The 55,842-nt window shown below is 73.5% G+C and carries 51 protein-coding genes, 1 tRNA gene and 1 pseudogene (2 of these 53 cut by a window edge); 22 read left to right on the top strand and 31 right to left on the bottom strand.

The genetic code is table 11. The annotated features are described in order from the left end of the window. On the top strand, positions 1-34 hold the 3' portion of the coding sequence (locus AB0E19_RS20255; protein ID WP_362181708.1) for a GntR family transcriptional regulator. 620 nt of this gene lie to the left of the window's left edge; the window shows 34 of its 654 coding nt (coding positions 621-654); the start codon falls outside the window, past its left edge; its stop codon occupies positions 32-34. Between the two features lie 31 nt (positions 35-65). On the opposite strand, the gene AB0E19_RS20250 is transcribed toward AB0E19_RS20255, so the two are convergent. The 5 genes from AB0E19_RS20250 to AB0E19_RS20230 all read right to left on the bottom strand — a co-directional run bounded on the left by AB0E19_RS20250 (position 66) and on the right by AB0E19_RS20230 (position 7,119). After that, positions 66-1,019 (bottom strand): LD-carboxypeptidase, encoded by a 954-nt coding sequence (locus AB0E19_RS20250; protein WP_362181705.1) that lies wholly within the window; start codon positions 1,017-1,019, stop codon positions 66-68. After that, positions 1,016-3,013, bottom strand: coding sequence for a prolyl oligopeptidase family serine peptidase (locus AB0E19_RS20245; protein WP_362181702.1), 1,998 nt, complete (start codon positions 3,011-3,013; stop codon positions 1,016-1,018). The genes AB0E19_RS20250 and AB0E19_RS20245 overlap by 4 nt, the downstream gene beginning before the upstream one ends. Before the next feature lie 70 nt (positions 3,014-3,083). After that, positions 3,084-4,472, bottom strand: a complete 1,389-nt coding sequence (locus tag AB0E19_RS20240; protein WP_362181699.1) for a M20/M25/M40 family metallo-hydrolase — start codon at positions 4,470-4,472, stop codon at positions 3,084-3,086. Next, the gene (locus AB0E19_RS20235; protein ID WP_362181696.1) at positions 4,465-5,298 is read right to left on the bottom strand and encodes a M55 family metallopeptidase; all 834 of its coding nucleotides are present in this window, start codon (positions 5,296-5,298) and stop codon (positions 4,465-4,467) included. Before AB0E19_RS20235 ends, AB0E19_RS20240 begins: the two co-directional genes overlap by 8 nt. Before the next feature lie 99 nt (positions 5,299-5,397). Further along, positions 5,398-7,119, bottom strand: a complete 1,722-nt coding sequence (locus tag AB0E19_RS20230) for a hypothetical protein (protein WP_362181693.1) — start codon at positions 7,117-7,119, stop codon at positions 5,398-5,400. Between the two features lie 173 nt (positions 7,120-7,292). Here AB0E19_RS20230 and AB0E19_RS20225 point away from each other — a divergent pair, with 173 nt between their 5' ends. Further along, complete coding sequence (locus AB0E19_RS20225) at positions 7,293-8,486, top strand: hypothetical protein (RefSeq protein ID WP_362181690.1); 1,194 nt, start codon at positions 7,293-7,295, stop codon at positions 8,484-8,486. Positions 8,487-8,500: 14 nt separating this feature from the next. On the opposite strand, the gene AB0E19_RS20220 is transcribed toward AB0E19_RS20225, so the two are convergent. Both AB0E19_RS20220 and AB0E19_RS20215 read right to left on the bottom strand, forming a co-directional pair. Continuing rightward, positions 8,501-10,960 (bottom strand): MFS transporter, encoded by a 2,460-nt coding sequence (locus AB0E19_RS20220; RefSeq protein ID WP_362181687.1) that lies wholly within the window; start codon positions 10,958-10,960, stop codon positions 8,501-8,503. 287 nt (positions 10,961-11,247) lie between these two features. Next, the gene (locus AB0E19_RS20215) at positions 11,248-11,691 is read right to left on the bottom strand and encodes an SRPBCC family protein (RefSeq protein ID WP_362181684.1); all 444 of its coding nucleotides are present in this window, start codon (positions 11,689-11,691) and stop codon (positions 11,248-11,250) included. Positions 11,692-12,232: 541 nt separating this feature from the next. Between AB0E19_RS20215 and AB0E19_RS20210 the strand changes: the two genes are divergently transcribed. Both AB0E19_RS20210 and AB0E19_RS20205 read left to right on the top strand, forming a co-directional pair. Further along, on the top strand, positions 12,233-13,921 hold the full coding sequence (locus AB0E19_RS20210) for an alpha/beta hydrolase (protein ID WP_362181681.1): 1,689 nt from the start codon (positions 12,233-12,235) through the stop codon (positions 13,919-13,921). Positions 13,922-14,002: 81 nt separating this feature from the next. Continuing rightward, positions 14,003-14,446 carry a RidA family protein gene (locus AB0E19_RS20205; protein ID WP_362181678.1) on the top strand — a complete coding sequence of 148 codons (444 nt, stop codon included), beginning with the start codon at positions 14,003-14,005 and terminating at the stop codon, positions 14,444-14,446. 16 nt (positions 14,447-14,462) lie between these two features. Here AB0E19_RS20205 and AB0E19_RS20200 read toward each other — a convergent pair whose 3' ends face one another. Then, positions 14,463-15,092 carry a HEAT repeat domain-containing protein gene (locus AB0E19_RS20200; protein WP_362181675.1) on the bottom strand — a complete coding sequence of 210 codons (630 nt, stop codon included), beginning with the start codon at positions 15,090-15,092 and terminating at the stop codon, positions 14,463-14,465. Between the two features lie 382 nt (positions 15,093-15,474). On the opposite strand from AB0E19_RS20200, the gene AB0E19_RS20195 reads away from it, so the two are divergent. The 9 genes from AB0E19_RS20195 to pssA all read left to right on the top strand — a co-directional run bounded on the left by AB0E19_RS20195 (position 15,475) and on the right by pssA (position 26,443). Beyond that, positions 15,475-17,256, top strand: a complete 1,782-nt coding sequence (locus AB0E19_RS20195) for a 3-hydroxybutyryl-CoA dehydrogenase (RefSeq protein WP_362181672.1) — start codon at positions 15,475-15,477, stop codon at positions 17,254-17,256. Positions 17,257-17,356: 100 nt separating this feature from the next. Next, on the top strand, positions 17,357-18,199 hold the full coding sequence (locus AB0E19_RS20190) for a TetR family transcriptional regulator (protein WP_362181669.1): 843 nt from the start codon (positions 17,357-17,359) through the stop codon (positions 18,197-18,199). A gap of 421 nt (positions 18,200-18,620) precedes the next feature. Continuing rightward, positions 18,621-19,958, top strand: a complete 1,338-nt coding sequence (gene ccrA, locus AB0E19_RS20185; RefSeq protein WP_362181666.1) for a crotonyl-CoA carboxylase/reductase — start codon at positions 18,621-18,623, stop codon at positions 19,956-19,958. 14 nt (positions 19,959-19,972) lie between these two features. Then, entirely contained in the window at positions 19,973-22,042 is a 2,070-nt protein-coding gene (locus AB0E19_RS20180; RefSeq protein ID WP_362181662.1) for a protein meaA, read from the top strand. Further along, positions 22,039-23,010: a CoA ester lyase gene (locus AB0E19_RS20175; protein ID WP_362181657.1), complete on the top strand. Its 972-nt coding sequence runs from the start codon at positions 22,039-22,041 to the stop codon at positions 23,008-23,010. Before AB0E19_RS20180 ends, AB0E19_RS20175 begins: the two co-directional genes overlap by 4 nt. Positions 23,011-23,014: 4 nt before the next feature. After that, entirely contained in the window at positions 23,015-23,539 is a 525-nt protein-coding gene (locus AB0E19_RS20170) for a MaoC family dehydratase (protein WP_116158043.1), read from the top strand. A 3-nt stretch (positions 23,540-23,542) separates the two neighbouring features. Beyond that, positions 23,543-24,748, top strand: coding sequence for an acyl-CoA dehydrogenase family protein (locus AB0E19_RS20165; protein WP_362181653.1), 1,206 nt, complete (start codon positions 23,543-23,545; stop codon positions 24,746-24,748). A gap of 170 nt (positions 24,749-24,918) precedes the next feature. Then, the gene (locus AB0E19_RS20160; protein WP_169089696.1) at positions 24,919-25,575 is read left to right on the top strand and encodes a phosphatidylserine decarboxylase; all 657 of its coding nucleotides are present in this window, start codon (positions 24,919-24,921) and stop codon (positions 25,573-25,575) included. Continuing rightward, complete coding sequence (gene pssA, locus AB0E19_RS20155) at positions 25,568-26,443, top strand: CDP-diacylglycerol--serine O-phosphatidyltransferase (protein WP_362181869.1); 876 nt, start codon at positions 25,568-25,570, stop codon at positions 26,441-26,443. The genes AB0E19_RS20160 and pssA overlap by 8 nt, the downstream gene beginning before the upstream one ends. Before the next feature lie 71 nt (positions 26,444-26,514). Here pssA and AB0E19_RS20150 read toward each other — a convergent pair whose 3' ends face one another. From AB0E19_RS20150 to AB0E19_RS20115, 8 genes and pseudogenes are all read right to left on the bottom strand, one after another. Next, positions 26,515-26,952: a GNAT family N-acetyltransferase gene (locus AB0E19_RS20150; protein WP_362181865.1), complete on the bottom strand. Its 438-nt coding sequence runs from the start codon at positions 26,950-26,952 to the stop codon at positions 26,515-26,517. A gap of 111 nt (positions 26,953-27,063) precedes the next feature. Continuing rightward, positions 27,064-27,498, bottom strand: a pseudogene (locus AB0E19_RS20145) (GNAT family N-acetyltransferase); the annotation flags it as partial. Continuing rightward, positions 27,495-28,622: a winged helix DNA-binding domain-containing protein gene (locus tag AB0E19_RS20140; RefSeq protein ID WP_362181862.1), complete on the bottom strand. Its 1,128-nt coding sequence runs from the start codon at positions 28,620-28,622 to the stop codon at positions 27,495-27,497. The pseudogene AB0E19_RS20145 and the gene AB0E19_RS20140, both read right to left, overlap by 4 nt. Positions 28,623-28,684: 62 nt before the next feature. Further along, positions 28,685-29,953, bottom strand: a complete 1,269-nt coding sequence (locus AB0E19_RS20135; protein ID WP_362181648.1) for an ABC transporter substrate-binding protein — start codon at positions 29,951-29,953, stop codon at positions 28,685-28,687. Continuing rightward, entirely contained in the window at positions 29,950-31,008 is a 1,059-nt protein-coding gene (locus AB0E19_RS20130) for a branched-chain amino acid ABC transporter permease (protein WP_362181859.1), read from the bottom strand. The genes AB0E19_RS20135 and AB0E19_RS20130 overlap by 4 nt, the downstream gene beginning before the upstream one ends. A gap of 10 nt (positions 31,009-31,018) precedes the next feature. Beyond that, on the bottom strand, positions 31,019-31,909 hold the full coding sequence (locus AB0E19_RS20125) for a branched-chain amino acid ABC transporter permease (RefSeq protein WP_360609263.1): 891 nt from the start codon (positions 31,907-31,909) through the stop codon (positions 31,019-31,021). Continuing rightward, positions 31,906-32,751, bottom strand: a complete 846-nt coding sequence (locus AB0E19_RS20120; RefSeq protein ID WP_362181644.1) for an ABC transporter ATP-binding protein — start codon at positions 32,749-32,751, stop codon at positions 31,906-31,908. The genes AB0E19_RS20125 and AB0E19_RS20120 overlap by 4 nt, the downstream gene beginning before the upstream one ends. Beyond that, positions 32,748-33,608 carry an ABC transporter ATP-binding protein gene (locus tag AB0E19_RS20115; protein ID WP_362181641.1) on the bottom strand — a complete coding sequence of 287 codons (861 nt, stop codon included), beginning with the start codon at positions 33,606-33,608 and terminating at the stop codon, positions 32,748-32,750. Before AB0E19_RS20115 ends, AB0E19_RS20120 begins: the two co-directional genes overlap by 4 nt. A gap of 207 nt (positions 33,609-33,815) precedes the next feature. Between AB0E19_RS20115 and AB0E19_RS20110 the strand changes: the two genes are divergently transcribed. Beyond that, positions 33,816-35,015 (top strand): helix-turn-helix domain-containing protein, encoded by a 1,200-nt coding sequence (locus AB0E19_RS20110; RefSeq protein WP_362181638.1) that lies wholly within the window; start codon positions 33,816-33,818, stop codon positions 35,013-35,015. A gap of 97 nt (positions 35,016-35,112) precedes the next feature. Here the strand turns inward: AB0E19_RS20110 and AB0E19_RS20105 are convergent, their stop codons facing one another. Then, a complete protein-coding gene (locus AB0E19_RS20105; protein ID WP_362181635.1) occupies positions 35,113-36,264 on the bottom strand; it encodes a glycerate kinase in 1,152 nt (383 codons plus the stop codon). Between the two features lie 112 nt (positions 36,265-36,376). Here AB0E19_RS20105 and AB0E19_RS20100 point away from each other — a divergent pair, with 112 nt between their 5' ends. The 3 genes from AB0E19_RS20100 to AB0E19_RS20090 are packed head-to-tail and all read left to right on the top strand — an operon-like array spanning position 36,377 to position 39,647. Next, a complete protein-coding gene (locus AB0E19_RS20100) occupies positions 36,377-38,083 on the top strand; it encodes a BCCT family transporter (protein ID WP_362181633.1) in 1,707 nt (568 codons plus the stop codon). Continuing rightward, complete coding sequence (locus AB0E19_RS20095) at positions 38,080-39,156, top strand: ADP-ribosylglycohydrolase family protein (RefSeq protein WP_362181630.1); 1,077 nt, start codon at positions 38,080-38,082, stop codon at positions 39,154-39,156. Before AB0E19_RS20100 ends, AB0E19_RS20095 begins: the two co-directional genes overlap by 4 nt. Beyond that, complete coding sequence (locus AB0E19_RS20090; protein WP_362181628.1) at positions 39,153-39,647, top strand: NUDIX hydrolase; 495 nt, start codon at positions 39,153-39,155, stop codon at positions 39,645-39,647. The genes AB0E19_RS20095 and AB0E19_RS20090 overlap by 4 nt, the downstream gene beginning before the upstream one ends. A 7-nt stretch (positions 39,648-39,654) precedes the next feature. On the opposite strand, the gene AB0E19_RS20085 is transcribed toward AB0E19_RS20090, so the two are convergent. Together AB0E19_RS20085 and AB0E19_RS20080 are read right to left on the bottom strand one after the other, a co-directional pair. Next, positions 39,655-39,840, bottom strand: coding sequence for a hypothetical protein (locus tag AB0E19_RS20085; RefSeq protein ID WP_362181626.1), 186 nt, complete (start codon positions 39,838-39,840; stop codon positions 39,655-39,657). Continuing rightward, positions 39,837-40,040: a type II toxin-antitoxin system VapB family antitoxin gene (locus AB0E19_RS20080; RefSeq protein ID WP_030497067.1), complete on the bottom strand. Its 204-nt coding sequence runs from the start codon at positions 40,038-40,040 to the stop codon at positions 39,837-39,839. The genes AB0E19_RS20085 and AB0E19_RS20080 overlap by 4 nt, the downstream gene beginning before the upstream one ends. A 64-nt stretch (positions 40,041-40,104) precedes the next feature. On the opposite strand from AB0E19_RS20080, the gene AB0E19_RS20075 reads away from it, so the two are divergent. Beyond that, positions 40,105-40,821, top strand: a complete 717-nt coding sequence (locus AB0E19_RS20075; protein WP_362181621.1) for a Sir2 family NAD-dependent protein deacetylase — start codon at positions 40,105-40,107, stop codon at positions 40,819-40,821. Here the strand turns inward: AB0E19_RS20075 and AB0E19_RS20070 are convergent. From AB0E19_RS20070 to AB0E19_RS20045, 6 genes are all read right to left on the bottom strand, one after another. Then, positions 40,818-41,336 carry a methylated-DNA--[protein]-cysteine S-methyltransferase gene (locus AB0E19_RS20070; RefSeq protein ID WP_362181618.1) on the bottom strand — a complete coding sequence of 173 codons (519 nt, stop codon included), beginning with the start codon at positions 41,334-41,336 and terminating at the stop codon, positions 40,818-40,820. The two genes, AB0E19_RS20075 and AB0E19_RS20070, sit on opposite strands and share 4 nt — an antisense overlap. A gap of 12 nt (positions 41,337-41,348) precedes the next feature. After that, positions 41,349-42,818 carry an AlkA N-terminal domain-containing protein gene (locus AB0E19_RS20065; protein WP_362181615.1) on the bottom strand — a complete coding sequence of 490 codons (1,470 nt, stop codon included), beginning with the start codon at positions 42,816-42,818 and terminating at the stop codon, positions 41,349-41,351. Between the two features lie 56 nt (positions 42,819-42,874). Continuing rightward, complete coding sequence (locus AB0E19_RS20060) at positions 42,875-43,654, bottom strand: metallophosphoesterase (protein ID WP_362181612.1); 780 nt, start codon at positions 43,652-43,654, stop codon at positions 42,875-42,877. Positions 43,655-43,764: 110 nt separating this feature from the next. Beyond that, complete coding sequence (locus AB0E19_RS20055) at positions 43,765-44,385, bottom strand: L-threonylcarbamoyladenylate synthase (RefSeq protein ID WP_362181609.1); 621 nt, start codon at positions 44,383-44,385, stop codon at positions 43,765-43,767. Positions 44,386-44,394: 9 nt separating this feature from the next. Further along, entirely contained in the window at positions 44,395-45,828 is a 1,434-nt protein-coding gene (locus AB0E19_RS20050) for an NAD(P)/FAD-dependent oxidoreductase (protein WP_362181606.1), read from the bottom strand. Positions 45,829-45,971: 143 nt separating this feature from the next. Further along, positions 45,972-46,820: an inositol monophosphatase family protein gene (locus AB0E19_RS20045; RefSeq protein ID WP_362181604.1), complete on the bottom strand. Its 849-nt coding sequence runs from the start codon at positions 46,818-46,820 to the stop codon at positions 45,972-45,974. Between the two features lie 112 nt (positions 46,821-46,932). On the opposite strand from AB0E19_RS20045, the gene AB0E19_RS20040 reads away from it, so the two are divergent. The 3 genes from AB0E19_RS20040 (at position 46,933) to AB0E19_RS20030 (ending at position 49,828) form a co-directional block, all read left to right on the top strand. Continuing rightward, a complete protein-coding gene (locus AB0E19_RS20040; RefSeq protein ID WP_362181601.1) occupies positions 46,933-47,988 on the top strand; it encodes a biotin/lipoate A/B protein ligase family protein in 1,056 nt (351 codons plus the stop codon). A gap of 83 nt (positions 47,989-48,071) precedes the next feature. Beyond that, the gene (locus tag AB0E19_RS20035) at positions 48,072-48,959 is read left to right on the top strand and encodes a hypothetical protein (protein WP_362181598.1); all 888 of its coding nucleotides are present in this window, start codon (positions 48,072-48,074) and stop codon (positions 48,957-48,959) included. 71 nt (positions 48,960-49,030) lie between these two features. After that, positions 49,031-49,828, top strand: a complete 798-nt coding sequence (locus AB0E19_RS20030) for a serine protease (RefSeq protein WP_362181595.1) — start codon at positions 49,031-49,033, stop codon at positions 49,826-49,828. A gap of 70 nt (positions 49,829-49,898) precedes the next feature. Here the strand turns inward: AB0E19_RS20030 and AB0E19_RS20025 are convergent. The 3 genes from AB0E19_RS20025 to AB0E19_RS20015 form a co-directional block, all read right to left on the bottom strand. Further along, positions 49,899-49,983: transfer RNA gene (locus AB0E19_RS20025), tRNA-Leu, on the bottom strand. Between the two features lie 108 nt (positions 49,984-50,091). Next, entirely contained in the window at positions 50,092-50,505 is a 414-nt protein-coding gene (locus AB0E19_RS20020; RefSeq protein ID WP_362181592.1) for a VOC family protein, read from the bottom strand. 45 nt (positions 50,506-50,550) lie between these two features. Further along, complete coding sequence (locus tag AB0E19_RS20015) at positions 50,551-52,128, bottom strand: NCS1 family nucleobase:cation symporter-1 (protein WP_362181589.1); 1,578 nt, start codon at positions 52,126-52,128, stop codon at positions 50,551-50,553. A 204-nt stretch (positions 52,129-52,332) separates the two neighbouring features. Between AB0E19_RS20015 and AB0E19_RS20010 the strand changes: the two genes are divergently transcribed. Continuing rightward, on the top strand, positions 52,333-53,238 hold the full coding sequence (locus AB0E19_RS20010; protein ID WP_362181585.1) for a poly-gamma-glutamate hydrolase family protein: 906 nt from the start codon (positions 52,333-52,335) through the stop codon (positions 53,236-53,238). Between the two features lie 9 nt (positions 53,239-53,247). Here the strand turns inward: AB0E19_RS20010 and AB0E19_RS20005 are convergent, their stop codons facing one another. The 3 genes in view from AB0E19_RS20005 to AB0E19_RS19995 are tightly spaced (at most 19 nt apart) and all read right to left on the bottom strand, a layout consistent with a single transcriptional unit that may run on beyond the window. Further along, positions 53,248-54,264 carry a TIGR03842 family LLM class F420-dependent oxidoreductase gene (locus AB0E19_RS20005; protein ID WP_362181582.1) on the bottom strand — a complete coding sequence of 339 codons (1,017 nt, stop codon included), beginning with the start codon at positions 54,262-54,264 and terminating at the stop codon, positions 53,248-53,250. 12 nt (positions 54,265-54,276) lie between these two features. After that, positions 54,277-55,680 carry a dihydropyrimidinase gene (hydA, locus tag AB0E19_RS20000; protein ID WP_362181579.1) on the bottom strand — a complete coding sequence of 468 codons (1,404 nt, stop codon included), beginning with the start codon at positions 55,678-55,680 and terminating at the stop codon, positions 54,277-54,279. A gap of 19 nt (positions 55,681-55,699) precedes the next feature. Next, on the bottom strand, positions 55,700-55,842 hold the 3' portion of the coding sequence (locus AB0E19_RS19995) for an aspartate aminotransferase family protein (protein ID WP_362181576.1). It continues 1,138 nt past the right edge of the window; the window shows 143 of its 1,281 coding nt (coding positions 1,139-1,281); the start codon falls outside the window, past its right edge; it ends in the stop codon at positions 55,700-55,702.

The raw sequence follows: 55,842 nt of genomic DNA, 5'->3' as shown, positions 1-55,842 counted from the left end.
GGCGGACCACCAGCGGAGGCTGGCGGCGGAGTAGCCGCCCGCCCCCGTCGGCGTCGGAACAGTCGTCAGAGCAGGGCGGGGACGTCGAAGGCGAGCGTGCCCGCGTCGGCGTCGAGGACAGCCGGGACGCCGAGCGGCACGGTGGGCGCGGCGGGGTCGTGGCCGAAGCCCAGCCGCTCCACGACCGGCACGCCCAGGCCGCCGAGCCGGTCGGCGAGGAGCGCCCGCACCTCCTCGTAGGGGCCGCACTCCTCCCAGGATCCGAGGGCGACCCCGGCGACGCCGTCGAGCCAGCCGGAGCGCAGCAGTTGGGTGAGGATCCGGTCGAGGCGGTACGGCTCCTCCCCCACGTCCTCCAGGAGGAGCAGCCCGCCGCGGGCGGAGGGTCTGGCGTGCGGGGTGCCGAGCTCGGCGGCGAGCAGACTGACGCAGCCGCCGAGGGTGACGCCGGCGGCCCGGCCGGGCACCAGCGTGGTCCCGGTCGCCGGGGTCCGTACCGTCTCGGGCGCGAAGAGGGTGGCGCGCAGCGACTCCCGGGTGCGGGGTTCGCCGAGGAAGGCGGCGGTCGCGATCATCGGACCGTGCAGGGTGGCGAACCCGGCGCGGACGGCGAAGGCCTCGTGCAGGACGGTGACGTCGCTGTAGCCGACGAAGGGCTTGGGGCCGGCCGCGCGGATGGCCGGCCAGTCCAGCAGGTCCACCATCCGCTGGGCGCCGTAGCCGCCGCGCGCGCAGATGACGGCGGCGACGGAGGGGTCGGTGTACGCCTCCGTGAGGTCGCGGGCCCGGGCCTGGTCGGCGCCCGCGAGGTGGCCGAGCGTCGGATGGGCGTCGAGGACGTGCGGGGCGACGACCGGTTCGAGCTCCCAGCCGCGCAGCAGGTCGAGGCCGGTGCGGAGCCGGTCCTCGGGGATCGGGCCGCTGGGGGCGACGACGGCGATCCGGTCGCCGGGCCGCAGCCGCCCGGCCCGCGCGAGCGCGGGGACCGGTGCGGAGGCGGGCACGGAGGGGGCCGTCACGTGCGCAGCTCCAGGGCCGGCACGTCCGGCCGGTCGAAGCCGAAGGCCCGTGCGTAGAGGGCGAGTTCGGCCTCCAGGGCACGGATCATCGTCTCGGCGTGCCGGAAGCCGTGGCCTTCGCCGGGGAAGGCGAGGTAGGCGTGCGGGATGCCCCGGCCGGCGGCGCGGGCCAGGAACCGCTCGGCCTGGGCGGGCGGGCAGATGACGTCGTCGAGGCCCTGGAGGAGGAGGAAGGGTGCGGTGATCCGGTCGACGTGCTCGATCGGGGAGCGCTCGGTGTACAGCTCGGGCACCTCGTCCGCGGGTCCGACCAGCCCGTCGAGGTAGCGGGACTCGAAGTCGTGGGTCTCGTCGGCGAAGCCCCTGAGGTCCAGGACGGGGTAGATGATCGTGCCGCAGGCGTAGACGTCGGTGCGGACGAGGGAGGCGGCGCTGGTCCAGCCTCCGGCGCTGCCGCCGCGGATCGCGAGGCGCCCGGGGTCGGCGGTGCCCTCGGCGGCGAGGGCGGCGGCGACGGCCGCGCAGTCCTCGACGTCGACGACGCCCCAGGCGCCGCGGAGCCGCTCGCGGTAGGCGCGGCCGTACCCGGTGGAGCCGCCGTAGTCGACGTCGGCGACGCCGATGCCGCGGGAGGTGAAGTAGGCGATCTCCAGGTCGAGGACGAGCGCGGAGTGCCCGGTGGGGCCGCCGTGGGCGCGGATCACGTAGGGCGGGAGCTCGCCTGCGGGGCCGGTGGTGGCGGGGTTGCGCGGCGGGTGGACGTGCGCGTGGATGTCGCGGCCGCCGGGTCCGGTGAAGGTGCGGGTGACGGGCCGGGAGTAGTGGGCGGGGTCGACCCGGTCGGTGTGCGGGGAGCCGACGACCCGGGTGCGCCCGGTGCGGGTGTCGAGTTCGACGATCTCGTTCCGGCGGTGGGCCGCGGCGGCGACGCCGAGGACGCGGGTGCCGTGGACGGCGAGCGTGGCGCTCCAGACCGTCCAGGGCCCGGGGGCGTCGACGAGGGTGCCGGTGTCGGGGTCGAGGATGCCGAGGACGGCGTCGCCCCGGCCGTGCAGGACGGCGACGAGCCCGGTCTCCAGGGCCTTGAACCAGGTGAGGCCGGTCTGCCAGAGCGGTCCGGCGAACTCCTCCTCGCGGGGGCAGAGGGCGGTGACCGGTCCGAGGGTGCCGTCGGCGGCGACCTCGGCCCGGTAGAGGTTCCACCAGCCGGTGCGGTCACTGGCGAGGAGCAGCCGGCCGGCGGCGTCCCAGTCGGCCTGCGGCACCGACTCCTCCGGTCCGCCGGCGACGGTCCTGGCGTCCTTGAGGGTGCCGTCGGCGGTGATCTCGGCGAGGACGGCCTCGGTGCCGTCCCACGGCATCCGGGGGTGGTCCCAGCCGACCCAGACGGCCCGCCGCCCGTCGGGCGAGATCCGGGGACCGGTGACGAACCGGTGGCGCCCGTCGGAGAGTTCGCGGACGGCGGCCCGGTCGTCGGCGGCGGAGCCGTCGAGCGGGACGGCTGCCAGGACCCGGCGGACGTCGGTGGGCGCGGGGCCGGTGAACTCCTCCAGGACGCACCAGACCTCGCCGCGCTCGGGCAGGAGCACCGGGTCGGTCCAGCGCAGCCCGCCGCCGAGCCCGGAGACGGGGGTGAGCGGCCGGGGCCCGGCGCCCGGCCGGGCGTCGGGCTCGTAGGCGTACAGCCGCTGGTCGGGGAAGTGGCCGAAGACCACGAGGGGCCCGCCGGCGGGCCGTTCGACGGCGGCCCAGGGGCGGCCGCCGTATTCGTGGACGCGGTTGCGGACGTTCCACGGCGCGGGCAGCAGGGTCTCCTCGGTGCCGTCGGCGCGCCGCCGGACGAGGGTCCGGCGACCGCCTTCGGTGGGCCGGGGCGCGGTCCACCACACCTCGTCGCCGACGGCGGCCGGATGATCGGGCCGTCCGTCGTCGGCCGCCGCGAGCGCGGCGGTGACGGGTGACGGCCAGCTGCCGTAGGCGGCCGTGTTCTGCATCCTCGCATCCCCCCAGGGTGCCGTTTCGGTCGCACGGGGACGTCGGTGTCCCCGTGCGGTTCTCGGAGTGTTACGCGGTCTTCAGATAGTGGTCGAGCACCCGCACGCCGAAGTGCAGGGCGTCGACGGGGACGCGTTCGTCCACGCCGTGGAAGAGCGCGCCGTAGTCCAGGCCCGGGGGCAGCTTCAGCGGCGAGAAGCCGTAGCCGGTGATGCCGAGCCGGGAGAACTGCTTGGCGTCGGTGCCGCCGGACATGGTGAAGGGCAGGGCGTGCCCGTCCGGGTCGAAGCGCTCGACGGCGGCCCGCAGCTTGGCGAAGGTCGGGGAGTCGACGGGTGCTTCGAGGGGCACCTCGCGGTGGTGGAACTCCCACGCGACGTCCGGCCCGGTGAGCAGGTCCATGGTGGCCGCGAACTCCTCCTCGGTGCCGGGCAGCATCCGCCCGTCGACGTAGGCGACGGCCTGGCCCGGGATGACGTTGCACTTGTACCCGGCCTGGAGCATCGTCGGGTTGGCGCTGTTGCGGACGGTGGCCTCGACGAGGGCGGCGGCCGGTCCCAGCTTGTCGAGCAGGAGCGGCACGTCGAGCTCGGGGTCGCTCGTGTCGACCTCGATGCCGTGCAGCGCGGCCAGTTCGGTGAGGGCGGCGCGGACGGTGGCGGTGAGCCGCACGGGCCAGGTGTGGGCGCCGATGCGGGCGACGGCGGCGGCGAGGCGGGTGACCGCGTTCGCCTCGTTGACCTTGGAGCCGTGGCCGGCCCGGCCGTGGGCGGTGAGCCTGAGCCAGGCGGTGCCGCGCTCCCCGGCCCCGATGGGGTACAGCGTCATGCCGGGGTGCGGGTGGAAGCTGAAGGCGCCGGACTCGCTGATGCCCTCGGTACAGCCCTCGAAGAGCGCGGCGTGCCGGTCGGCGAGGAAGCCGGAGCCGTCGTCGGCGCTGTCCTCCTCGTCTGCGGTGTAGGCGAGGACGATGTCCCGGCGCGGCCGGATCCCCTGGCGGGCCCAGGAGCGGGCGACGGCGAGGACCATCGCGTCCATGTTCTTCATGTCGACGGCCCCGCGCCCCCAGACGACGCCGTCGCGGACCTCGCCGGAGAAGGGGTGGACGGTCCACTCGGCCGGGTCGGCGGGCACGACGTCGAGGTGGCCGTGGACGAGGAGCGCGGGCGCGGTGGGGTCGGTGCCGGGGATGCGGGCGACCACGTTGGTCCGGCCGGGGGTGCGCTCCAGGAGGGTCGGTTCGATCCCGGCGTCGGCGAGCCGTTCGGCGACGTACTCGGCGGCGGGGCGCTCGCGGCAGTCGCCGCCGCCGCGGTTGCTGGTGTCGACCCGGATCAGGTCGGAGGTGAAGGCGACGACCTCGTCGAACGCCTTCGCGTCGGGCCCCGGGAGGGACGCCGCGCTGTCGGGGGACGTGCCCGAGGGGGACGTGCCCGAGGGGGACGTGCTGCTAGCCATACTGCTCCTCCACGGCGGCCGAGACGATCGTCGTGACCGCCTTGAACGTGCGGATCGCCTCGTACATCGTCGCGCTGGTGTAGGCGACGCGCCGCTCACCGCTGCGCGCCACGCCGGGAACCACCGTGGCGGCGGCGCCCAGGTGCTCCGCGTCGAACTCCACCTGGACGGTGTGCGGCCCGGCGTGCACGGGCTCGTGACGGACGGCCAGGGCGGCGGCCTCCCGGGCGGCGGCCCGGATGTCGGCGGCGGTGCGGGCCGGTGTCCGGCACACGGCCGCGTACCGCGAGACGTGGTCCTTGACGGCGACCTTGAGCGCCTCGGGGGCGTAGTCGAGGGCGTCCTCGCAGGTCAGGTCGTCGCCGGTGACGAGGACGACGGGGACGCCGTACTCGGCCACCACATGGGCGTTGAGCACGCCCTCGCTCGCCCGGAGGCCGTTCAGCCAGACGCCGGTGATCGAGTTGGCGAGGTAGGTGTGGGCGAGGACGCCCTCGGCGCCGGCGCCGGTGTGGTAGCCGACGAACGCGATGCCGTCGACGTCCCCGTGCTGGACGCCCTCGACCATCGACAGCGCCTTGTGCCGGCCGGTGAGCATCTGGACGCGCTCGTCGAGCCGCTCCAGGAGAAGGTTCCGCATCGTCCAGTGCGCCTCGTTCACCAGCACCTCGTCGGCGCCGCCGTCGAGGAAGCCGAGCGCCGCCGCGTTCACGTCCGAGGTGAACATGGGGCGGCAGCGCTCCCACTGGGGCGTGCCGGGCAGCACGTCGGCCGGCCAGGTGACGCCGGTGGCGCCCTCCATGTCGGCGCTGATGAGGATCTTCATGAAGGGCACCGTACGCTCCGCCCGACGGCCGTACCACCCCTGTGGATAACCATCGTTGGAGTGGACCATTGGAGCCGCCGGAGCGGCGGTACCGGCACGTCAGGGCCGTTCGGCGAGGGTCCGCGGATCCGTTGCGGACAGCCGGCGCAGCGCCTCGGCGGCGCGTTCCCGGGGCGGTCTCCCGTCGTCGGGCAGGTGCCACAGGAACTGGCGCGGCGCGCCGGTTCCGTCCGGGGACGGCCCGGTGAAGGTGACGACGGTGACGTCGGGGTCCTGGAAGTGCGTACTGATCCATCCCCGCCGCAGGCCCCGGCGGGTGAGGAGCTCGGGCCGGTCACGGAGGCCCGCGGCGATCAGACGGGCGGTCTGCCGGGCCGGCCACGTCCAGCCGTGGTCGTGCTCGGCGCGGGCGATCTCGGCGTCGTAGGCCTCGGCGTCGAAGCGGTACGCGGGGAGTTCCGGCGGACGGCCGGGCCGTCGCCAGCCGTCCCACACCACGTGCGGGCCCTCGCGGCGGACGGTGACGTACAGGGCGCCGCAGCAGGCCTCGGCGCAGGAGGTGACGCCGAGCCGCACGGGTCGCGGCTCGGCACCGGCCCGCAGGGAGCCCGCGTCGAGGAGTTCCTCGGGGGTGTCGCCCCGGCCCTGCGGGAAGGCGACCGGCAGGATCGGCCGCCCGTCGACCAGGATCCGGGTCTCGACGGCGGTCGGCCCGGCCGGATCGGCGACGGCGACCTCGATCCGCAGCCGGGGCCCGGGGACCGGGCCCGCCGCGCGGAGGTGGCGGACGGTGCGCCGGATCCAGTCGGCCCGGCGCCCCGCCTCCGCGGGTTCGCGCACCGCGTCCAGGAGCTGCCCGAGGAGCGTCTCGCGCCGGCCGGGCACCCGGGCGAGCAGGTGGGAGGCGCCGCTGTGGAGTTCCTGGGCGAGGGTGACGAGGCGGGCCTGGTGGCCGGGATCCGGCGGCAGCAGGTGGGCGCGCGCGGCCACCGTCCCGTAGAGGGCGAGGGCGTCGGCGTGGTCGAGGATCGCGACGCCGTGGTCTCCCTGGGTGACCGTCCGCGCGAGGAGCCTCAGGGCCTGGCCGAGGAGCGCGGTGTCCTCGGGCGCCCGGTCGAGGAGGTCCGCGAGGCCGGTGGCCTCGGCGACGCGCCGGGCGTCGTCCGGCCCCATGCTCCGGTCGTCCCGGGCCAGCCCGAGCAGCCGTTCCCGTACGAGGGCGCGGTCCCCGGCGGCGACGGCCTCGACGAGCCCGCGCGGTCCGTCGCCCGGGGTGACGTGGGTCAGCCGCAGAAGGGCGGCGGCGGGCCGGTCCAGGGGGTCGAGGGCCTCGACGGCGTACGGGAAGACGTCTTCGAGCCACCCGAGGGCACGCAGGTACGGAACGTCCTCGGGCTCGCCGAGCCGGGTGAGGAGTCCGAGGCCGGCGGCCACGCCGTGGACGGTCGTCCCCTCGCGGACGAGCCGTCGGGCCAGGGCGCGGGCGGCGACCGGGTCGGCGGGGTCAAGCGCGGCGGCGGTGGGGAAGACGAGCTGTTCGCGGACTCGGGTGGCGACGAGCGCCCGTTCGGTCGCGGCGGCGGCGCGCGAGGTGTCGGGCCCGGTCAGCCGGGCGTGGAGGAGGCCGGTGACGATCTCGCGGGCCTTCTTGTACGGGGGCCGGGGGCCCTCGCCGGACGGGGGCCGTGCCGTCCCGGGGAGCGGCAGGCCGCCGCGGGGCGGCGGGGTGCCGCGGGGCGGCGGGGTGCCGCCACGGCTCCTGGCGGACGCGTACGCGTACAGGGCGGGAGCGGGCGTCGGCCGCTCGTGCGGGGCGCTCAACGGGCGGGGCGGGGCTCGATTCCGTGGATCATGGAGGCATGATGCCGGTGGTCCTGCCGGGGCGCCATCCCTTTCTCCGACGATCCGACTCCGGAATCGGGCCAAACATCGCCAAGGGGTACGTATAGGCTGTCGGCCGCAGTTGTCCCGCCCGACCGACCGGAGTGTTCTCGGTGACCATCGCCCTCGATCCGTCCGACACCACCCCCGCCTCCGCCTCCCCCGAGTCCGGGGCCGAGTCCGAGGAGAACTTCTGGGTCCCGGAGGACTCCCCCGCACCGGAGGCGTCCGAGGAGTCCGCCGAGGAGGCGGCCGTCGAGGAGGCGGCCGGGGAGGCCGCGGAGGAGGAGACCGCCGCCGACCCCGCCGACCACGATCCGGTGGTCGTCCGGGACGCCCGGGACTTCGGGGTGTACGCGAGGACGGGCGGCTGGGCGTTCGCGCTCAAGGTGGCGCGCAGTGTGCGGCCCGGCGGCCAGGCGGCCGAGGGCACGGCGGCCCGGAAGGTGTCGGCCCGGGCGTTCGCCGCGCTCGCCGGGTGCTCGGCGGAGCGCGTGATGCGCCACTACAAGGCGTGGGACATGGCGGCGGACGACGGTCTGGTGCCGCAGTTCGAGGTCCTGGAACCGGGCGCCGACATCGAGCTGCCGGACGCCGACGTGTGGCTGTCGTACTACACCTCCCGCAACAGCGCGTCCTCGGTGCGCGGCCAGGCGATCAGCGCGGCGGCGGAGGCGGAGGGGATCCGGCCGACGAAGGCCCTGGAGGTGGCGGAGAACCCGACGGCGCTGCGGGCCGCGATCCTCGCCGACCCGGGGACGGCGGAGGCGGCGCGCGGGGCGCTCCTCGACCGGATGAAGGACGACCCGGCGCTCCAGACGGAGATGGCCCGGGCGATCGCCCGCACCGACGACCTGAAGAAGGCCGTGGCGAGCGAGGCGAAGGTCGCCGACCGGGTCGGCTACGTCCGGCAGATCGTGGAGAGCGGCCAGGTCAAGACCCCCGCCGGCCAGACCGTGGAGGCCCCGCCCGAGGTGCGGGCGGAGGCCGAACGGCATCTGTCGCTGATCGACGAGCTGGACGACTCGGAGGAGGCCGGCGAGTGGGCCGGCGAGGCGTACGAGTCGGTGAAGGGCCTCGTCGCCAGGGCCGTCGAGGAGGACCCTGCGCTGCGGGTGCAGGAGCGCAGGACCCGTTTCTACAGCTCCCTGCAGAAGGCCACGAAGGTCTTCGAGGAGCTGACCCTCGACGAGGTGATGGAGGAGGAGATCTACGAGGAGGACATGCTCCAGCGCCTCGAAGCCCTCCAGGAGGCGATCGGCAGCTGCATCGCCGCCCTGCGCAAGGCCGCGCCGACCGCCCCCTGAGGCACCGGGTCCTCTCAGTCCTGGTGGCCGAGCTGGAGGTCGCGTTCGGTGCGGCCGCCGCCGGCCACCTGGAGGACGGTGGCGACGGGCGGGTAGCCGGCGGCGATGACGGTGTACTCGCCCGAGGACAGGTCGACGAAGCGGAAGGTGCCGTCGGGGCCGGTGGTGAGGGTGTCGACGACGTTCCCGGCCGCGTCGAGCAGGGTCACCCGGGCGTCCTCGACAGGCCTGCCGCCGCCGGCCCTGACCGTGCCCCGCAGGACCGCCCCGCCCGCGAGCTCGATGTCCTGGCGGGTCTCGCGGGAGGACTGGACGCTGACCGGGACGGCGGCGGGCCGGAAGGCGGGGGCACTGGCCGCGAGGGTGTACTCGCCGGCGACGAGCTCGGTGATCACGTATCCGCCCTCGCGGCCGCTGCGGGTGGAGGCGACGACCTCGCCGCGCACGTCGGTGAGGGTGACGGCGGCGTCCCGGACGGGGGTGCCGTCGGCGGTGAGGACGCTGCCCGCCAGGCGGCCGGCGCCGCCGAGGACCACGTCGAGTTCGACCGGGCGGTCGCCGACGGTCACGGAGACGGCCTGCGGCTGGTGGCCGCCCGCCGCGGCGATGAGCACGTACGAGCCGCCGCCGGGCACGCTGAGCGCGTACCGGCCGTCCTCGCCGCTCGCGCCGCGGCCGATCTGCCGGCCGCCGACGTCGATGAGGGTGAGCGCGGCGCGCGGGACCCGGCTGCCGTCGTGGTGCTGGACGGTGCCGCAGACGGGCACCCCGCTGTGGGGCGGCGCGGCGACGGGGGCGGGGGCGGCGTGGCGGGCGTGCGGGACGGCCTGGGCGTGGCCGGTGTCGAAGGGGGCGTCGGTGGCCTCGGTGGCGGGGGTGGGGTGGGACACCAGCGGTTGCTCCTTGAGGAAGAAGGCGAGGACGAGGCCGAGCACGAGGACCGGCACGAGGTAGAGGAAGATCCGCGGCATGGCGTCCGCGTACGCCTGGACGTAGAGGTCGCGCAGGGCGGGCGGCAGCGCGTGCACGGTCTGCGGGGTGATCGCCTCGGCGGGCGGGAGGGCGGCTCCCTGGACGCCGGAGTCCTGGACCGACGGGAGGCGGTCGGCGAGGGCGGAGTCGAGGCGGGAGGCGAAGACGGTGCCGAAGATCGCGGCGCCGACGCTGCCGCCGATCTGGCGGAAGTAGTTGTGGGCGCTGGTGGCGGTGCCGAGGTCGGCGGGCCGGACGCTGTTCTGCACGGCGAGGATGAGCACCGGCATGATCAGGCCGATGCCGGTGCCGAGGACGGCCTGCCAGAGGCTGTGGGTGAGGCGCGGGGTGCCGATGTCCATGCGGGAGAGCAGGGCCATGCCGAGGACGGCGAGGGCGGAGCCGAGCACCGGGTAGATCTTGTAGCGGCCGGTGCGGCTGATGAGCTGTCCCGAGACGACGGAGGCGACGACGATCCCGCCCATGAGCGGGAGCATCAGGAGTCCGGACTCGGTGGCGGTGGCGCCCTCGACCATCTGGAGGAAGCTCGGCAGGTAACTCGCGGCGCCGAACAGGGCGATGCCGACGACGGCGCCGACGAGTGCGGTGACGGTGAAGACGGAGTCGCGGAACAGCCGCAGCGGGATGAGGGGTTCGGGCGCGAAGTGCTCGACGACGAGGAAGAGCAGGACCGTTCCGGCGGCGCCGCAGCCGAGGGCGATGATGACCCGGTCGTCCCAGTCGTACTCCGTCCCGCCCCAACTGGTCAGCAGGACCAGGCAGGTGGAGGCGGCGGCGAGGAGCAGGGTGCCGAGGACGTCGAAGCGGGCGCGGGCCTTCGGCTTGGGCAGCTTGAGGACGGCGGCGACGACGGCGAGGGTGACGAGCCCGAAGGGGACGTTGAAGTAGAAGCACCAGCGCCAGGAGACGTGGTCGGTGAAGAAGCCGCCGAGGAGCGGTCCGGCGACGGAGGCGAGTCCGAAGGCGGCGCCGATCAGGCCCATGTAGCGGCCGCGTTCGCGGGCCGGGACGATGTCGGCGATGATCGCCTGGACGCCGATCATGAGGCCGCCGGCGCCGACGCCCTGGAGGGCGCGGAAGGCGATGAGCTCGTCCATGCTGCGGGACCAGCCGGCGAGTCCCGAACCGATGACGAAGACGACGATGGCGAAGAGGAAGACGCTCTTGCGGCCCAGGAGGTCGCCGAGTTTGCCGTAGACGGGCAGGCCGATGGTGGAGGTCAGCAGGTAGGCGGTGATCGCCCAGGACATCCGGTCCAGGCCCTGGAGTTCGCCGACGATCTTCGGCAGCGCGGTGGCGACGATCATCTGCTCCAGGGCGGCCAGGAGCAGCGCGAGCATCAGGCCGATGAAGACGAGCCGGACGCGGCGGGGGTCGAGCGCCGTCTCGGCCGGGGCGGGCGGCGGGGGTCCGCCGGGCGGGCCGTCCCCGGGGAGCGCGGGTGCTCCCCCGGCGTCCTTCACCAGCGTGATCGCACCCACGTACGGCTCCCCTCGTCATGGCGTCGCCCCGGCGCGGCAGCGGCCTCGGCGCGAAGGCGCCCTCGGGGACGGGCCATTCTTCGCATCGGGCGCGAAGCGGGAGCAAGTCGGGCGCGGGGGACGGGAGGTGGCCGGGCGGAGGCCCGCGGAGGGCGTACGGCGGGGTAGGGAGAGGCGTGTGCGGCGCTCATCAGCGCCTTTGTGGAACTCCCCGCGCCCCCGCGACACTTCGGGCGCCGGTACGGGGGCGGCGGGGAATCCACTCGAATCGGTGAACGCCCCGGGCGTTACTTCTCGGTCTCGGCCGCGAGGTTCGCGAGGATCGCGTCGTAGATCCGGGCGAGGCCCTTGGGGGCGAAGGCCCGCTCGAAGAAGCCGCCGATGCCGCCGGCGCCGTTCCAGACGGAGCTGACGACGGCGCGGGACTTGCCCTCGCCGGCCGGGGTCACGGTCCAGGTGGTGACCATGGAGGAGTTGCGGTCCTTCTCGACGAGCTGCCCGTCGGTGGGCTCGGCGACCTCCAGGAGGCAGTCGCGGACGCGCTTGCTGGTGGCCTGGAGCTTCCAGTGGACGAGGGTGCCCTCACCGTCGCCGCCCTCGCGCACCTCGTACTCGCTGAACTGCTCGGGCAGCAGCTTCGCGCGCGCGCCGCTGTAGTCGGCCAGCGTGTCGAACACGGTCTCCGCGTCCGCCGCGATGATCCGTTCCGTCGTGGCCTCGACCTGCGCCATCGCCATTCCTCCAGCTCATGGTTCTCGGGGGTGTTTCAGGGGGTGTGGGCCAAGCGAACCACGAGCCTCGCGGGGGGCGAAATCCGGGCTGCGACGATCAAGAGAACAATTGTTCGGCATATCGCCATGGGCGCCGACGCCGACGGCCACCAGCGGGCCGAGGTCCGCTACGCCCGATGCCCGGCATCCTCACGACGCTGCGCGACCTGGAACCGTCGCCCACCGCCACCCCCACCTGGTCGGCCGGTACGAGCGGATGTACGCCGACGGGGCCCGCGCGCCGGCCTGGTACCGGCGCCGCATCACCCGTCAGGTCCACGAGCCGGCCGCCGAGTTCGGCATCGGACCGGCCCACCGGGGCGCCACGCACCGGATCCCGCGCCCCTCCCCCGAACCGTCCCGGGGCCCCAGCAGCTCACCCTCCTCCGAGCCCGCCGACACGCCGCGAGGTCACCTGACACGCCGTCGGCGCACCCTCCTTTCGGGTCGTTCCCGGCCACAACAGGTCGTGTCCCGCGCCCCGCGGGGCACTCCAGGCTCCATGACCACCCGCGCAGGAATGCTGATCGCCGCTGGGGCACTGGTCGCCGGGACGGTCACCGTCCTGCCCGCGTCCGCCGCGGGCACCGGTGAACCGGTCCCCCGCCCCCTCCCCCCGCTCGCCTGGACCGACTGCGGCACCAAGGCGTACCCGAAGCTCCAGTGCGGCACCCTCAAGGTGCCGCTCGACCACGACGACCCGGCCGGCCGGAGCATCACGCTCGCGCTGACCCGGATCCCGCACACCGCGAAGACCTCCCAGGGCCCGCTCCTGGTCAACCCCGGCGGACCGGGCGGCAGCGGCCGCGGCATGGCCGGCTACGTCGCCGCCTCGCTGCCCGCGGAGGTCGCCGCCCAGTACGACGTCATCGGCTTCGACCCGCGCGGCGTGGGCAAGAGCGAACCCGCGCTCGACTGCCGGCCCGGCCACTTCGACCCGGTGCGCCCCGACTCGGTGCCGCGCGGCGCGGAGGCCGAGCGGACCGCCCTGGAGCGCGCCCAGGCCTTCGCCGCCTCCTGCGGCAAGAAGCACGCCGACGTGCTCCCGCACATCGACACCGTCTCCACCGCCCGCGACCTCGACCTGATCCGCGCGGCGCTCGGCGCCGAACGGATCACCTACCTCGGCTACTCGTACGGCACCTACCTGGGCGCGGTCTACGCCCGGCTGTACCCGGAGCGGGTGCGGCGGATGGCGCTGGACTCCGTGGTCAACCCCAACGGCGTCTGGTACGAGGACAACATCGCGCAGGACTACGCCTTCGACACCCGCCACAAGGACCTCATGGCCTGGGTGGCGAAGCACGACGAGGCGTACGGGCTCGGCAAGGATCCGGCGGCGGTCGAGGCCGCCTGGTACCGGATGCGCGAGGAGCTGCGCGACTCGCCGGCCGGCGGCAAGGTCGGCCCGGGCGAGCTGGAGGACACCTTCCTCCCCGGCGGCTACTACGACGGCTACTGGCCCAAGCTCGCGAGTGCCTTCTCCGCGTACGTGAACGAGCAGGACCCCGCCCCGCTCGTCGCCGCCTACGAGCGGTACGGCGAGGCCGACTCCGCCGCCGACAACGGCTACTCCGTCTACGCGGCCGTCCAGTGCCGGGACGCCGCCTGGCCCAAGGACTGGAACGTCTGGCGGAAGGACAACTGGGAGGTCCACGCCAAGGCCCCCTTCTCCACCTGGAACAACGCCTGGTACAACGCGCCGTGCGCGTTCTGGCCGGTGGAGCCGCTCACGCCGCCGGACGTCACCAACGACCGGCTGCCGCCGGTCCTCGTCCTCCAGGCCACGGACGACGCCGCCACCCCGTACGAGGGCGGGCTCGCCCTGCACCGGATGCTGCACGGCTCCAGCCTGGTCGTCGAGCAGGGCGGCGGGAACCACGGCGTGACCCTGGCCGGCAACGAGTGCCTCGACGCGCACCTGAGCACTTACCTCGCCACCGGCGCCGTGCCGCGCGCCGAGGGCGGGTCGGAGGTCGACGCCGTCTGCGCCGCGCTCCCGGCCCCCGAGCCCGCGCCGGCCCCGAAGCCGAAGAAGGAGAAGGAGAAGGAGAAGGAGAAGGAGACCGGGAAGGCCACGGGGAAGGAAGGCGGGAAGGAGACCGGGAAGGAGAAGCGGGAGCGGGCCGCGGCCGGCGACGGCGCGGTCGCCGGGACCACCCTGCACGGACTGCTCGGACACGTGCGCTGACCTGTGGCTCTCGTCACTCGTGACGCCCGCGCCCCCGTGAGGGCGCGGGCGTTGTCAGTGGCGTGCGCGAGGATGGCCCGCATGACCAGCCACCTCACCCACGTGCCCGCCCCCGAGGGCCTCGCGCCCAGCGCCCAGTACAGCCACGTCGTCTGGGGGACCGGCCGGTTCGTCGCGATATCCGGGCAGCTGGCGCTGGACGGCGAGGGCGCCCTGGTGGGCGCGGGGGATCCCGCCGCCCAGGCCCGGCAGGTCTTCGCGAACGTCGAGCGCTGCCTGGCCGCCGCCGGCGCGGGCTTCGGGGACGTGGTGAAGCTGACGTACTTCCTCACCGACGTGGCCCACCTCCCGGCCGTGCGGGAGGCGCGGGACGCGGCCTTCGCCGGGCTGCCGCTGCCCGCGAGCTCGGCGGTGCAGGTGGGCGCGCTGGTGCGGCCCGAGCTGCTGATGGAGGTCGAGGCCTTCGCCCTGGTGCCGGAGGAGCGCCCCGAGGAGGAGCGGCCGGAGCTGCGGCTCGTCCGCTGACGCGGGGAGCGGGCGGTCAGACGGCGGGGCCGCCGAGGAGGGTCAGGGAGCGTTCGGCGGCGCGGCCCAGGCGGGGGTGCGGGAGGGCGGCTTCGAGGACGTCCCTGGCGGCCGGGTCGCCGAGGGTGCCGAGGCCCTCGACGCAGGCGAGGCCGACCCGCCAGTGGGGGTCGCCGGCCGCCAGGCGCCGCTCCAGGACGGTGACGAGGGCGGGGACGGACTCCGGGGCACGCAGGTCGGCGAGGAGCCGGACCGGCAGGAGGGCGTAGGCGGCCCGGAGTTCGTTGGTGGCGAGGGCGGCGGCGGCGCGGGCGGTGCGCGGGTCGCCGAGCCGGACGAGGGCGTGGGCGGCGGTGACGCAGCGCTCGGGGTCCCGGTGGTTGAGGAGGAGGACGAGGGCCTCGAAGGCGCGCGGGTCGCCGGCCGTGCCGAGCCGGTAGGCGGCGATCTCCCGGGCCCAGAGCGGCTGTCCCGGCGCGGTGAGGAGCCGGTGGAGTTCCTCGGGGTCGGTGGTCCGGGCGAGTTCTCCGAATGCGCGGGGAAGGTTTCCTTCTTCGTTCTCGATCTGATCCCTCAATCGATCGATCATCGAGCAGAATTCGGGATCTCCGGAGTCGATCTCGGAGTTGCCCTCGGCGATTTCCATGAATCCGAGGCTATCCGCGATCCACATCACATTTTCCCGACTTCCCAGGACTGGCGCGCTCGTTACCCGCCGGTTAATCTCAAGTGAGCGGGGAACCCCCGCACTTCTCGCCGCGGCCTGGTGACGCAGCCGTGGCGAGCGCTGGTCGGTTCGGCAGTTTCTCGACGTGGCTCAGGGACAGAGCCCGCGTCCTCCCTCTTTTCCCTCAAGGCCCTCGCCGCCGTGTGCACCGGGGCCGCATCCCGTACACGGCGGAGCCGTCTCCGTGCACCGTGGCGCCGCCCTCCGTGCGGCCGGCCGCGATCCCCGGTATTTCCCGCGCCCTTTTCCCCGTGCGCGCGCACCGCCTTCAGTCGTCACTCTTCCTCCCAGGAGTCCCCTGATGGACACCCCTCTCTCCACCATCGCCGTCGTCGGTCTCGGCACCATGGGCACCGGCATCGCCGACGTCCTCGTCCGGGCCGGCCGTGAGGTCGTCGGCATCGACGTCAGCGAGTCCGCGGCCGCCCGCGCCGTCGCCGCCCTGGAGGCGTCCACCGCCCGCGCCGTGGCCCGTGAGCGCATCACCGAGGACGAGCGGCAGGACGCGCTCGCCCGCTTCCGGGTCTACTCGGACCTCCAGGCCGCCGCCGCGGCCGACCTCGTCATCGAGGTGGTCCCGGAGACGTACGAGACCAAGCAGGAGGTCTTCCGGACGCTCGACGGGATCGTCCGGCCGGACGCCATCCTCGCCACCGGCACCAACGCCCTCTCGGTGACCCGGCTGGCCGCCGACTCCGCCCACCCGGAGCGCGTCCTCGGCCTGCACTTCTTCGCGCCGGTCCAGGCGATGAAGCTGGTCGAGGTGGTCTCCTCGGTGCTGACCGACCCCCGGGCCGTCGCGGCGGTCACCCGGCTCGCCGAGGAGCTCGGCAAGGAGCCGGTGGCGGTCGGCGACCGGGCCGGCTTCATCGCGGACGGGCTGCTCTTCGGCTACCTCAACCAGGCCGCGGCCATGTACGAGGCCCGCTACGCCTCCCGCGAGGACATCGACGCCGCCATGAAGCTGGGCTGCGGCCTGCCGATGGGCCCGCTGGAGCTGCTCGACCTGGTGGGCATCGACACCGCGCGCACCGTCCTGGACGCCATGTACCAGGCCTCCCACGACCGGCTGCACGCCCCCGCCCCGATCCTGAAGCAGCTCTCCGAGGCCGGTCTCACCGGCCGCAAGGCGGGCCGCGGCTTCTACACCTACGCGGCGCCGGGCTCGGCCGAGAAGGCCCCCGACGCGCTGACCCCGGCCGCCGCGGGCGCCGGCGGCACGGGCCGCGAGGTCCGCTCGGTGGGCGTGGCCGGCTCGGGCACGATGGCCTCCGGCATCGCCGAGGTCTTCGCCAAGGCCGGGTACGACGTCGTCCTCGCCGCCCGCTCGCAGGAGAAGGCGGACGCGGCCAAGGCGTACATCGCCACGTCGCTGGCCCGCTCGGTGGCCAAGGGCCGGATGACCGAGGAGGCCCGCGAGGAGACGCTGGCCCGGATCGCCCCGGCCGGTTCGCTCGACGCCTTCGCCGAGGTCGACCTGGCGGTCGAGGCGGTCGCCGAGGACCTGGCGATCAAGCAGGAGCTGTTCGGCCGGCTCGACAAGATCTGCAAGCCGGGCGTGGTGCTCGCCACCACGACCTCCTCGCTGCCGGTCGTGGCCTGCGCGAAGGCGACGAGCCGCCCGCAGGACGTCATCGGCATGCACTTCTTCAACCCGGCGCCGGCGATGAAGCTGGTCGAGATCGTCCGTACGGTCCTGACCGCCGACGACGTGCACGCCACCGTCCGCGAGGTCACCGCGAAGATCCGCAAGCACGGGGTGGACTGCGGCGACCGGGCCGGCTTCATCGTGAACGCGCTGCTGTTCCCGTACCTGAACAACGCGGTCAAGATGGTCCAGGAGCACTACGCGACGCTGGACGACATCGACACCGCGATGAAGCTGGGCGGCGGCTACCCGATGGGCCCGTTCGAGCTGCTCGACGTGGTCGGCCTGGACGTCTCGCTGGCGATCGAGAAGGTGCTGCACCGCGAGTTCCGCGACCCGGGCCTGGCTCCGGCGCCGCTCCTGGAGCACCTGGTGGCGGCCGGCTGCCTGGGCCGCAAGACGGGGCGCGGCTTCCGCGAATATGCCCGGCGCTGAGCCCGTCGAGCCGCGACGGGGGTGGGGAGGGCTCCTGGAGCCCTCCGGCGGTCCGCCCCCGCAGGCGCGTCTTCCTGCACCGATGCAGTACGTTCGGGTCATGCCCAAGGCCGTGAAGACACCCCGTGCCACCTCTTCGTCCGACGCTCAGGAGAGCGCGGCGGGGACCCGTGCCGCCGCACAGCGGCTGAAGATGCGGCGGGAGCTGGCGGCCGCCGCGATGGAGCTCTTCGCGACGAAGGGGTACGAGGCCACCACCGTCGACGAGATCGCGGCGGCGGCCGGGGTGGCCCGGCGGACCTTCTTCCGCCACTTCCGGTCCAAGGAGGAGGCGATCTTCCCGGACCACGACGACACGCTGGTCCGGGCGGAGGCGGTGCTGAACGCGGCGCCGCCGCACGAGCACCCGCTCGACACGGTGTGCCGGGGCATCAAGGAGGTCATGAAGATGTACGCGGGCGCGCCCGCCATCTCCGTGGCCCGCTACCGGCTGACCCGTGAGGTGCCGACGCTCCGGGAGCGCGAGATCGCCTCGGTGGCCCGCTACGAGCGGCTCTTCACCCGCTATCTGCTCGGCCACTTCGACGAGCGGGACCACCACGACGGGAACGACGACCCGCTGCTGGCCGAGGTGGCGGCCTCGGCGGTGGTCACCGCCCACAACCACGTGCTGCGGCGGTGGCTGCGGGCCGGCGGCCAGGGGGACGTGGAGTCGCAGCTGGACCACGCCTTCGCGATCGTCCGGGAGACCTTCGGCTCGGGCATAGGCGCGGGCCGTCCGGCCCCCTCCTCCGCCGCCGCCCCGCAGGCCGTCAAGGCCCCCCAGGAGGGGCCCGCGGCGCGGGTCTCCGCCTCGGGTGACGTGGTGGTCGCCGTGGCGCGTACCGACGCCCCGCTCGACGAGGTCATGCGGACCATCCAGCAGGCACTCACGAAGGGCTGAGGCCCGCTTCTCCCGCACCTTCGAAGGTCCGACAGGAGGGCCGCCCCCGGTTTCCCGGGGGCGGCCCTCTTCGCATTCCCGCAGCTCAGAGCGGCATTCGATCGATCATCGCTCATCCGTGAGCACCTTTTCGCATCTGAGAGAAATTGTTGGCACGCAGTGCCTTGTCACGTGACACGGCGTGCCATACGTTGATCTCGTCCGGGTATCCGGAGCACCGGGAAAGCCCGCGCTCCGGCTGTCCCCGCAGCCTCACGGCCGCGTGCCCGGACGCCTGCGTCACAGGCAACCCTCGCGCCCCACCGGGCGCCGCCACAGCACCACCCGAGCCGAACCGACGGCACACCTCCACAGCAGCAGCACTCCCCGACGTAACCCTCAGGCGTCCGGCCCCCCGGACGCTCTCCGCCGGAGGCACACCGTGAAGGAAATCCTGGACGCGATCCAGTCGCCGGACTCCACGTCCGCCGACTTCGCGAACATCAAGCTCCCCGAGTCGTACCGGGCCGTCACCGTCCACAAGGACGAGGCCGAGATGTTCGCCGGAGTCGCCAGCCGCGACAAGGACCCCCGCAAGTCGCTCCACCTCGACCAGGTGCCGCTCCCCGAGCTCGGCCCGGGCGAGGCGCTCGTCGCCGTCATGGCCAGCTCCGTGAACTACAACTCGGTCTGGACCTCGATCTTCGAGCCCGTCTCCACCTTCGGCTTCCTGGAGCGCTACGGGCGGCTCTCGGAGCTCACCAAGCGCCACGACCTGCCGTACCACGTCATCGGCTCCGACCTCGCGGGCGTCGTCCTGCGCACCGGCCCGGGCGTCAACGCCTGGAACCCGGGCGACGAGGTCGTCGCGCACTGCCTCTCGGTCGAGCTGGAGTCCTCCGACGGCCACAACGACACGATGCTCGACCCCGAGCAGCGGATCTGGGGCTTCGAGACCAACTTCGGCGGCCTCGCCGAGATCGCGCTCGTCAAGTCCAACCAGCTGATGCCGAAGCCGAAGCACCTCAGCTGGGAGGAGGCCGCCGCCCCCGGCCTGGTCAACTCCACCGCCTACCGCCAGCTGGTCTCCCGCAACGGCGCCGGCATGAAGCAGGGCGACAACGTCCTCATCTGGGGCGCCTCCGGCGGCCTCGGCTCGTACGCCACCCAGTTCGCCCTGGCCGGCGGCGCCAACCCGATCTGTGTCGTCTCCTCCCCCGAGAAGGCCGACATCTGCCGGGCCATGGGCGCCGAGGCGGTCATCGACCGCAACGCCGAGGGCTACAAGTTCTGGAAGGACGAGCGGACCCAGGACCCGCGCGAGTGGAAGCGGTTCGGCTCCAAGATCCGCGAGTTCACCGGCGGCGAGGACATCGACATCGTCTTCGAGCACCCGGGCCGCGAGACCTTCGGCGCCTCCGTGTACGTCACCCGCAAGGGCGGCACCATCACCACCTGCGCCTCGACCTCGGGCTACATGCACGAGTACGACAACCGCTACCTGTGGATGTCGCTGAAGCGGATCATCGGCTCGCACTTCGCCAACTACCGCGAGGCGTGGGAGGCCAACCGCCTGATCGCCAAGGGCAAGATCCACCCCACCCTCTCGAAGACGTACACCCTGGAGGAGACCGGCCAGGCCGCGTACGACGTCCACCGCAACCTGCACCAGGGCAAGGTCGGCGTCCTCGCGCTCGCGCCCGAGGAGGGCCTCGGCGTCCGCGACGAGGAGCTGCGGGCCAAGCACATCGACGCCATCAACCGCTTCCGCAACATCTGAGCCGGGGACCGTACATGACTGAGCGCCAGAAGGACCGGCCGTGGCTCATGCGGACCTACGCCGGTCACTCGACCGCCGAGGCCTCCAACGAGCTGTACCGGCGCAACCTCGCCAAGGGGCAGACCGGTCTGTCGGTCGCCTTCGACCTGCCGACCCAGACGGGCTACGACCCGGACCACGTCCTCGCCCGCGGCGAGGTCGGCCGGGTCGGGGTCCCGGTCTCGCACCTCGGTGACATGCGCCGGCTGTTCCAGGACATCCCCCTGGAGCAGATGAACACCTCGATGACCATCAACGCCACGGCGATGTGGCTCCTGGCGCTCTACCAGGTGGCGGCCGAGGAGCAGGGTGCGGACGTCACCAAGCTCCAGGGCACCACCCAGAACGACATCGTGAAGGAGTACCTGTCGCGCGGGACGCACGTCTTCCCGCCCGGCCCCTCGCTCCGCCTCACGACGGACATGATCGCGTACACGGTCAACAACATCCCGAAGTGGAACCCGATCAACATCTGCAGCTACCACCTGCAGGAGGCGGGGGCCACTCCGGTCCAGGAGATCTCGTACGCGATGTCCACCGCCATCGCGGTCCTCGACTCCGTCCGCGCCTCGGGCCAGGTGCCCGAGGAGCGGTTCGGCGAGGTCGTCGCCCGCATCTCCTTCTTCGTGAACGCGGGCGTCCGCTTCATCGAGGAGATGTGCAAGATGCGCGCCTTCGGCCGCATCTGGGACAAGATCACGCTGGAGCGGTACGGCATCCAGGACGCCAAGCAGCGGCGCTTCCGCTACGGCGTCCAGGTCAACTCGCTCGGCCTCACCGAGGCCCAGCCGGAGAACAACGTCCAGCGCATCGTCCTGGAGATGCTGGCCGTCACCCTCTCCAAGGACGCCCGCGCCCGCGCCGTCCAGCTCCCGGCCTGGAACGAGGCCCTGGGCCTCCCCCGGCCCTGGGACCAGCAGTGGTCCCTGCGCATCCAGCAGGTCCTCGCCCACGAGTCGGACCTCCTGGAGTACGAGGACATCTTCGCCGGCTCCCACGTCGTCGAGGCCAAGGTCGACGCCCTCGTCACCGAGTGCCTCGCCGAGATCGACCGGATCCAGGAGATGGGCGGCGCGATGGCCGCCGTCGAGTCCGGCTACCTCAAGGCCCAGCTGGTCTCCTCGCACGCCGAGCGGCGCGCCCGGATCGAGTCCGGCGAGGACAAGATCATCGGCGTCAACGTCTTCCAGTCGACCGAGCCGAACCCGCTCACCGCGGACCTCGACACCGCGATCCAGACCGTCGACCCGGCCGTCGAGGCCCGGGTGGTCGGGGCCGTCACCCGCTGGCGCGCCGAGCGGCAGGAGTCCACGGACCGCCAGGGCAACGGCGACCCGTTCGTCTTCCCGACCACCCAGCAGGCACTGGACCAGCTCAAGCAGGCCGCGCGGGGCACCGAGAACCTCATGGAGGCCACCCTGGAGTGCGCCCGCGCCGGTGTCACCACCGGCGAGTGGGCCGGGGCGCTGCGCGAGGTCTTCGGCGAGTACCGCGCCCCCACCGGCGTCTCCTCCGCCCCGGTCGCCGTGCCGGCCGAGTACGGCTCGCCGCTCGCCGAGGTCCGCCGCAAGGTCGACCGCACCGCCGAGGACCTGGGCATCGGCAAGCTCCGCTTCCTGGTCGGCAAGCCGGGCCTGGACGGGCACTCCAACGGCGCCGAGCAGATCGCCGTGCGGGCCCGCGACGCCGGGTTCGAGGTGGTCTACCAGGGCATCCGGCTCACCCCCGAGCAGATCGTGGACGCCGCCCTGGAGGAGGACGTGCACGCCGTCGGCCTGTCGATCCTCTCCGGCTCGCACGCCCAGCTCGTCCCTGACGTGCTGGACCGGCTCAGGGAGGCCGGCGCGACCGACATCCCGGTCGTCGTCGGCGGGATCATCCCGAACGCCGACGGCGAGGAACTGCGCCGAGCGGGCGTCGCGGCCGTCTTCACGCCGAAGGACTTCGGCATCACCGAGATCATCGGCCGTATCGTCGACGAGATCCGCAAGGCCAACAAGCTCCACCCCCTAGAAGCAACTGCACGTACGGAGGTCCCCGCATGACCAGCGCTTCCCCTGTGAACCGGCTGCGCCCCCGCCGCTCCTGTCTCGCGGTGCCCGGCTCCAACCCGCGCTTCCTGGAGAAGGCCCAGGGCCTCGCGGCCGACCAGGTCTTCCTCGACCTGGAGGACGCCTGCGCGCCGCTGGCCAAGCCCGAGGCCCGGCACACCATCGTGAAGTTCCTCAACGAGGGCGACTGGACCGGCAAGACCCGCGTGGTCCGCGTCAACGACTGGACGACCCACTGGACGTACCGCGACGTCGTCACCGTCGTCGAGGGCGCCGGCCAGAACCTCGACTGCATCATGCTGCCGAAGGTCCAGGACGCCCAGCAGATCGTGGCGCTCGACCTGCTGCTGACCCAGATCGAGAAGACCATGGGCTTCGAGGTCGGCAAGATCGGCATCGAGGCGCAGATCGAGAACGCCCAGGGCCTGACCAACGTCAACGCGATCGCGCAGGCCTCCCAGCGCGTCGAGACGATCATCTTCGGCCCGGCCGACTTCATGGCCTCCATCAACATGAAGTCGCTCGTCGTCGGCGAGCAGCCGCCCGGCTACCCGGCGGACGCGTACCACCACATCCTGATGAGCATTCTGATGGCGGCCCGCGCCAACAACCTCCAGGCGATCGACGGCCCGTACCTCCAGATCCGCAACCAGGAGGGCTACAAGGCGGTCGCGCAGCGCGCCGCGGCCCTCGGCTTCGACGGCAAGTGGGTGCTCCACCCGGACCAGGTCGCCGCCGCGAACGAGATCTTCTCGCCCTCGCAGGAGGACTACGACCACGCCGAGCTGATCCTCGACGCGTACGACTACTACACCTCCGAGGCGGGCGGGAAGAAGGGCTCCGCGATGCTCGGCGACGAGATGATCGACGAGGCCTCCCGCAAGATGGCCCTGGTCATCTCCGGCAAGGGCCGCGCCGCCGGCATGCAGCGCACCGGCAAGTTCGAGATCCCGGAGGCCTGACCCCATGCAGTTCGGACGCACCTACGAAGAGTTCGAGGTCGGCGCGGTCTACAAGCACTGGCCCGGGAAGACGGTCACCGAGTACGACGACCACCTCTTCTGCCTCCTCACCATGAACCACCACCCGCTGCACATGGACGTGAACTACGCGGAGAACACGACCGACTTCAAGCGGAACGTGGTGGTCGGCAACTACATCTACTCGCTGCTGCTCGGCATGTCCGTGCCGGACGTCTCCGGCAAGGCCATCGCCAACCTGGAGATCGAGTCGCTGCGGCACGTGGCGCCGACCTTCCACGGCGACACGATCTACGGCGAGACCACGGTCCTCGACAAGACCCCGTCGAAGTCCAAGACGGACCGCGGCATCGTCTACGTCGAGACCAAGGGCTACAAGCAGGACGGCACCCTCGTCTGCGTCTTCCGCCGCAAGGTGATGGTCCCGACCGCCGAGTACATCGACGCCCGCGGCGGCGAGCAGCCCGGCCGCCCCGAGCTCATCGAGCCTTCCAAGAAGTCGGAGAAGTAAGCCATGGCGCGACTCGCCCAGACCCACGGTCTGACCGATGTCCAGCAGGAGATCCTCGCCACCGTGCGGGACTTCGTCGACAAGGAGATCATCCCGGTCGCGACCGAGCTGGAGCACCGCGACGAGTACCCCCAGCAGATCGTGGACGGGCTCAAGGAGCTCGGCGTCTTCGGTCTGATGATCCCCGAGGAGTACGGGGGCCTGGGCGAGTCGCTGCTCACCTACGCGCTCTGCGTGGAGGAGATCGCCCGCGGCTGGATGTCGGTCTCCGGCATCATCAACACCCACTTCATCGTCGCGTACATGCTGAAGCAGCACGGCACCCAGGAGCAGAAGGAGTACTTCCTTCCGCGGATGGCGGCCGGCGAGACGCGCGGCGCGTTCTCGATGTCGGAGCCGGCCCTCGGCTCGGACGTGTCGGCCATCACCTCGAAGGCGGTGAAGGACGGCGACGAGTACGTCCTCAACGGCCAGAAGATGTGGCTGACCAACGGCGGCACGTCAACGCTGGTGGCCGTCCTCGTCCGAAGTGACGAAGGCCACCCCGAGGGCACCGCGCCCCACAAGTCGATGACGACCTTCCTCGTCGAGAAGGAGCCCGGCTTCGGAGAGGTCCGCCCCGGCCTCACCGTCCCGGGCAAGATCGACAAGATGGGTTACAAGGGCGTCGACACGACCGAGCTCATCATGGACGGCCTGCGCATTCCGGCCAATAGGGTCCTCGGCGGGGTCACCGGTCGAGGGTTTTACCAAATGATGGACGGCGTCGAGGTCGGCCGCGTGAACGTGGCGGCCCGTGGTTGCGGCGTCGCTCAGCGCGCTTTCGAGCTGGGTGTCCAGTATGCCCAGCAGCGTCACACTTTCGGAAAGCCGATCGCCCAGCATCAGGCCATCCAGTTCAAGCTGGCCGAAATGGCTACCAAGGTCGAGGCCGCCCATGCGATGATGGTGAACGCAGCACGCAAAAAGGACTCCGGGGAACGAAACGACCTCGAAGCGGGGATGGCGAAGTACCTCGCCTCCGAATACTGCAAGGAGGTCGTGGAGGATGCCTTCCGCATTCACGGCGGCTACGGGTTCTCGAAGGAGTACGAGATCGAGCGGCTCTACCGTGAGGCGCCGATGCTGCTCATCGGCGAAGGTACCGCCGAGATCCAGAAAATGATCATTGGCCGCCGCCTCCTGGAGGAGTACCGCCTCCAGGGTTGATTGTCGGCTTTGAGTCGATTCGGCCGCGAAGAAGATCACACCCCGTGTTCGTCTTCCGGCCGTCGACTCGGTTCCTGGCTTGCCCAGTTGCGCCCCGCAACCGATAGCATCGCCGGAAAGCCGCCGTCCCCCCGTTGCCAGCGCGGCATCATCCGCTACGAAGGTCATCCATGCCCCACAGCCCAAACTCTGCACACCGCGACAGCCTCAAGGGCGCACGCATCGCACGCGGAGCATCGCCGTGGCTTCTGCCGACCGTCGCCACCGCGGCGCTCAGCCTCGCGCGCTCCGGCCGTTCGAAGCGCGCCCGTGCCATCGCCGTGCCGACCACCGCGCTCGCGGCCGGCATGCTGTGGTTCTTCCGCGACCCCGAGCGCGAGATCGCTCAGGGCCGGGTCATCTCCCCCGCCGACGGCGTGGTGCAGAGCATCATGCCGTGGAAGGACGGGCGCACCCGGGTCGCCATCTTCATGAGCCCGCTGAACGTGCACGTCAACCGTGCGCCGATGGCCGGCACGGTGACCTCGGTGGAGCACGTCCCGGGTGGCTTCGTCCCGGCCTTCAACAAGGAGTCCGAGAACAACGAGCGCGTCGTGTGGCACTTCGACACCGAGCTCGGCGACATCGAGATGATCCAGATCGCGGGTGCCGTGGCGCGGCGCATCGTGCCGTACATCCCGCAGGGGACGAAGGTCGAGCAGGGTGACCGCATCGGTCTCATCCGCTTCGGCTCGCGCGTCGACATCTACCTTCCGGAGGGTGTCGAGGTCGCCGTCGAGGTCGGGCAGACCACGACCGCGGGGGTGACTCGCATTGACCGTGATTGATCCCGACACACGAGCCGCCGACTGGGTTGCCGACGCCGAGGCGGAGGCGGCCGACGAGGCGGAGGAGATGCCGCTGTCGCTGAGGCTGTCCATAGCGGACGCCCTCACGCTCGGTAACGCCACGTGTGGATTCATGGCGGTGTACTTCACCACCACGGGCATCCTCATCCCGCACCTCACCGGCAGCACCGAGACCGGGATGGCGCGCAACAGCGCCGCCACCGCGGTGATACTGATGCTGTGCGCGGCGATCTTCGACCTCTTCGACGGCATCGTGGCGCGCAAGCTCCGCAGCTCGCCGATGGGCGCCGAGCTCGACAACCTCTCGGACCTGATCAGCTTCGGTCTGGCCCCGGCGTACTTCGTGCTCGTCTACGGCATGGTCGCGGACGACGCGCAGCAGAAGGTCTCGGCGGTCGCCGCGATCGTGGTGCTGCTCGCGGTGGTGCTGAGGCTGGCGCGGTTCTCCTGCGTGACGATGAAGGACGGCATGTTCCAGGGCATGCCGAGCCCCTTCGGCGCGCTGACGGTCGTCTCGATCATCCTGCTCGAACTCCCCTTCATCCCGACGCTGCTCGCGATCATCGGCACGGCGTGGCTGATGGTGAGCCGGGTCGAGTACCCGAAGCCGCGGGGGGTCCTCGCGGCGGCCATGCTCAGCTGGATCGTCGGGGCGATGGCCATGCTGGCCGCGTGGGCCTTCGACGCCCCCGGCGGTCAGTTCCTGCTCCAGGCCGGCTGCGCCCTCCAGGTCGTGCTGGGCGCCGTGATCCCCCTCTTCGCGACGGCCCGCCGAGTGAACACCTTCCGCGGCAACCGCCGCGAGAGCCGGGAGGCCCGGGAGGCGGAGGCGGCGCAGCTGCGCTGACCCGCCGTCGTACGCAACGGCCGAAGGGCCCGGAAGCATCGCGCTTCCGGGCCCTTCGTCATGCGCCGGACCTACCCCAGGAGCTTGTAGTAGAGGGTCGTGGCCCGCAGGGTGCCGGCCGGGTCGGCGGCGTACTCCGGGATCGTGCCGGCCGCCGTCCAGCCCGCGCCCCGGTACAGGCGCTCGGCGGGGCTGTCGGTCTGGGTGTCCAGGACGAGGAGGGTGAGGCCGGTGGCGGCCGCGTGGGCCTCGGCGGCGGCCAGCAGCCGGCGGCCGAGCGCCCGGCCGCGGGCCGAGCGGTGGACGAGGAGCCGGGCTATCTCGCCGCGGTGGCGGCCGTTGGCGGTGCCGGTACGCAGGAGGGTGACGGCCCCGGTGACGGCGCCGTCCGGCCCGAAGGCCGCCCACACGTCCCGGGTGCCCGCTGTCCCGGCCCACCAGGCGGCCGCCTCGGTGTGCTCCACGGGCGCCAGGAAGCCGACGGAGGCACCGCCGTCCACGGCGTCCACGAGGAGCGCGGCGAGCCCGTCGACGTGCCGTCGTACGGCCTCGGGGGCGAGGAGCTCGACGCGGTCGCCCGGGGCGAGCCGCTTCTCCAGGCAGAGCAGGCCCGGGCGGTCGTCCCAGGAGTCGGTGGGCTCGAAGCCGAGCTTGCGGTAGAGCGCGAGGGGGCCGTGCCGCCACTCCCACACGGTGAGCCGGACGCGCTCCGCCCCCGCCGCCGCGGCCCGCCGCAGCGCCTCGCCCATCAGCGCGCCGGCCAGCCCCTGCCCGCGGGCCTCGGGCTCGACCCACACCCGCTTGACCTCGGGCACGGGCCCGGCCTTCAGGACGAGACAGCCGACGGCCTCGCCCGTCTCCGGCGCGGCGGCGAGCAGCACGGTGTCGGCGGCGAAGGCGGTGACGGGGTCCTCGGTCTCGGCACGGCGCGCGGCCGGCAGGCCGGCCGGGCCGGTCGCGGCGGAGCCCTTCTCGGCCTCGGTGGCCAGGTGGTAGGCGGTGAGCAGGGCGGGCAGGCGGGGGTGGGCGGCGTTCTCCTCGATCAGCACGTTCATGATCCGAGGATCACACCGGCAGGTTTCGGCGAGGTGACGGCGTCCCCGCCGGCCCCGCCGGCCCCGCCGGTCAGGAACGCGGCCAGCGCGGCGCCCTCGTCCTTCACGGCGGTCCGCTCCGCCCGGGACAGGCGCCGGAGCGGGGTGACGACGAGGTCGGAGCCGCGCAGGGTCCAGGTGGCGGCGACCCGGCCGTCGACCAGGGCGACGCGCTCGCCGGCGACGGAGAGCAGCCGGTGGTCGTGGTCGATGATCCGGCTCCGGTCGTGGTAGCCGAGGATCGCGTTGTCGAAGGCGGGCAGGAAGCGGACCGGGGCGGGGGTGTCCGGGTCGGGCCGGGGCGCGTCGGGGAGGTCGAGGAGTTCGCGGCCCCGCTCGTCGCGGAAGACGACGAGTTCGTCCCGTACGGCCTTGACCGCGGCGGGCAGTCCGGCGAGGCCGCACCAGGCGCGGAGGTCGGCGGAGGCGGCGGGCCCGTAGGCGGCGAGGTAGCGGCGGACCAGGGTCTGGCCGACGGGGTCGGTGGGGTCCTCGGGGAGCGGCGGGACCTCGCGGCCCAGCCACCCGGAGAGGGTGGCGTTGCGGACTCCCGCGCGCGAGCCCCAGAGGCCGCGCGGGGGCAGCTGCACGGTGGGGAGGACGCCGCCGACGATGAGTTCGCCGAGGGCCCGACGGGGCGGTCCGGGCCAGCGGCCGGAGACGGCCTCGACGAGTTCGGCCAGGGTGCGGGGCTCGCCGTCGGCCATGACCGCGTGGGCCGCGGCGGCCAGCTCGTCGGGGTCGACGCCGGCGAGTTCGGCGCGGTAGACGGACAGGACCTTCTGGCGGAGCATGGCGTCGTGGCGGGCGCGCCAGGCCAGGGCGTCGTCGGCGGTGACGAGGTGGATGGTGCGGCGCATCAGGGGGACGCGCACGACCTCGCGTCCGGTGAGGAGGCCGTCCAGGGTCTCCGGGCGGAAGTCCCTGACCCGCGACCAGAGTCCGGTGAAGGGCTCCTGGGGTTCCTGGGCCTGCATCCCGCACAGGTGGGCGACGACGCCGACGGCCGGGGTGCCGGTCCGGTCGAGGAGGAACTGGCGGGCGAGGGTGGCACGGCCGAGGGCACGGGTGGTGAGGACGGTCATGGCGGTCACGCTCCCATGGAAAGAGGACAATTCCCGTCCTCTTTCCATGGGACACGGGCTCGTCAGGGGGTGTACTCCTTCGCCGCCTCCGAGGCGAAGGGCTGCCGGACCGTGCGCATGCCGCCGGGGACCTTCTTGTCGGGCTGGATGATGACCGACTCGCGGGACGAGGGGGCCTTCGGGTCGCTGAAGTCGTGGGTCATGCCGAAGCCGGGGTCGTGGGCGCTGAGGATGAGCAGCGCCTTGGCCACGCCCTCGCGGCTGAGGTCGCCCTTCTCGCACGCCTTCCTCAGGATCTCGCCGAAGGCCGAGGCGGCGGTCCAGCCCGCGACGACGCCGTTGTCGAGGCCGTCGTCCGGGTAGGCGGCCGCGTAGTCGGCGGCGAGCTTCTTCGCGACCGGGGTGTCGGCGCCGACGGGGAGGCTCGGGGAGGCGAACCAGTACATCTTCTCCAGGGCCGGGCCCGCCTGGGTGCCGAGGAGCTGCGGGGCGAAGGCCGAGTTGTTGCCGACGACGGGGACGCGGAGGCCGGTCGCGGCGGCCACGCCGACCAGGGAGGCGGCCTGGCGCGGTCCGGCGCTGACGAGGACGGCCTTCACCCCGGCCTGCTTGAGCGCGGCGACCTGCGCGGACATGTCGTTGTCGGTGGGCTTGATCTTCTGCTCGACGACGGTGAGGCCGGCCTTCCCGGCGGCGTACTTGGAGCCCTTGAGCGCGTTCTCGCCGTAGTCGCCCTCGAAGTAGACGTGCCCGAGCTTGTCGCCCTTGGCGAGGCCCTTCTCGGTGACGAGGAAGTCGACGGCGTTGATCGTCTCGACGTCGTAGGTGGCGCCGAGGACGCGGATGTACGGGGAGCCGAGCAGCGAGGCCGACCATGCCTGGGGCATGACCAGGCCCTTGTCCTGGCCGTCGACGCGCTGCTTGACGGCGGCGACGAACGGGGAGCCGATGAACTGGGCGTAGCCGACGACCTTGGGCTCCAGCTCGGTGTAGGCGGCGAGCGCCTTCTGCGGGTCGTAGCCGTGGTCGCGGACGGTCAGCTCCAGCTTCCGGCCGCAGATGCCGCCGGCGGCGTTGACCTGCTTCACGTACAGCTGCTGGGCCTGGGTGACGCTCTTGCCGAGGGTGGCGTACACGCCGGTCATGTCGGTCAGCGCGCCGAGGGTGATGGTGGTGTCGGTGACGCCCTCGCCGGTCCTGATCCCACCGGCGCCGGTCTCCTTGCCGTCGCCGGTCTTCGCCTTGGAGCTGCATCCGGCGGCGGTGAGCGCGACCAGGGTGGCGAGCGCCGCGGCCAGGCCCCGCACGGCCGCCTGTCGTCTGTGGGTCATCGAGTCTCCCCTGAGGGTCGGTGGATCGGGGTTCGCGCGACGAGCCTCGCGAGGCCGCCGGGCAGGAAGAGGACGGTGCCGACGACGGCGGCGCCGTAGAGGTAGCGGGCGGCCTCGCCGGGGGCGATGCCGCCGGTGCCGGGGGCGGAGACCAGCGGCAGGGCTTCGGCGTACCGGTTCAGGAGCTGCGGCAGCAGGGCGACGAAGATCCCGCCCGCGACGGCGCCGGCGACGGAGCCGAGCCCGCCGATGACGATCATCGCCAGGTACTCCAGCGAGAGGGCCATGCCGAAGTACTCGGGCACGGTCCGCTGGAAGACCAGGGCGAGCAGGACGCCGGCGAGGCCCGCGTACATGGAGGACAGGACGAAGACGGCGGCACGGTGCCGGGCGACCGGAATGCCCAGGACTCCGGCGGCGATCCGGTGGTCGCGGATGGCGTTCATGGCGCGCCCGGGACGGCCGCGGAGCACCCCGCGGGCGAACAGGACGCCGCCGAGGAGCAGCGCCAGGCCCAGGTACCAGAGCTTCTCGACGGCGCCGAACGGCACCTGGGCGACGAGGAGTTCGGTGTCGTCGAAGGTGAGGCCGAAGAGGTTCAGCGGGGGGACGGCGCGGCCGTTGTAGCCGCCGGTGAGGTCGTGGGCGTTGAAGAGGACGTGCTGGCCGATGAAGATCAGCGCGAGGGTGGCGATGCCGAGGTACGCGCCGTGCAGCCGGCCGGCGATGGGGCTGAACGCCCCGCCGGCGAGCCCCGCGAGGCCGACGGCGAGGACGGCGGCGAGCCAGCCCGGCAGGCCGAGTCCGGCGAGCCCGTCGGTGCCGTCGCCGGCGAGGGCGCAGTAGCCGTAGGCGCCGACGGCGAGGAAGAAGGCGTGGCCCATGGAGAGCTGGCCGGTGGCCCCGGTGAGGAGGTTGATGCCGATGGCGCCGATGGCGGCGGCGATGGCGAAGAGCCCGGCCTGGAGCCAGAACCGGTCCAGGTAGAAGGGGAGGAGGAGGGCGACGACGCCGCCCAGGCCGGCGGCGGCGTAGCCGTACGCCCTGACGGGGATCCTGCGGCGCTCAGACACGGGCGAGCTCCTTCGTGCCGAAGAGGCCGGCCGGGCGGATCAGCAGCACGGCGACCATCACCAGGTAGGGGGCGAGGTCGCCGATCCCGCGGCCGAGGAAGGCGAGGTCGGACTGGTAGCCGGTGGCGAGGGACTCGGTGACGCCGACGATCAGTCCGCCGGCGAGCGCGCCGGTGGTGGAGTCGAGGCCGCCGAGGATCGCGGCGGGGAAGGCCTTGAGGGCGGCGAGCGAGGTGCCGCGTTCGAGGCCGGGGGTGGGGAAGACGGTCAGGAAGAGCGCGGCGACGGCGGCCAGGCCCCCGGCGACCGCCCAGGCGCCGAGCGAGACCCTGCCGAGGCGGACGCCCATCAGGGCGGCGGTCTCCTGGCTCTCGGCGGCGGCCCGCATGGCGACGCCCCAGGAGGTGTGCCGGAAGGCGAGCAGGAAGGCGGTGATGAGGAGGGCGGCGGCGAGCAGGGCGGCGATCCGGGTCTCGGCGATCGTGACCGGGCCGAGGGTGACGACGGCGTCGCCCCACGGGTCGCCGAGGGCGAGGATGTCGGTGCCGATCCGGCGGGTGAGTTCGGTGGCGAGGAGGATGTCGACGCCGATGGTGACGATGGCGAGGACGCTGTGGTCGGCCCCCCGGTGGCGGCGCATCACGAAGAACTCGACGGCGGCGCCGACGACGGCCGCGCCGGCGACGCCGGCGGCCAGCGCGGGCCAGAAGCCGAGCGGTTCGTGGAGGACGGCGACGAGGTAGCCGCCGGCCAGGAGCAGCGAGGCGTGGGCGAAGTTGACGACCTCCGTGGCACGGAAGATGACGACGAAGCCGAGGGCGATGAGGGCGTAGACGGAGCCCAGGGAGAGCCCGTTGATGAGGAACTCCGCGAAGGTGCTCACGCGGCGGTCTCCTCTCCGAGGTAGGCGCGGACGACCGCCGGGTCGTTCTGGACGTCGGCGGGGCTGCCGTCGGCGATGCGGCGGCCGAATTCGAGGACGGTGACGGAGTCGGCGAGCCGCATGACGAGGCCCATGTCGTGCTCGACGAGGAGCACGGAGATGCCGAGGCCGTCGCGGACGCCGGCGATGACGGCGGCGGTGCGGCGGCGTTCGTCGGCGGTCATGCCGGCGACGGGTTCGTCGAGGAGGAGCAGGGTGGGCTCCATGCAGAGGGCACGGGCCAGTTCGGCGAGCTTCTGCTGTCCGTACGGGAGCGAGCCCGCGGGTTTCGCCAGCTGGTCGCCGAGGCCGACGAAGTCGGCGATCTCCCGGACGCGGGCCCGGTGCCGGGCCTCCTCGCGTGCGGCGGACGGCAGCCGGAGCCCGGCGGCGAGGAAGCCGGTGCGGGTGAGCCGGTGGCGGCCGAGCATAAGGCTGTCCTCGACGGTGGCGCGCGGGGGCAGCGCCAGGTTCTGGAAGATCCGGCCGACGCCGAGGTCGGCGATCCGGTGCGGGGGCAGTGCGGTCAGCTCGTGGGCGCCGAGGCGTACGGAGCCGGAGGTGGCCCGGTAGACCCCGGACAGCACGTTGAAGCAGGTGGACTTGCCGGCGCCGTTGGGCCCGATGAGGGCGTGCACGGTGCCGGGGCGGACGGTGAAGTCGACGCCGTCGAGGGCGGTGAGTCCGGCGAAGCGGACGGTGAGGCCGGTGACGGTCAGGGCGGGGACGTCGTCACGGGCGGGTGCGGCGCCGGGGACGGGGGTGCGCGGGGCGGGCACGGTCGGCTCGTCCGGGGTGGTCATCGGCGGGTCTCCTCGCGGCGCGGGCCGCGGGCGGGGACCCGGGCCGCTGCGTCCCAGCGGGACAGGACGGGGTGGGCGGCGCGGGCGCGGGCGGCGTCCTCCGCGGCCTCGGCGTCCACGACGCCGAGGTAGCGGCGGCGGACCTCGTCGGAGGCGGCGAGTTCGTCGGCCGGGCCGGAGAGGGTGACCTCGCCGACCTCCAGGACGTACGCGTGGGAGGCGAGCCGCAGGGCGAGCGCCGCGTTCTGCTCGACGAGGAGGACGGCCGTGCCCTGCGCGTTGATCTCCCGGACCGCGTCGGCGATCCGGGCGGCCATGAGCGGGGCGAGCCCGAGCGAGGGCTCGTCGAGGAGGAGCAGTTCGGGGGCGGCCATCAGGGCGCGGCCGACGGCGAGCATCTGCTGCTCGCCGCCGGAGAGCAGCCCGGCGGGCTGCCGGGCCCGCTCGGCGAGGACGGGGAAGAGCTCGTGGACGCGGCGCAGGGCGGCGGCCTTGGCGGTGCGGTCGCCGCGCCGGGCGAGGCCGCCGGCCCGCAGGTTGTCCTCGACGGTCATGCGGGCGAAGACCTGCCGGCCCTCGGGGACCTGGCAGACGCCGGCGGCGACGACCCGGTCGGGCGGCAGCCCGTCGAGCGGCCGGCCGGCCGCGGCGACCGTGCCGGAGACCACGGCGCCGCCGTGGAACCGCAGGGTGTGCGAGACCGCCCGCAGCAGTGTGGACTTTCCGGCGCCGTTGCCGCCGAGGACGGTGACGACGGCCCCCGCGGGCACGGTCAGCGAGACGCGCCGCAGCGCGTGCACCGGTCCGTATCCCGCCGTCAGGTCCGTCACCGTCAGGGCGGGTGCGGTACCTCCCATGACTCCCCTTTCCCCGGCCGCCGTTGTTACCCGTGCGTGCTACTCGGCCGTTCGGTCGCTCACCCCAGCACCGCGCCCGAGGGTCCGTCCACGCCCGGCGCCGCAAACGCTGCCGGTGACCAGCGGGGCAGCCGGAGGGCTGTGCACGCGCACAACACCGCGCGTCAGGGCGTTGCCGTGAGGCGCGGAGCGGTGGATGCTCCCGGCATGGGACGGCGCAGACGGCGGACCGGTGACGACTGGAAGGTGCTCGCCCGCGCGTGCACGGCGCTTCTGGAGCGGGTGCCGGAGCTGGTGGACGAGCATCTGACGGAACTGCACGCGTACGAGCCCGCCTACGGGCGGATCGTGCCGTACGACCAGCACTGGCAGGAGGCGCACGAGGCGATCCGGATCGGCATCGAGATGATCTCGGCACCCCGGCACTCGCCCCGGCGGGACCTGGAGCACGCGGAGCTGATGGGCCGGCGGCGGGCCGAGCAGGGCATGCCGCTGGAGCTGGTGGTGCACGCCTACCGGCACGCGGGCCATCTGGTGTGGGACGCGCTGATCGAGGGCGCGGGCCCGGACGCGGTCCAGCTGGCGGCGCTGATGCAGTCGGCGACGACGGTGTGGTCGGCGGTGGACGCGCAGGCGGACCGGGCCTCGGAGGCGTACCGGGCGACGGAGGCGGAGCTGCGGCGGCGCACGGACGAGCAGCTCCAGGCGCTCCTCGACGCCCTTCTCGAAGGCGAGCGGGCGCCGGAGATGGTGACGCGGGCGGCGGCGGGCCTGGACCTGCCCGAGCAGGGCCGGTACGCGGTGGTCGTGCTGCGCCCGGACCGCCGGGAGGAGCGGGAGCCCTTCCACCGCCAGGTACGGGCGGAGGGACTGCGGTTCCTGTGGCGGATGCGGGCCGACTGCGAGATCGGCGTGGTGGCGCTCGCCGACGGCACGGGCCTCGACGCGCTGGCGGACCTCCTCGACGGGCGGGCCCCGGGCCCGGGCGGCATCAGCCCGGTCGTCACGGGCCTGACCGAACTGGGCCGCGCCCGCCGCCTCGCCGAGCTCGCCCTGCGCACCTGCCCGCCCGGCACCCGCCAGGTGGTCCGCCTGGACCGCCGGATGGCGGGCGCCCTGATCGTCGGCCGGCCGGACCTGGCGGAACTCCTCGTCACGGACGTCCTCGGCGGCCTCCTCGGACTGGACCCGGCGGACCGCGCGGTCCTCCTGGAGACCCTGGACGTCTGGCTGGACTGCGAAGGCTCGGCGGGCCGCGCCGCCGGCCGCCTCTACTGCCACCGCAACACGGTCTTCAACCGCCTGCGGCGCCTGGAACAGCTGACCTCCCGGTCGCTGTCCCGGCCGAGGGACCTCACGGAGATGACGCTGGCGCTGGACGCGTTCCGGCTGACGGCACAGGGGTGACGGTCGCCGGCCGGCAGGATGCCGCCGTGACGATGACGCGAACGGCCCGAGTCGCCGTGACGGGCCGGGGGCGTCGCCGCACCCCGGCCCTGACGCGCTACGCCAGGAAGTCCCGCGCGATCTGGGACGCCACTTCCTCCAGGAGGGGGCCGGCGTTCGGGATGGACTTGGCGGGGTCCGGTTCCAGGGCCGAGAGGGGGTAGGCGCGGCGGATGCCGGCGGTGCCCAGGGTCTCCGGGGGGAGGGCCAGGCGGCCGCAGACCGCCACGACCTCCTTGCCGGCCGCCCTCGCGGCCGCCGCCACGCCCGCGGGGGCCTTGCCGTGGAGGGTCTGCTCGTCGAGGGAGCCCTCGCCGGTGATGACGAGGGTGGCACGCTCCAGGGCGGGGGCGAAGCCGAGGACCTCCAGCATCAGCTCGATGCCGGGGCGGAAGCTCGCGCCGAGGAGGAGGGCGCCGTAGCCGATGCCGCCGGCGCCGCCGGCGCCCGGGGACGCGGCGAGCTCGGTGGCCTTCGGGCCGATCGCCTTCTCCAGGACCCGGGCGTAGTGCGCGAGGGCCGCGTCGAGGGTCTCGACGTCCTCGGGCGTGGCGCCCTTCTGCGGGCCGTAGACGGCGGGCGCGCCCTTGGGGCCGGTCAGCGGGTTGTCGACGTCGCTGGCGAGGATGAACTCGACGCCGGCGAAGCGCGGGTCGAGGGCGGCCAGGTCGGCGGAGGCCAGCTCCGCGAGGGCCGCGCCGCCGGGGCCGACGGGCTCGCCGTCCGCGTCGAGGAAGACCGCGCCGAGCGCGGCGAGCATGCCGGCGCCGCCGTCGGTCGTGGCACTGCCGCCGACGCCGAAGACGATCGTGGTGGCGCCCGCGTCGAGCGCCGCGCGCAGCAGCTCGCCGGAGCCGTACGTCGTGGCGGTCAGAGCGGCGAACGTGCCGGCGGGGAGGAGCTGGAGGCCCGACGCCTCCGCCATCTCGACGACCGCCGTGGTACCGCGCAGCGCGAACGCGGCGGTGACGGGATCGCCGACCGGTCCCGTGACCCGTACCTCGTGGCGGTCGAAGCCGGCCGCGACGGCCGCCGCGACCGTGCCGTCGCCGCCGTCGGCGACGGGCAGGGCCTCGACCGAGAGGCCGGGGACGACCTTCCGGAGTCCCGCCGTGACCCGCTCCGCGACCTGTACGGCCGTGAGCGAGCCCTTGAACTTGTCGGCCGCCACGAGCACGTGAGCGACCTGAGTTGCTGCTCCGTCCGTCACCTTGCATCCCTTGCTTTCGAACAGGCAGTCGCGCCAGGGCCGACCCTATCCGTACGGCCAGACGGCGTGCCACCCCCGGATAACAGCAAATGTCCGACCATAGTGGGCTCACATGAGCACGGATATGAACGAGCCGCCGTCTCCGGATCATGTACCGGAACGGCACGCGCCCGACACGAAGGTCATCGGGATCGGCGTGGCCGCCGTCGTCGGGGTCGTCGGCTGGGCGGCGCTCGGCAAGGACTCCTTCGACAGCGCCTCGTCCTCGGCCCTCTCCTGGGTGCTGGACAACTTCGCCTGGCTGTTCGTGATCGCGGCCGACACCTTCCTGGTGCTGTGCGTGGTGCTCGCCCTGAGCCGGTACGGCCGGATCCGCCTCGGCGCGGACGACTCGGAGCCGGAGTTCACCAATCTGGCGTGGATCGCGATGATGTTCAGCGCCGGCATGGGCATCGGCCTGATGTTCTACGGCGTCGGCGAGCCGCTCCAGCACTTCCTGGCCCCGCCGCCGGGCGGCGGCCCGGCGGGGACGGGCGCGGCGGCCCGGACGGCGATGGAGTACTCCTTCTTCCACTGGACGCTGACCCCGTGGGCGATCTACGGCATCGCCGGTCTGGCCCTGGCGTACGCGGGCTTCCGCAAGGGCCGCGGCAACCGGCTGAGCAGCGCCTTCGTGCCGCTCCTCGGGGAGCGCCGGGCCCGGTCCTGGCAGGGCAGGGCGATCGACCTGCTCGCGGTCTTCGCGACCGTCTTCGGCACCGCGACCAGCCTGGGCCTGGGCGCGCTCCAGGTGGCGGAGGGCCTGAACCTCACGATGGGCGTCGAGGACTCCACGGCCACCGAGCTGATCATCATCGCCTCGCTGTCGGCGGCCTTCGTCCTGTCGGCCTTCTCCGGCCTGCACAAGGGGGTGAAGTGGCTGTCGACGCTGAACATCGTGCTCGCCGCCTGCCTGGCGCTCTTCGTCTTCCTGCTCGGTCCGACCGTCTACATCCTGGACACCATCCCGGCCTCCGTCGGCGGCTACCTCCACCAGCTGCTGCCGATGGCGAGCCGCACCGGCGCCTTCACCGACCGCGAGTGGCTGGGCGCCTGGACGATCTTCTACTGGGCCTGGTGGCTGTCCTGGGCGCCGTTCGTCGGCACCTTCATCGCCCGGATCTCGCGCGGCCGGACGATCCGCGAGTTCCTGGTCGGCGTGCTGCTGGTGCCCTCCGGGGCGACCGTGGTCTGGTTCTGCGTGATGGGCGGCACGGCGATCCGGCTGGAGTCCACCGGCGAGGCCGATCTGGCGACGGCGGTGAAGGACGGGGCGGAGGCCTCGCTCTTCGCGATGCTGGAGGCGCTGCCGCTCGGCACGGTCACCTCGGTCGTGGCGATGCTCCTGGTGATGACGTACTTCGTCACCAGCGCCGACTCGGCCTCGCTCGTCATGGGCTCGCTGACCAGCCGCGGCTCGCTGCACCCGCCGACGTGGCTGGTGGTGACCTGGGGCGTGCTGATGGCGGCGGTCGCGGCGGTGCTGCTTGTCGCGGGCGGCCTGGACTCGCTCCAGACGGCGACGATCCTGGTGGCCCTGCCGTTCGTGGTGGTCATGCTGGTGCTGTGCTGGGCGCTGGTGAAGGAGCTGCGGGAGGACCCGGGCGCGGGCCCCGCCCGGCACCACGCACTGCACGGGATGCGGGACGCGGTACGGGCCCTGGTCGGCGAGGCGATGACCGAGCAGGGCGGCGGCGGCCGCCACCACCGGCTGCACCGCGCGGCCCGCTCCCGCGCCGACACGGAGGGCGGCGAGCCGCCGAAGGACGGCGGGGCATGACGGGCGGCTCCGGGCGGCGCCCGGACCTCGCCGACCGGATCCTCGGCGGCTGGACCGGCCGGATCGCCGGGAACATGCTCGGCAAGCCGGTCGAACAGGGCGAGCACTGGACCCGGGAGCGGATCGACGCCTATCTGCGGCTCGCCGACGCGCTGCCGCTGACCGACTACCTGCCGCCCCCGCCCGCCGGCGCGGAGGGCTTCGCCCTGCGGCCCGAGTGGCCCCGGTGCGTGCGCGGCGGGATCCGCGAGAGCTGCCGGGACGACGACGTCGACTACACGCTGCTCGGCCTGCACCTCCTGGAGACGCACGGCTTCGGCTTCACCACCGAGCAGGTGGGCGAGCTGTGGCTGCTGCGGCTGCCGTACCTCCAGACGTTCACCGCCGAGCGGGCCGCCTACCGGAACCTCGCCAACGGGCTGCGCCCGCCGCTGACCGCCACGTACGACAACCCCTGCCAGGAGTGGATCGGGGCGCTGATCAGGGCGGACGTCTACGGCTTCACGAGCCCCGGCGACCCGCGCCGGGCGGCCGGCCTGGCCCGCCGGGACGCGGTGGTCTCGCACACCGGGAACGGGGTGTACGGGGCGATGTGGGCGGCCGCCCTGGTCGCCGCCGCCTTCACCGCGCCCGACGCCCGCTCCGCCCTGGCCGCCTCCCTGGAGGTGGTGCCCGCGGGCAGCCGGCTGGCCCGGACCGTACGGGAGACGATCGCGCTGTACGAGGCGGGGCTCGGCTGGCCGGCGACGCTCGACGAGATGGCGGCGCGGACGGCGGGGCTCGGCTGGATCCACGTGGTGCCCAACGCGGCGGTGCTGACCTCCGGACTGCTGTACGGCGGGGGCGACTTCACCCGCACCATCGCGCTGACCGTGCGCGGCGGCCTGGACACGGACTCCAACGGCGCGACGGCCGGATCGGTCGCCGGGGTGCTGTGCGGGGCGGCGGCGATCCCGCCGCAGTGGTCGCGGCCGCTGAACGACCGGGTGCGCAGCGCCGTGTACGGCTTCGACGGGGCGAGTATCCGCCGACTCGCCGAGCGGACGCTCCGACTGGCTACGCTGGCCCCGTGACCGTCACCGACTACGCCACCTACATCGCCGGCCTCCCCCGGGTCCTCGCCGGTGCCGCCGTGCTCTTCCGGGACGCCCGCGGGCGGCTCCTCGTCGTGGAGCCGAACTACCGCGAGGGCTGGGTGCTGCCGGGCGGCACGGTCGAGTCCGACGCGGGCGAGACGCCCCGGCAGGCGGCCCGCCGGGAGACCCTGGAGGAGATCGGCCTGGACGTGCGGCCGGGGCCGCTGATCGCGGTGGACTGGTCGCAGAGCCCGGCCCGGCCGCCGGTGGTGGCGTACCTGTACGACGGCGGGGTGCTCGCCGAGGAGCGGTTCGCGCAGATCCGGCTCCAGGAGGCCGAGCTCGTCTCCTGGAAGCTGATCGAGCCGTCCGAGGTGCCGGCCCACCTGCCGGGCAGCCTGGGCCCCCGGGTGCTGGCCGGTCTGCGCGCCCTGGCCGAGGGGAGCGGTCCGGCGGAGCTGGTCGACGGCCTGCCCACCGAGGACTGACGATCCGTCACCCCGGTGCCGTGGGCACGGGTTGGGAGTCGTCGCCGCCCCGGTCGTAGAAGCCCGTGATCGCCACGGACATCAGCAGCATCGCGAGGGCGGCCGACAGGATCGCCGCGATGAGGACGCCGAAGCAGCCGCCGATGAGCAGCCGGGCGCGCCGGTCGGGATCCGGGGCCGCCGGGGCGCTCATCCCTGCGGGGGCTCGGGCGGCAGCATCTCGCCGGTGCGGTTGGCCTCGTCGCGGGTGGCGGTCCTCGCCTCCGTGCGGTGGCCGCGCGCGATGTAGTCGCGGACGACGGCCTCCACGGCGTCCTGCGGGCTGCCGACTCCCGCCAGGACCATGACTTCCACGACGAGTTCGGCGTCGAGCGCGATGTTCACCTTGGCCATGGACGGAACCTAGCACCGGGAAACCCGGTCGCGGGAGCCGATCCGGGGTGCCTACGCTCCCGCCATGACGATGGTCGCGATCCTCTCCGGTGCCGGTATCTCCACGGACTCGGGCATCCCGGACTACCGGGGGCCGAACGGCCTGTGGCGGCGGGACCCCGAGGCCGAACGGCTGGTCACCTACGGGCCGTACATGGCCGACCCGGAGGTCCGCCGCCGCTCCTGGCTGATGCGGCGCGACGCCCCGGTCCTGACGGCGGAGCCCAACGCGGCGCACCGCGCGATCGCGGCGTTCGAGCGGACCGGGAACGCGGTTCGGGTGATCACCCAGAACGTGGACGGGCTGCACCAGGCCGCCGGGGTGCCCGACCGGAAGGTGTTCGAACTGCACGGCACCGCCCGCTCGGTGGTGTGCACGGCCTGCCACGCCCGCTCGCCGATGGCGGAGGCGCTGGAGCGCCTGGAGGCGGGCGACCCGGATCCGGCGTGCCGGGCCTGCGGCGGGATCCTGAAGCCGGCGACCGTGATGTTCGGGCAGCGGCTCGACCCGGTGGTGCTCGCGAACGCGATGTCGGTGGCCAAGGCGGCCGAGGTGTTCGTCGCGGTCGGTACGAGCCTCCAGGTGCAGCCGGCCGCCTCGCTGGCCGGGATCGCGGCCGAGCACGGGGCCCGGCTGATCATCGTGAACGCCGAGCCGACCCCGTACGACCCGCTGGCCGCCGAGGTCCTGCGCGAACCGATCGGCACGGCCCTGCCGGCGCTCCTGGAACGGCTCGTCTAGAAGAGCGCGTCCGGGGCGGCGGCGCCCGACTCGAAGGCGAGCAGCCGCTGCTTGCGGTCCAGGCCGCCGCCGTAGCCGGTGAGGCTGCCGCCGGAGCCGATGACGCGATGGCAGGGGACGATGACGCTGACGGGGTTCTTGCCGTTGGCGAGGCCGACCGCGCGGGAGGCGTTGGGGCTGCCGAGGGCCTCGGCGAGTTCGCCGTACGTGCGGGTCTCCCCGTACGGGATGAGCCGGAGCTGCTCCCAGACGCGCAGCTGGAACGGGGTGCCCTCCAGGTGGAGCGGAAGGTCGAACTCGGTGAGCTCGCCGTCGAAGTAGGCGTCGAGCTGGCGGATCGCCTCCCCGAACGGGCGGGGGTCGGGCGCGCCGAAGCTCTCCTCGGGCGGGCGGTGGCGCTGGCCGGTCATGTGGACGCGGCTGAGGACGCCGTCGACGGCCACCAGGGTCAGCGGCTCGTAGGGGCTGTCCACGACCGTGTGCACGACCGTGCGGGGCGTGGTGGTGCGGGGCATGGCTGACCTTCCTTACGCGGGGAGGTGGTTGATGGGGTGGCTGTCGGTCGCCCACAGGTACTGGACGGCGTACGCGCGCCAGGGCGCCCAGTCGGCGGAGCGGGCGGTGAGCGCGGCGGGGGTGCCGGGCAGGCCGAGGCCCTCGGCGGCGCGGCGGATGCCGAGGTCGCCGGGGAGGAAGGCGTCGGGGTCGCCGAGCGCGCGCATGGCGATGATCTCGGTGGTCCAGGGGCCGAAACCGGGCAGTGCGAGCAGCCGGGCGCGGGTCTCGGCACGGTCGGTGTCGGGGCCGAGGGAGAGGCTGCCGTCGGCGAGCGCGCCGACCAGGGTCAGCAGGGTGGTGCGGCGGCTGCGGGGCAGGGCGAGGGTCTCGGGGTCGAGTCCGGCGAGCGCCTCGGGGGCCGGGAAGAGGTGGGTGAGCCCGCCTTCGGGGTCCTCGACGGGCACGCCGTGGGCGGTGACGAGCCGGGCCGCGTGGGTGCGGGCGGCGGCCGTGGAGACCTGCTGGCCGAGGACGGCGCGGACCGCGAACTCGGCGGGGTCGACCGTGCCCGGCACGCGTCGCCCGGGCGCCTGGTCGACGAGCGGGGCGAACAGCGGGTCGGCGCGCAGCCGGTCGTCGACGGCGACGGGGTCGGCGTCGAGGTCGAGGAGGCGGCGGCAGCGGCTGATCGCGTGGGTGAGGTCGCGGGGGTCGGTGAGGGAGAGCCGGCAGGCGACGTGGTCGGGGCGCGGGGCGAGGGCGACGATCCCGTGCCCGTACGGGAGGGCGAGGGTGCGGCGGTAGGCGCCGTCGCGCCACTCCTCGACGCCGGGGACGGCGGTGGCGGCGAGGTGGCCGAAGAGGTTGGACGGCTCCAGCGGGGCCCGGAAGGGCAGCCGGAGGCTGATCACGCCGGGCGGGTGGGGCGCGGCGGGCCGGGCGGCGCGGGCGCGCAGCTCGCCGGGGCTGAGGCCGAAGACCTGCCGGACGGTGTCGTTGAAGGAGCGGATGGAGGCGAAACCGGCGGCGAAGGCGATCTCGCCGAAGGGCAGCGCCGTCGTCTCGACGAGGGTGCGGGCGGTCTGGGCGCGCTGGGCGCGGGCCAGGGCGAGCGGGCCCGCGCCCAGCTCGGCGAGGAGCTGGCGCTCGATCTGCCGGGTGGACCAGCCGAGTCGGCGGGCGAGCCCGGGGACGCCCTCCCGGTCGACGACCCCGTCCTGGATCAGGCGGACGGCGCGGGCGACGGCGTCGGCCCGCACGTTCCACTCCGGGGAGCCGGGGCTGGTGTCGGGGCGGCACCGCTTGCAGGCCCGGAAGCCGGCCCGCTGGCAGGCGGCGGCGCTGGGGTGGAACTCCATGTTCTCGGGCTTCGGCGGGACGGCCGGGCAGCTGGGGCGGCAGTAGATCCGGGTCGTGCGGACGGCGGTGAAGAAGACGCCGTCGAAGCGGGCGTCCTTGGACTGGACGGCCCGCACACAGCGCTCGCTCTCGGTGTGCATGGATCCAGGATCGTCGATGCGCGGGCCCCGGGCTGGCAGAAAAACGACATGGACGTTCAGTCGGAGACCGGCACCGTCCGGAAGTGGGTGGTGATCCGGCCCTCGTCGTCGAGGACGTGGAAGGCGACCCCGGGCGGGGTGTCCAGGTGGACGTGCGGGCTGTCGGGGCCGGGGTGCTCCCAGGGCAGCCGGAGGGTGGAGACGGTGCCGGGGGCGACGAGCAGCGGGCGGCCGGCGAAGGTGGTGGCGGCGGCGGTGTGGGCGTGCCCGGCGAGGAACGCGGTGAGGTGGGGGTGGCGGGCGGCGAGCGCGGCCAGCCGGTCCTCGCCGTACTGCCGGATCTCGTCGACGTACGGGGTGTGCAGCGGCACCGGCGGGTGGTGGAAGGCGACGAGGACGGGCGTGTCGTGCGGGGTGTCGGTGAGGACCCGGTCCAGCCACTCCAGGGTGGAGTCCTCCAGGTATCCGTCGTGCTTGCCGGGGATCGAGGAGTCGCAGACGGCGAGGACGAAGCCGTCGCCGCGCAGCACCTGGTCGACGGGGGCGGTGGGCGCGGGGTCGCCGTCCTCGTGGAGCAGCGGCGCGAGACCGGCCCGGAAGGCGGCGCGGTCGTCGTGGTTGCCGGGGCAGACGACGAGGGGGTGGCGGCCGGCGAGGAGGGCGCGGGCGCCGTCGTACTCGGCGGGGGCGCCGTGGTCGGCGATGTCGCCGGAGACGAGGACGGCCGCCAGGTCGTACGGGAGCCCTTCGAGGTGGCGCAGGACGGCGCGGGTGCGCGCGGTGGCGCGCTCCCCCGCGTCGATGTGGATGTCGCTGACGTGGGCGATGACGATCACGCGTGGGCCTCCGACGGTCGGGGTGAACGGTGGTTCACCCGGCCGACCGTACGGTGATCATGACGGGCGCGTAAGGGCCACCGTCGGTGAGGTGGCCCTTTCCGCTCCGCTCACTCGAAGCGGGTGGGGTCCCCCGCGCCGACCCGGACGACCTCGGGATCGCCGCTGGAGAAGTCGACGACGGTGGTGGGGACGGTGCCGCAGTCCCCGGAGTCGAGGACGGCGTCGACCTGGTGGTCGAGCCGCTCCTTGATCTCCCAGCCCTGGGTGAGCGGCTCCTCCTCGTCGGGCAGCAGGAGGGTGCTGGAGAGCAGGGGTTCGCCGAGTGACGCGAGCAGCGCCTGGGTGACGACGTGGTCGGGGATGCGGACGCCGACGGTCTTCTTCTTCGGGTGGAGGAGCTGCCGGGGCACCTCCTTGGTGCCGGGCAGGATGAAGGTGTACGCGCCGGGGACGGCGGACTTGACGGCGCGGAAGACCCGGTTGTCGATGTGCACGAGCTGGCCGAGCTGGGCGAAGTCCGCGCACATGAGGGTGAAGTGGTGCCGGTCGTCGAGGCGGCGGATCTCCCGGATGCGGGTGAGGCCCTCGTGGTTGCCGATCCGGCTGCCGAGGGCGTAGCAGGAGTCGGTGGGGTAGGCGATGAGCCCGCCCTTGCGGATCGAGTCGGCCACGCCGTCGATGATGCGCGGCTGCGGGTTCTCGGGGTGCACGTCGATGTACTTCGCCATGGGCCGAGTCTAGGTTCCCGCGCCGTCGAGGGTTCTGAGGTGGCGCCAGACGGCTTTGGCCGCGTTGTGCCCGGACATGCCGTGGACGCCGGGGCCCGGCGGGGTGGCGGCGGAGCAGAGGAAGACCGCGGGGTGGGGGGTGCGGTACGGCCACGGGGAGAGGGTGGGGCGCAGCACGAGCTGGAGGCCGCGGGCGGCGCCGCAGGCGATGTCGCCGCCGATGTAGTTGGCGTTGCGCGCGGCGAGCTCGGGCGGTCCGGCGGTGGCGCGGGCGAGGACCCGGTCCCGGAAGCCGGGGGCGAAGCGCTCGATCTGCCGCTCGATCGCGTCGGTGAGGTCACCGCGCCAGCCGTTGGGCACGTGGCCGTACGCCCAGAAGACGTGCTTGCCCTCGGGGGCGCGGGAGGGATCGACGAGGCTGGGCTGGGCGGTGATGAGGAACGGCGTCTCGGGCGCGGAGCCGGAGGAGGCCTGGCGCAGGGCGGTGTCGATCGCGCGGGCGGTGGGCCCGACCTGGACGGTGCCGGCCCGGCGGGCGGCCTCGGCGGTCCACGGCACGGGCCCGTCGAGGGCGTAGTCGAGCTTGAAGGCGGAGGCGCCGTACCGGTAGTGGGCGTAGTGGTGGGCGCCGAAGCCGGTGATGCGGGCGAGGGCGGTGGGCGAGGTGTCGAAGAGGTAGGCGCGGGCGGGCGGCAGGTCGTCGAGGCGCTTGACCTCGTAGCCGGTGTGGACGGTGCCGCCGAGCTCGGTGAGGTACGCGGTGAGGGCGTCCGGGATCGCCTGGGAGCCGCCGCGGGGCACGGGCCAGCCGACGGCGTGCGCGGCGAGCGCGAAGACGAGCCCGACGGCGGAGGTGGCGAAGCCGTCGAGCGGCGCGATGACGTGGCCGACGAGGCCGGCGAAGAGGGCGCGGGCCTTCTCGTCGCGGAAGCGGCGCAGCAGCCAGGTGGAGGGCGGCAGTCCGGCGAGGCCGAAGCGGGCGAGGCCGACCGGGTCGCGGGGCAGCGCGGTCAGCGGCAGCTGCATGAAGTCCCGGAAGAGCGTCTCCCACCGGCCGAGGAAGGGGGTGACGAGCCGGCGGTAGGCACCGGCGTCGCGCGGCCCGAGGGAGGCGGCGGTCTCGGCGACGGAGCGGGAGAGGACGGCGGCGGTGCCGTCGTCCCAGGGGTGGGCCATGGGCAGTTCGGGGTGGAGCCACTCCAGGCCGTACCGGTCGAGCGGCATGGTCCGGAAGACGGGCGAGCCGGCGCCCAGCGGGTGGACGGCCGAGCAGGGGTCGTGGCGGAAGCCGGGGAGGGTCAGCTCCTCGGTGCGGGCTCCGCCGCCGACGGTCTCCTTCGCCTCGAACACGGCCACGGAGTGGCCGCGTCGGGCCAGCTCCACGGCGGCGGTCAGTCCGTTGGGCCCCGCCCCCACGACGACGGCGTCGAGCAGTGACGTCACCTCGTGCTCCTCACGTCGGCCGGCGCTCCGGCAGGCCCAGGATAGGCCCGGGCGCCCCGCCGCCACGGCGCCCCCCGGGGAACCACGCCTTCCGCCACCGCGCGGGGGCGGTTCCGGGGCCGGGCGGGCCTGGTGACCATGGGTCAGTCCTCGGTCGGGGCGCCGGCGAGGAGGGTGCGGACGCGCTCGGCGGTGGCGGCGTCCCGGGCGGCCGTGAACGGCAGCGCGTTGCCCCCGGCGATCCGGAACGGCTCGCCGGTGACGGTCGTCTGCGCGCCGCCCGCCTCCGCCACGAGCAGCAGCCCGGCCGCGTGGTCCCAGGCGTATTCCCAGCTGAAGGCGGTGGCGTCGAGCGTGCCCCGGGCGATCGACAGGTACTCCAGCCCTGCCGAGCCGCACGGCCGGGGCCGGACGCCCTCGGTGACGAGTCCGAGGAGGGCCCGCTTCTGCTCGGGCGTGGAGTAGTCGGGGTGCGAGGTGGCGACGTCGAGGACGGCGCCCGGGGCGGGCGAACCGGACCGGATCCGCTCGCCGTTGAGCACCGCGCCGCGCCCCCGGACGGCGACGGCCAGCTCGCCGAGGGCGGGCGCGTAGGTCCAGGAGGCGAGGAGCTCGCCGTGGTGGGCGAGGGCGACGAGGGTGCAGAAGGAAGGGTCGCCCTGGACGAACTGGCGGGTGCCGTCCACCGGGTCGACGATCCAGACCGGCGCGTCGCCGCGCAGCGCGTCGTACCGCCCCGGGTCGGCGTGGACGGCCTCCTCGCCGACCACGGCGGAGCCGGGCAGCAGCGCGGTCAGCGCCGCGGTCAGCCGCTCCTCGGCCGCCCGGTCGGCGACCGTCACCAGGTCGTACGGCCCCTTCTTCTCGATGATCTCGTGGTCGGCGAGCTGCCGGAAGCGCGGCATGACCTCCGCCGCGACCGCCTTGCGGACCGCCTCCTCCACCTCCGTCGTACCACCGCCGAGAACGTGCTCAAGGAAGGACTCGATCATGCACCCAGCTAAGCACGCCGGTGCGACGACCGGTACGGCGCCTGACGGCTCCCTCCACGGGACACGCGTGTCTGACTAGGATCACCACAACCTGCAGAAAGGGGACGAAACGGTGCACGGTGAGTACAAGGCGCCCGGCGAGAAGCTCGTCGTCGTCGATCTGGACGTCGAGGACGGGGTGCTGCGCCGCGTGCGGGTGGCGGGGGACTTCTTCCTCGAACCCGACGAGGCGATCCTCTCCATCGACCGCGCCCTGGAGGGCGCCCCCGCCGACACCGACGCCTCCGGCCTCGCGGCCCGCATCGACGCGGCGCTGCCACCGGGAACCCAGATGTACGGCCTCACCAGCGAGGGCGTCGGCATCGCCGTCCGCCGGGCGCTCGCCCACGCCACCGACTGGACCGACTACGACTGGCAGCTGGTCCACGAGCCGCCGCAGTCGCCCGCCCTGCACATGGCGCTCGACGAGGTGATCACCGCCGAGGTCGCGGCCGGCCGCCGGCCGCCGACCCTGCGGGTCTGGGAGTGGGGCGCGCCCGCCGTCGTCATCGGCAGCTTCCAGTCGCTGCGCAACGAGGTGGACGCGGAGGCGGCCGAGCGGCACGGCATCGGTGTCGTGCGCCGGATCAGCGGCGGCGGCGCCATGTTCATCGAGCCCGGCAACACCATCACGTACTCCCTGTCGGTGCCCGACGCCCTGGTGCAGGGCCTGTCCTTCGCCGACAGCTACGCCTACCTCGACGACTGGGTGCTGGGCGCACTCGGCGACATGGGCGTGAAGGCCTGGTACCAGCCGCTCAACGACATCGCCACCGAGGCCGGGAAGATCGCGGGGGCGGCGCAGAAGCGGATGGTGACGGGCGCGGGCGCGGTGCTGCACCACGTGACGATGGCGTACGACATCGACGCCGACAAGATGACCGAGGTGCTGCGGATCGGCCGCGAGAAGCTCTCCGACAAGGGCACCACGAGCGCGAAGAAGCGCGTCGACCCGCTGCGCCGGCAGACGGGTCTGCCGCGCGAGGCGGTGATCGAGCGGATGATCGCCTCCTTCCGGCGGCGCTACGGCCTGACGGAGGGCCGGGTCACGGAGGAGGAGCTGGCCGCCGCCAAGGAGCTGGCGGAGAGCAAGTTCTCCTCCCCCGAGTGGACCGCGCGGGTCCCCTAGGGCCTGTCTGCCCCTTCGCGTCGGATCAGGCCGGGCGGGCCGGACCCGGCGGGAAGGGGCAGGCAGGCCCTAGGGTTGCCGGCATGCGTGTGGGATTCCCGGTGCGGCCCGGGCTGCGGATGGAGTGCGCCGACGGGCGGCGGCTCGTGCTGGTGCAGGGGGCGGTACCGGTGCTCTTCGCCCGGCAGCGGGTGACGCACCGGGGCCTGCACTACGCGCGGACGGGCCGGTACGTGTCGCCGCTGGCGCCGCTGCGGGCCGAACGGGTGCGCGCGTACGCGGAGTTCGCGGAGCCCGGCGGGGCGGCGTGGACGGAGCGGTGGGCGGCGCACGCGGAGGCGGAGCTGCGGGCGGCGGATGCCGGGCCGCTGCACGAGGGCGAGTGGCGGCTGGCGCCGGACGCCTCGGACTGGTTCGTCGAGCGCCACTGGTCGCACCTGCTGCCGTACGACACGGACCGGGGGCACCTCACCTGGTTCGGGTACGGCGACCCGGACGGCGACGCCCGCGACCTGCTGCCGCTGCGGGCCCTGTCCGTCCCGGAGGCGCCCCGGGTGAAGGCGTACCGCCGCCACTACCGGGAGGGCGTGCTGCCGCCGGTGTTCGCCTGGTGGATCAGCGGCCTGAACGTCCCCGTCGTCCTGGACGGCCACGACCGGCTGACGGCGGCGCTCGCGGAGGGCGGCCGGCCCGAGGTGCTGATCCTGTCCCGGGCGGCCGACCCGAGGGTGCCGGCGCTGTACGGGGAGCGACTGGTGGAGCTGTACGAGGAGCGGATGGAGGCGCTGGAGGAGGGCCCTCTGCGGGCGGTCCGGGCGTCGGGCGAGGCCCGCCGGCTCGCGCGCGAACTGGCCGCGGTAGCCGACATCTCCGCCCCGACCCGCGCCTGGCCCTTCCCGGGCGGTGTCCCGGCCTGGGAGGGGGCGGCGGCCTCTTACGTCCCCGGCTGGCGGCCCGACGCGGAGCGGTGACCTGCCCGTCGTCGGCTCGTTGACGTCGTGGACACGCTGGGTCGACGGCCACGGAGGGCACATTGGGACGGGTGAGGACGGTGGCGGCGGCGCTCGCCGGGATGGTGCTGGCGGCGGTGCCGGCCGCGCCGCGCGAGGCGGTGGCCGTCGTCGGCGGGCGGGAGGCGGCCCCGGGGGCGTACCCCTACGTGGCGGCGCTGGTCGACGTGGAGCACCGCCGGCAGTTCTGCGGCGGCGCGCTGATCGGCTCGCGGCACGTCCTGACGGCCGCGCACTGCCTGACCGGTTCGTACGCGGACACCCGCCGGGTCGCGGTGCTCCTCGGCGACCACGACCTGCGCACGGCGACGGAGTCCCGGCACGCGCGCGTGGCCCGCCCCGTCCGCTTCACCGTCCACCCCGGCTACGACCGCCGCACCCAGCACGACGACCTCGCCGTGATCACCCTGGAGACCCCGGTCCGCCCGGACGCGGGGGTACGGCCGATCGCTCTCCCCGCACCTGCAGAATCGTTCGACCACACCCGTCTGGAAGCCGTCGGCTGGGGCGCGACCGCCTTCGGCGAGGGCCCCTCCCCGGTCCTGCGCACGGTCACCCTCGACACCGTCCCCCACGCCGCGTGCGCCCGCCGGGGCGTCGGCTCCCTCACCCCGGCCCAGCTCTGCACCTGGACCCCCGGCCGCGACACCTGCGTCTACGACTCCGGCGGCCCCCTCGCCCGCCGCACCGGAACCGGCCGCCCGGTCCTGGCGGCCCTGGTCTCCTACGGCCGCGGCTGCGCCACGGACACCCCGGCGGTGAACACCAGGATCACCTCCCACCTGGCGTGGATCACCCGCACGACGGGCGTCCGCCCGCCGGCGGCCTGAGGACGCCCGGGTGCACGAGAACGAGCCGCGCGGTCCGGTTCTCACCGGCCGCACGGCTCGTCGTCGATCGTGTCCGAGGGGGGACTTGAACCCCCACGCCCGATAAAGGGCACTAGCACCTCAAGCTAGCGCGTCTGCCATTCCGCCACCCGGACAAGGTGTTGGTCTCCGCTGGTTTCCCTCGCGGCGACGAACATCAATCTACCAGGTGTTCGAGGTGCTTCTCACCCACGTTTCCTGTGGTCAGGGCGGCGGCGGGGGGATCAGGAGGGCTGTCCGGCGATGTTCACCATCCAGACGACGCCGAACTCGTCGGTGCACATGCCGAAGACGTCGCCCCACATCTGCTTCTCCAGCGGGACGGAGACCGTGCCGCGCGCGGAGAGCCTGTCCCAGTAGCCGCGGAGTTCGGTCTCGTCGTCGCCGCTGACGCTGATGCTGATGGTCGAGCCGGGGGTGTGGTCCATGCCGGGCGGGGCGTCCGCGACCATCAGCGTGAAGCCCGCCGGGGTCTCCAGCATGCCGTGCATGATCTTGTCCGCGAAGCCGGGGGGCGCCTCGCCGTACTGGGAGTAGGTGTTGACGACGGGCTCGCCGCCGAACACCTCCCGGTAGAAGTCGAGGGCTTGCTTCGCCGAGCCGGCGAAGCTGAGGTAGGGGTTGAGCCGTGAGGCCACGGGGGCTCCTCTCCGAGCCGAGGGGGGTCAGACGTGCGACCGACCCTAGGCAGCCGGTCCCGTGCCGCCGCCCTGCCGCGCCGGGACGTCACTCCGACGACGGCGCCCCATGAGCGCCGTGTAGAGGAGGAGGGCGGCGGCCAGGCCGACGGCCCAGCCGTAGTCGGCGAGGGGCTTGAGGAAGGGCACGAGGCCGTCCTCCGGGAAGGGGCCGGTGCCCGGGGCCGAGTGGGAGCCGCCGACGGCGAGGACCCCTCCGACGGCGAAGGCGGCGACGGCCGCCGGGTTCCAGCCGCCCCGGTACCAGTAGGGGCCGTCGGCGCGGTACAGCCCGTCGAGGTCGAGGGTCGTGCGGCGGACGAGCCAGTAGTCGGCGATGAGGATGCCGGCGACCGTCCCGAGCAGCCCGCCGACGAGTCCGAGCCAGGTGAAGATGTACAGCTCGGGCGTGGAGGTGAGCTTCCACGGCATGATCAGGACGCCGACGACGCCGGTGATCAGCGCGCCCCTGCGGAAGTCGATGTGCTTCGGCGCGAGGTTGGCGAGGTCGTACGCGGGCGAGACGACGTTCGCGGCGATGTTCACCGAGAGGGTGGCCACCAGCACGGTCACGAGGGCGAAGAGGAGCCCGAAGACGTCGTCGGACCGGGCGGCGAGCTCCACCGGGTCCCAGACGGGCACCCCGTACACGGCCTGCGAGCCGGAGGTGACGAGGACCGAGAGGAGTGCGAAGGCCGTCATCGTCGTCGGCAGGCCGAGGGTCTGGCCGTAGACCTGGGCGCGCTGGCCGGCGCCGAAGCGGGTGAAGTCGGGGATGTTGAGGCTGAGGGTCGACCAGAAGGCGATCATGCCCATGAGGGCGGGGAAGAAGACGGGCCAGAAGTCGGCGCCCCAGCCGAGCCGCGAGGGCTGGTCGAGCAGCGGGCCGAAGCCACCGGCCTCGACGGCGATCCACACGAGGAGCACCACCGCTCCGACGAGGACGAAGGGCGCCGCCCAGTTCTCGAAGCGGCGCAGGGTCTCCATCCCCCGGTATATGAGGGCGAGTTCGAGCATCCAGAAGAGGACGAAACAGAGCCACAACGTCCATGGTTCGCCGGCGACCTGCGTCGCCTCCCGCCAGCTTCCGCCGAAGACCTTGTCGAGCAGGACGAAGATGCCCTGCCCGCCGATCCAGGTCTGGATGCCGAACCAGGCGCAGGCGACGCCGGCCCGGACGAGCGCGGGGAGGTTGGCGCCGCGCAGCCCGAAGGAGGCGCGGGCGAGGACCGGGAAGGGGATGCCGTACTTGGGGCCGGCGTGGCCGGTGAGCAGCATCGGGAGGAGGACGATCACATTGGCGAGCGCGATCGTGAGGACGGCCTGCTTCCAGTCCATGCCGAGCGCGACGAGACCGGAGGCGAGCATCCAGGAGGGGATGTTGTGCGCCATGCCGACCCAGAGGGCGGCGAAGTTGTACGTGGTCCAGCGGCGTTCGGCGACGGGCACGGGCAGGAGGTCGGCGTTGACGAAGCGGGCGTCGGCGGGTGCGGCGCCGGGCGCGAGGCCCACCCGTCCGTCGGTCGCGCCGGGGTCCTCGCCCTCGGGTCTTCCGGTGGGGCTCGTGGGGGTGGTGGCGGTCATGGCGGCGGAACCCTTCGTTCGGTCGGTGGTGGGGACGGTGCTGAAGGGGCCGTGCGGGAAGGGGGGCGGGCAGGGGCGGCGTGGCGGGTGGATTCGCGGTCTTCGTCCCCGTTGTAGAGCGCGGACCGGCCCGCGTCCAGGGCCCCGGAGGCGACCACCCGACCCGGAATGAGGGCTTCCGGTGGCCGCTGGGATGATCGGCGCATGAAGCTCACCAGCAGACGCACCCTCCTGACCTCCGTCGCCGCGGCGGCGGCCACCCTGCCGCTCCTCAACGACCTCGCCGGGAACGGCGGCACCGCCGCCGCGGCGACCACCGAAACCGAGTTCCCGACGAACGCGGCGCTGTACAGCAGCACCGAGTACCAGGAGGGCGTCCACTGGATGCGGCGCTTCCGCACCCACCCCCAGGGCCTCCTCCTCGACAACACCAGCGCGAGCAGCAGCGCCATACGCAGCACGGCGGTGATCGCGCCGCACGGCGGCGGCATCGAGATCGGCACCAGCGAGCTCTGCCTCACCCTCGCCGGGTACTCGCGCGTCGGCGCCGGGACCGACCCGGTGGCGGACACCGCCGTGCCGCAGCGCGACTACTGGATGTTCGAGGGCCTGGCGTCCTCCAGCTCCCTCCACGTCACGTCGACCCACTGCGACGACCCCGCCGCCCTGGCCGTCTGCGCGGCCAATCTGTACGCCGTCTCCCTGCACGGCTTCGCGCCGGACGCGGGCACGCCGGCCAAGCAGATCCTCATCGGCGGCCGGGACACCCGCCTGATGCGCAACCTCGCCGCGGCCTTCGCCGGCCACGGGCTCACCACCGGCAACGCCGACCCGGCCCTCGACGTGACGGTCACCGTCGCCGGCGTGAACAGCCCCCTGAACGGTGACGACCCGGACAACATCGTCAACCGCACCCGCACCGGCGCCGGCGCGCAGCTGGAGATCTCCACCGAGCTCCGCAAGGCGATGTTCGGCGACTACTCCAGCGCCTCCGGCCGCCGGACGACCGCCGGCGTGGGCTCCGCCCACGAGGCCCACTTCTGGAACGGCTTCGTCGACGCGGTCCGCGAGGCCGTGGACCGCCACGAGCGCGGCCTCGACTCCCTCTAGGCCGGCAGGTCAGGCGTTCATCGCGGGGATGACGTCGGCGCCGTAGGCGTCGATGGTGCCCTCGCGGTTGTCGTGCATGTCGTAGACGGCGAACTGGTCGACGCCGAGGTCCTTGAGGTGGCGGAGCTTCTCGATGTGGGCCTCGGCGGGGCCGAGGAGGCAGAAGCGGTCGACGATCTCGTCGGGGACGAAGGCGGTGTCGGGGTTGTCGGCGCGGCCGTGGTGGGAGTAGTCGTACCCCTGCCGGTCCTTGATGTAGGCGGTGAGCTCCTCGGGCACCATCGAGGAGTGCTCGCCGTACTTGGAGACCAGGTCGGCGACGTGGTTGCCGACCATGCCGCCGAACCAGCGGCACTGGTCGCGGGCGTGGGCCAGGGCCTCGGGCGAGTCGTCGGCCGTGACGTAGGCGGGGGCGGCCACGCAGATCGTGAGCGCGTCGGGGTCGCGGCCGGCGTCCACCGCCGCCTGGCGGACGGCCTTGACCATCCACTCGGTGAGGAAGGGGTCGGCGAGCTGGAGGATGAAGCCGTCGGCCTTCTGCCCGGCCAGCGCGAGCGCCTTCGGGCCGTAGGCCGCCATCCACACCGGCAGCTTGCCGTTCTTGATCCACGGGATGCGGATCGGGTTGCCGTCGACCTGTGCCTCGCGGCCCTCCGCCAGGTCGCGGATGACCTCGATCGCCTCGCCGAGGCGGGCGAGGGTGTTGGGCCTGCGGCCGGCGACGCGCATGGCGGAGTCGCCGCGGCCGATGCCGCAGACGGTGCGGTTGCCGTACATGTCGTTGAGGGTGGCGAAGGTGGAGGCGGTGACCTCCCACGTACGGGTCCCCGGGTTCGTCACCATCGTGCCCACGTGGAGCTTGGTGGTGTTGGCGAGGATCTGGCTGTAGATGACGAAGGGTTCCTGCCAGAGCACGGCGGAGTCGAAGGTCCAGCCGTAGCGGAAGCCGTTGCGTTCCGCGCGGCGCATCAGGCCGACGACCTGCGAGGCGGGCGGGTCGGTCTGGAGCACGAGTCCGAAGTCCACTTCGGTGGCCTCCTAGTTCAGGTACTGACAGGTGGATCGGGGGAGGAAGACGCCGTGCCCGGGGCGGCCGACGTAGCTGCGGTCCTCGATGACCGGCACGCCGCGTGAGAGGACGGTCTCGACCCGGCCGGTGACCGTCTTCCCCTCGTAAGCCGAGTAGTCGACGTTCATGTGGTGGGTCTCGGCCGACAGCACCTGGGTGGCGTGCGGGTCGTAGATGACGATGTCCGCGTCCGCGCCGGGCGCGATCGTTCCCTTCTGCGGGTAGAGGCCGAACATCCGGGCCGGGGTCGCGCAGGCGATCTCGATCCAGCGGCGGCGGGAGATGTGCCCGTCCACGACGGCCTGGTGGAGGAGGTCCATGCGGTTCTCCACCCCCGGAAGGCCGTTGGGGATCTTCGAGAAGTCCCCCCGGCCCAGCTCCTTCTGGCCGACGAAGCAGAAGGGGCAGTGGTCCGTCGACACCACCTGGAGGTCGTTGGTCCGCAGGCCGCGCCAGAGCGCCGCCTGGTGCTCCTTCGGCCGCAGGGGTGTCGAGCACACGTACTTGGCGCCCTCGAAGTCCGGCTCCGCGAGGTTGTCCGTGGAGAGGAAGAGGTACTGCGGGCAGGTCTCGCCGAAGACCGGCAGGCCCTTGTCGCGGGCGGTCGCCAGCTCGGCCACCGCCTCCTCGGCCGAGACGTGGACCACGTACAGCGGGGAGCCGGCCACCCGGGCCAGCTGGATGGCGCGGTGGGTCGCCTCCGCCTCCAGGAGCGCCTTGCGGACCTCGCCGTGGTAGCGGGGGTCCGTCTCGCCCCGGGCCAGGGCCTGTTCGACCAGGACGTCGATCGCGATGCCGTTCTCCGCGTGCATCATGATCAGCCCGCCGGTCTCGCCGGCCACCTGCATGGCCCGCAGGATCTGGCCGTCGTCCGAGTAGAAGACCCCCGGGTAGGCCATGAAGAGCTTGAAGGAGGTCACGCCCTCCTGGATGAGGAGCGACATCTCCTTCAGGGTGGTCGGGGTGACGTCCGACATGATCATGTGGAAGCCGTAGTCGATGGCACAGTTGCCGTCGGCCTTGGCGTACCAGGTGTCCAGGCCCTCACGGAGGCTGTGGCCGACGGTCTGGACGGCGAAGTCGACGAGGGTGGTGGTGCCGCCCCAGGCGGCGGCGCGGGTGCCGGTCTCGAAGGTGTCGGAGGCGAAGGTGCCGCCGAAGGGGAGTTCCATGTGGGTGTGGGCGTCGACGCCGCCCGGGATGACGTAGCGGTCGGTGGCGTCGAGGACGCGGTCGGCGGTCAGGCGGGCCGCCGCGTCGGAGCCGTGGGCGGCGAGCACGGCGACCCGGCCGTCCTCGACGAGGACGTCGGCGTGGAGTTCGTCGGAGGCGGTGACGACCAGGCCGCCCCGGATCAGGGTTCGGGTGCTCACGGGAGTACTCCCCTGCCAACTAGAGGGATCGGAGGGCCTGTTCGAGGATGGCGGCGCCCTCTTCGGCCTCGGCGACGGTGAGGGAGAGCGGGGGTGCGACGCGCAGGACGCTGGTGTCGTGGCCGCCTCCCTTGCCGATGAGGAGGCCGTTCTCGCGGGCCT

The organism is Streptomyces sp. NPDC047974, from assembly GCF_040653375.1.
Lineage (GTDB): Bacteria > Actinomycetota > Actinomycetes > Streptomycetales > Streptomycetaceae > Streptomyces.
Note: the sequence above shows the minus strand (reverse complement) of the source record. Positions and strands in the feature narration are given on the sequence as shown.

Bases quoted from the DNA above. Each gene is read 5' to 3' on its own strand.
- AB0E19_RS20245 (WP_362181702.1), bottom strand. From the start codon at position 3,013: ATGCAGAACACGGCCGCCTACGGCAGCTGGCCGTCACCCGTCACCGCC.
- AB0E19_RS20240 (WP_362181699.1), bottom strand. From the start codon at position 4,472: ATGGCTAGCAGCACGTCCCCCTCGGGCACGTCCCCCTCGGGCACGTCC.
- AB0E19_RS20235 (WP_362181696.1), bottom strand. From the start codon at position 5,298: ATGAAGATCCTCATCAGCGCCGACATGGAGGGCGCCACCGGCGTCACC.
- AB0E19_RS20215 (WP_362181684.1), bottom strand. From the start codon at position 11,691: ATGGCGCAGGTCGAGGCCACGACGGAACGGATCATCGCGGCGGACGCG.
- AB0E19_RS20210 (WP_362181681.1), top strand. From the start codon at position 12,233: ATGACCACCCGCGCAGGAATGCTGATCGCCGCTGGGGCACTGGTCGCC.
- AB0E19_RS20205 (WP_362181678.1), top strand. From the start codon at position 14,003: ATGACCAGCCACCTCACCCACGTGCCCGCCCCCGAGGGCCTCGCGCCC.
- AB0E19_RS20200 (WP_362181675.1), bottom strand. From the start codon at position 15,092: ATGGAAATCGCCGAGGGCAACTCCGAGATCGACTCCGGAGATCCCGAA.
- AB0E19_RS20195 (WP_362181672.1), top strand. From the start codon at position 15,475: ATGGACACCCCTCTCTCCACCATCGCCGTCGTCGGTCTCGGCACCATG.
- AB0E19_RS20190 (WP_362181669.1), top strand. From the start codon at position 17,357: ATGCCCAAGGCCGTGAAGACACCCCGTGCCACCTCTTCGTCCGACGCT.
- AB0E19_RS20180 (WP_362181662.1), top strand. From the start codon at position 19,973: ATGACTGAGCGCCAGAAGGACCGGCCGTGGCTCATGCGGACCTACGCC.
- AB0E19_RS20175 (WP_362181657.1), top strand. From the start codon at position 22,039: ATGACCAGCGCTTCCCCTGTGAACCGGCTGCGCCCCCGCCGCTCCTGT.
- AB0E19_RS20170 (WP_116158043.1), top strand. From the start codon at position 23,015: ATGCAGTTCGGACGCACCTACGAAGAGTTCGAGGTCGGCGCGGTCTAC.
- AB0E19_RS20165 (WP_362181653.1), top strand. From the start codon at position 23,543: ATGGCGCGACTCGCCCAGACCCACGGTCTGACCGATGTCCAGCAGGAG.
- AB0E19_RS20160 (WP_169089696.1), top strand. From the start codon at position 24,919: ATGCCCCACAGCCCAAACTCTGCACACCGCGACAGCCTCAAGGGCGCA.
- AB0E19_RS20140 (WP_362181862.1), bottom strand. From the start codon at position 28,622: ATGACCGTCCTCACCACCCGTGCCCTCGGCCGTGCCACCCTCGCCCGC.
- AB0E19_RS20135 (WP_362181648.1), bottom strand. From the start codon at position 29,953: ATGACCCACAGACGACAGGCGGCCGTGCGGGGCCTGGCCGCGGCGCTC.
- AB0E19_RS20120 (WP_362181644.1), bottom strand. From the start codon at position 32,751: ATGACCACCCCGGACGAGCCGACCGTGCCCGCCCCGCGCACCCCCGTC.
- AB0E19_RS20115 (WP_362181641.1), bottom strand. From the start codon at position 33,608: ATGGGAGGTACCGCACCCGCCCTGACGGTGACGGACCTGACGGCGGGA.
- AB0E19_RS20110 (WP_362181638.1), top strand. From the start codon at position 33,816: ATGGGACGGCGCAGACGGCGGACCGGTGACGACTGGAAGGTGCTCGCC.
- AB0E19_RS20100 (WP_362181633.1), top strand. From the start codon at position 36,377: ATGAGCACGGATATGAACGAGCCGCCGTCTCCGGATCATGTACCGGAA.
- AB0E19_RS20095 (WP_362181630.1), top strand. From the start codon at position 38,080: ATGACGGGCGGCTCCGGGCGGCGCCCGGACCTCGCCGACCGGATCCTC.
- AB0E19_RS20085 (WP_362181626.1), bottom strand. From the start codon at position 39,840: ATGAGCGCCCCGGCGGCCCCGGATCCCGACCGGCGCGCCCGGCTGCTC.
- AB0E19_RS20080 (WP_030497067.1), bottom strand. From the start codon at position 40,040: ATGGCCAAGGTGAACATCGCGCTCGACGCCGAACTCGTCGTGGAAGTC.
- AB0E19_RS20075 (WP_362181621.1), top strand. From the start codon at position 40,105: ATGACGATGGTCGCGATCCTCTCCGGTGCCGGTATCTCCACGGACTCG.
- AB0E19_RS20070 (WP_362181618.1), bottom strand. From the start codon at position 41,336: ATGCCCCGCACCACCACGCCCCGCACGGTCGTGCACACGGTCGTGGAC.
- AB0E19_RS20065 (WP_362181615.1), bottom strand. From the start codon at position 42,818: ATGCACACCGAGAGCGAGCGCTGTGTGCGGGCCGTCCAGTCCAAGGAC.
- AB0E19_RS20055 (WP_362181609.1), bottom strand. From the start codon at position 44,385: ATGGCGAAGTACATCGACGTGCACCCCGAGAACCCGCAGCCGCGCATC.
- AB0E19_RS20045 (WP_362181604.1), bottom strand. From the start codon at position 46,820: ATGATCGAGTCCTTCCTTGAGCACGTTCTCGGCGGTGGTACGACGGAG.
- AB0E19_RS20035 (WP_362181598.1), top strand. From the start codon at position 48,072: ATGCGTGTGGGATTCCCGGTGCGGCCCGGGCTGCGGATGGAGTGCGCC.
- AB0E19_RS20015 (WP_362181589.1), bottom strand. From the start codon at position 52,128: ATGACCGCCACCACCCCCACGAGCCCCACCGGAAGACCCGAGGGCGAG.
- AB0E19_RS20010 (WP_362181585.1), top strand. From the start codon at position 52,333: ATGAAGCTCACCAGCAGACGCACCCTCCTGACCTCCGTCGCCGCGGCG.